Here is a 56,616-nt window from a genome sequence, read left to right on the forward strand (position 1 = left end):
CGCCTCGCAGTCGATCACCGCGCCGCAGAACCCGGTGCCGGGCTCCTCGACCACCAGACCGGGGTCGGCCGGGACCTCGGGTACCGGCTGCGGTTTCTTCCACGGCGGGGTCAGGTCGGCGGAGTACTGGCGCATTCTCCTGACGATACGAGGAACGCGCGCACCGTGATCAGCGCGACACGCCGAACCGGGCGGCCAGCGCGTCCCGTTGGGCCCGCACGAACGCCGCGTCCACCACCGCGCCGTGCCCGGGGACGTACAGCGCGTCCTCGCCGCCCAGGTCGAGCAGCCGGTCGAGAGCGGCCGGCCAGTGGGACGGTACGGCGTCGGGGCCCGCCTGCGGTTCGCCGGACTCCTCGACCAGGTCCCCGCAGAACACGATGTCCGGGTCGCCCGGCACCAGCACCGCGAGGTCATGACCGGTGTGCCCGGGGCCCACGTCGGCCAGCAGCACCTGCCGACCGCCGCCCAGGTCGAGCGTCCACTCGCCGCGCACCTCGTGGCGGACCGTGACGAGGGCGTCCACGGCCTCCGCCGCGAGCCGGACGTCCAGGCCGTTGGCGACCGCGTCCGCCCGCAACGCCTCCCCGCCCCTCCCCAGTACCGCGGCGACGCCCACCGACCCGAACACCTCCGCGCCCGCGAACGCCGCGGCGCCGAGAACGTGATCGAAGTGCGGGTGGGTCAGCGCGAGATGCGTCACACGGTGACCGGCGAGCTCCTGCGCCCGCACCCGCAACCACCCGCCCTCGCGAAGGCTCGCCCCGGCGTCGACCAACAGCGCGGCCTCCGTGCCGACGACCAGCCCCGCTGTGCAGTCCCACACCGGCAGCCGGCACCGCCCCACCCCGGCCGCCAGTCGCTCCCACCCCAGGTCTTCCCAAGTCACCGTCACAACGGCGACGCTAGCGCCGGGAGGGCCCCGGGCACGACGGCGGCGCCCCGGCCTTGCCGGGGGCGTACCCCACGGCCGTACACTGGGCCGGGGAAGTCTGGCACTCGCACACGCAGAGTGCCAGGGAGAACACCGGGCGGACGACTTCTGGAGGTGCGCGATGCTCAGTGAACGCAGGCTGAAGGTGCTGCGCGCCATCGTCCAGGACTACGTCGGCACCGAGGAGCCGGTCGGCTCCAAGGCCCTCACCGAGCGGCACAACCTCGGCGTCTCGCCGGCCACCGTGCGCAATGACATGGCGGCCCTGGAGGACGAGGGGTTCATCGCCCAGCCGCACACCAGCGCCGGGCGCATCCCGACCGACAAGGGCTACCGGCTCTTCGTCGACAAGCTGGCCGGCGTCAAGCCGATGACCGCGCCCGAGCGGCGTGCCATCCAGAGCTTCCTGGAGGGCGCCGTCGACCTCGACGACGTGGTGGCCCGTACGGTGCGGCTGCTCGCGCAGCTCACCCGGCAGGTCGCCGTCGTGCAGTACCCGTCGCTGACCCGCTCGACCGTGCGGCACGTGGAGTTGCTCTCCCTGGCGCCCGCGCGCCTGATGCTCGTGCTGATCACGGACACCGGGCGGGTCGAGCAGCGGATGGTCGACTGCCCGGCGCCGTTCGGTGAGTCGTCCCTCGCGGACCTGCGTGCGCGGCTCAACAGCCGGGTCGCGGGCCGTCGTTTCTCGGACGTGCCGAGCCTGGTCGAGGACCTGCCGGAGGCCTTCGAGGCCGAGGACCGCGGTACGGTCTCCACCGTGCTCTCCACTCTCCTGGAGACGCTGGTCGAGGAGAACGAGGAGCGGCTGATGATCGGCGGCACCGCCAATCTGACCCGCTTCGGGCACGACTTCCCCCTGGTGATCCGGCCGGTTCTCGAGGCGCTGGAGGAGCAGGTCGTGCTCCTCAAGCTGCTCGGCGAGGCGAAGGATCCGGGCGTGACCGTCCGTATCGGTCATGAGAACGCCCACGAAGGACTCAACTCAACGTCCGTCGTGTCGGTGGGCTACGGTTCGGGCGGCGAGGCGGTTGCCAAGCTCGGCGTGGTCGGACCGACCCGCATGGACTACCCGGGAACGATGGGAGCGGTACGCGCAGTGGCACGGTACGTCGGACAGATCCTGGCGGAGTCGTAGGTGGCCACGGACTACTACGCCGTACTCGGCGTGCGCCGCGACGCTTCCCAGGACGAGATCAAGAAGGCGTTCCGGAGGCTCGCCCGCGAGCTGCACCCGGACGTCAACCCCGATCCGAAGACCCAGGAGCGGTTCAAGGAGATCAACGCCGCCTACGAGGTGCTGTCGGACCCGCAGAAGAAGCAGGTCTACGACCTCGGTGGTGACCCGCTCTCGCAGGCCGGCGGCGGTGGCGCGGGCGGCTTCGGCGCGGGCGGCTTCGGGAACTTCTCGGACATCATGGACGCGTTCTTCGGCACGGCGTCGCAGCGCGGGCCGCGCTCGCGCACGCGCCGGGGCCAGGACGCGATGATCCGCATCGAGGTCGAGCTGGACGAGGCCGCGTTCGGTACGACCAAGGACATCCAGGTCGACACGGCGGTCGTCTGCAACACCTGCAACGGCGAGGGCGCGGCGCCGGGCACGAGTGCCCAGACGTGTGACATGTGCCGCGGTCGCGGTGAGGTGTCGCAGGTCACGCGGTCCTTCCTGGGGCAGGTCATGACCTCCCGCCCCTGCCCGCAGTGCCAGGGCTTCGGCACCGTGGTCCCGACCCCGTGCCCGGAGTGCGCGGGCGACGGCCGGGTCCGCTCCCGGCGCACGCTGACCGTGAAGATCCCGGCCGGTGTCGACAACGGCACGCGGATCCAGCTCGCGGGTGAGGGCGAGGTCGGCCCCGGCGGCGGCCCCGCCGGTGACCTGTACGTCGAGATCCACGAACTGCCCCACTCGACCTTCCAGCGCCGCGGCGACGACCTGCACTGCACGGTCACCATCCCGATGACGGCGGCGGCCCTGGGCACGAAGGTGCCGCTGGAGACGCTCGACGGCATGGAGGAGATCGACATCCGCCCGGGCACCCAGTCCGGCCAGTCGGTCCCGCTGCACGGCCGCGGCGTCACCCACCTGCGCGGCGGGGGCCGGGGCGACCTCATCGTCCACGTCGAGGTGATCACCCCGACCAAGCTCGACCCCGAGCAGGAACGCCTGCTCCGGGAGCTCGCCAAGATGCGCGGCGAGGAACGACCCCAGGGGCAGTTCCAGCCTGGGCAGCAGGGGCTGTTCTCCCGGCTGAAGGACGCGTTCAACGGGCGTTGATGCGGTTGCCCGGCGGGTGTCGTCGGTGTGTCGTGCGCGGTGGTCGGGTGGTCTGCCGGGGGTCCGGGGGTTGGCCCCCGGGTGGTGTGGTCAGCCCGGGCAGCAGGGGCTGTTCTCCCGGCTGAAGGACGCGTTCAACGGGCGGTGACGTGGGGCGGTGCCAGGGGCTTCTCGATGGGGATGCTCCTGGCGTATGCCGACGGAAGCCCGGTTTCGGACTTGTTCGGAGGACGTGACACCATGCGGTCATGTCCTCCGCACTGACCGATCTTTTCCCTCACCCGATCGTGCAGGCGCCCATGGCGGGCGGCGTCTCCGTGCCGGGGCTCGCCGCCGCCGTCTGCGAGGCGGGAGGGCTGGGATTCCTGGCCGCCGGGTACAAGACCGCGGACGGGATGTACCAGGAGATCAAGCAGCTGCGGGGCCTGACGAACCGCCCCTTCGGCGTCAACCTCTTCATGCCGCAGCCGGAGACGGCCGACCCCTCCGCCGTGGGCGTGTACGCCCACCAGCTGGCCGGTGAGGCCGCCTGGTACGAGACGGAGCTCGGCGACCCCGAGTGCGGCCGGGACGACGGATACGACGCCAAGCTCGCGGTGCTGCTGGACGACCCGGTGCCGGTGGTGTCGTTCCACTTCGGTGTCCCGAGCCGTGAGGTCGTCGACTCCCTGCACCGCGTCGGCACCTTCGCCCTGGCCGCGGCGACCACCGCGGAGGAGGCCCGGGCCGTCGAGCGGTCCGGCGCCGACGCGGTGATCGCGCAGGGCGCCGAGGCCGGCGGACACCAGGGCACCCACCGGGACCACCCGGAGACCGGCGGCGTCGCCGGCACCGGACTGCTGTCGCTGGTCGCCCAGGTCCGGGAGGCGGTGAGCCTGCCGATCGTCGCCGCCGGCGGCATCATGCGCGGCTCCCAGATCGCCGCGGTGCTCGCGGCCGGCGCGAGCGCGGCCCAGCTCGGCACCGCCTTCCTCGCCACCCCCGAGTCCGGCGCGCACGCCCTGCACAAGGACGCGCTGACCAACCCCCTCTTCGTCCGCACCGAGCTGACCCGCGCCTTCTCCGGCCGCCCCGCCCGCGGGCTGGTCAACCGCTTCCTGCGCGAGCACGGCCCGTACGCCCCCGCCGCCTACCCGGAGGTGCACCACCTCACCGCACCGCTGCGCAAGGCGGCGGCGAAGGCGGGCGACGCGCAGGGCATGGCGCTCTGGGCGGGACAGGGCCACCGGATGGCCCGGGACCTGCCCGCCGGGCAGCTGGTCGAGGTACTGGCGGCCGAACTCGCCGCCGCCGGGACGGCGTTGTCGGAGTACGCGACGGGAGGCACGGGCCGATGACGGCACCGGTGTTCGTGGTCGACTCCCTCCAGCCGGGGGACCTGGCCGCGGGGGAGTACGTCCTGGACGGCGCCGAGGGGCGGCACGCCGTCTCCGTGAAGCGGCTGCGGCCCGGTGAGGACGTCGTCCTCACCGACGGACGCGGCCGCTGGGCCGAGGGAGTGGTCAAGGCCGCCGAGGGCAAGGACCGCCTGGTCGTCACCGGCCTGGAGAGCGTCCACGAGGAGCCCGCCGAGCAGCCCCGGATCACCGTCGTCCAGGCCCTGCCCAAGGGCGACCGCGGAGAGCTGGCCGTCGAGACGATGACCGAGGTCGGCGTCGACGCTGTCGTGCCGTGGGCGGCGTCCCGCTGCATCACGCAGTGGAAGGGCGAGCGGGGTCTGAAGGCGCTGGGCAAGTGGCGGGCGACGGCCCGGGAGGCCGGCAAGCAGTCCCGCCGGGTCCGCTTCCCCGTCGTCGCGGACGCGGCGACGAGCAAGCAGGTTGCCTCACTTCTGGCCGAGGCCGACTTCGCCGCCGTACTCCACGAGAGCGGCGACGAACCGCTGGCCGCCACCGAACTCCCCGCCTCCGGCGACATCGTGCTGGTCGTCGGACCCGAAGGCGGAGTCTCCCCTGAGGAGTTGGCGCTGTTCGAGCAGGCCGGCGCCAAGCCCTACCGCCTGGGGCGCAGCGTCCTGCGCACCTCCACCGCGGGCACGGCCGCGACGGCCGTCCTCCTGGCCCGCACCGGCCGCTGGTCCTGACGGCGCGTCGAGCCCGCACCGCGGGGCGGCTTGCCGTCGCCCGCGCGGCCCGCGGTCGTCGCCCCTTCGCCAACGGTGGTGAGAGTGGCCGTATGCGCCCTACCGCCAGGCTGCCACCGGTGGCACTCTGCCGTGCATGGGGGCATTGAGACGGATTTCGCACAGGGTGAGCCGGGCACGCGGGCGGCGCGCCGCGCTGGTGACGGGCGGCGTGGTCGTCGCCGTCGGCGGTGTCGTCGCGTGTGATCCGGCCGGGTTGAGCTCCGCGTCCGTGGCGTACACGACCGACCAGACCGTGACGCGCGAACTCGACCGGCGGGACGCGGACGTGCGGTGGCTCACCTGCACGGCCTCCTTCGGCGACTCCGGCCGGAGCGCCTCGGCCACCGGGAACACCGTCGCCTCCGTCGACTGCGAGGGGAAGACCGACGGCGGACAGGACATCACCGTCGACGGCCGGGTGACCCGGGTCGTCAACGGCGCCTGCGTGCGCGGCGATCTCACCGCGGAGGTGGACGGCAAGCAGTGGTTCCACGTCAAGGGACTGGGGAACTGCGACGCCGCGAGCGCCCCGCCCGCGAGCCGGCCCTCCCCGCACGCGCCGGCGCCCACCGTGACCGTCACCCGGACCATCTGGTGCCCGGACGATCCCCACTGCCGGCCGGTGGAGGGCAAGTAGCCCCGCCTCCCGGTGGCCGGTGGAAGGCGAGGGTTCGTGTTCCGGTGGCCGGTGGAAGGCGAGCGTCCCGCGTCCCGGTGGCCGGTATGTGATCCAAACCTCTGTCGGCGGACACCGCCCCTGCATAGGCTGAGGGGGTGACACAGCCCGCAGCGCCTGCCTACCTCCGCTTTCCGCACCCGCACGGCGAGTTGGTCGCCTTCACCGCCGAGGACGACGTGTGGCTCGCCCCGCTCGACGGCGGCCGGGCCTGGCGGGTCAGCGCCGACAACGTGCCGGTGAACCACCCGCGCGTCTCGCCCGACGGCACCACCGTCGCCTGGACCTCCACCCGCGACGGCGCCCCCGAGGTGCACGTCGCGTCCGCCGACGGCGGCCCCGCCAAACGCCTCACGCACTGGGGCAGTCCGAAGACCCAGGTGCGCGGCTGGACCCCGGAAGGGCAGGTCCTCGCCCTCAGCGCCTACGGACAGGCCAGCCTGCGCCGCAGCTGGGCCCGCGCCGTCCCGCTCGACGGCGGACCGGCCGCCACCCTGCCGTACGGGCCCGTCGGCGACGTCGCGTACGGTCCGCGCACCGTGCTGCTGTCCGCGCCGATGGGCCGCGAGGCCGCCTGGTGGAAGCGCTACCGGGGCGGTACGGCGGGCAAGCTGTGGATCGACGCCGAAGGGGACGGGGAGTTCGCCCGGCTCCACGGCGACCTCGACGGCAACATCGAGTACCCCTTCTGGGTCGGCGACCGGATCGCCTTCCTCAGCGACCACGAGGGCACCGGCGCCCTCTACTCCTCCCTCGCCGACGGCTCCGACCTGCGCAGGCACACCCCCCTCGGGGGCTTCTACGCCCGGCACGCCGCCACCGACGGCACCCGCGTCGTCTACTCCAGCGCCGGCGAGCTGTGGACCCTCGACGACCTGGACGGCGCCGAGCCGCGCCGGCTCGACATCCGGCTCGGCGGCTCGCGCGTCGACCTCCAGGCGTACCCGGTGAACGCCGCCCGCTGGTTCGGCTCCGCCTCCCCCGACCACACCGCGCGCGGCAGCGCCGTCGCCGTGCGCGGGGGCGTGCACTGGGTCACCCACCGCTCCGGCCCGGCCCGCGCGCTCGCGGCGACACCCGGCGTACGGACCCGGCTGCCGCGCACCTTCCGGGCCGACGGCGAGGAGTGGGTGGTGTGGGTGACGGACGCCGAGGGCGACGACGCCCTGGAGTTCGCGCCCGCCACCGGGCTCGCGCCCGGCGCCACGCCGCGCCGCATCGCCGCCGGACAGCTCGGACGGGTGCTGGTCCTCGCCATGGCGCCCGACGGCAGCCGTGCCGCCGTCGCCTCGCACGACGGGCGGGTGCTGCTCGTCGAGCGCGAGAGCGGCGAGATCCGCGAGGTCGACCGCAGCGAGGACGGCGACGTGTCCGGGCTGGTCTTCTCCCCCGACTCGGCCTGGCTCGCCTGGTCGCACCCGGGCCCCGCCCCGCTGCGTCAGCTCAAGCTCGCCAACACCACCGACCTGTCGGTGAGCGAGGCGACGCCCCTGCGGTTCAAGGACTACGCGCCGGCGTTCACCCTGGACGGAAAGCACCTCGCCTTCCTCTCCACCCGCTCCTTCGACCCGGTCTACGACGAGCACGTCTTCGACCTGGCCTTCGTCGAGGGCGCCCGGCCGTACCTGATCACCCTGGCCGCGACCACCCCGTCGCCCTTCGGCCCGCAGCGCCACGGCCGGCCCTTCGAGACACCGGACCGCGAGGAGACCCCCGACAGCGAGGGCACCCCGACCACCCGGATCGACATCGAGGGCCTCGCCGACCGCATCGTGCCCTTCCCGGTCGAGGCCGCCCGCTACTCCCGGCTGCGCGCCGCCAAGGACGGCGTCCTGTGGCTGCGCCACCCGGTCACCGGCGTCCTCGGCGCCTCCCGCGCCACCCCGGACGCCCCGGACCCGCAAACCGACCTGGAGCGCTACGACCTCGCCCAGCAGCGCGTCGAGCACCTCGCCACCGACGCCGACCACTTCGAGGTCAGCGGCGACGGCAAGCGGGTGCTGCTGTGGACCGACGGACGGCTCAAGGTCGTCCCCAGCGACCGGCGGGCCTCCGGCGACGAGGACAGCGACACCAACATCAGCGTCGACCTGAGCCGCGTCCGGCAGACCGTCGACCCGGCCGCCGAGTGGCGCCAGATGTACGACGAGACCGGCCGCGTCATGCGGGACAACTTCTGGCGGCCCGACATGAACGGCGTCGACTGGGACGGCGTCCTCGACCGCTACCGTCCCGTCCTGGACCGCCTCGCCACCCACGACGACCTGGTCGACCTCCTGTGGGAGGTGCACGGCGAACTCGGCACCTCGCACGCCTACGTCACCCCGCGCGGCGGCCACGGCGGCGGCGCCCGGCAAGGCCTGCTCGGCGCCGACCTCTCCCGGCACGAGGACGGCACCTGGCGCGTCGACCGCGTCCTGCCCTCGGAGACCTCCGACCCCGACGCCCGCTCCCCGCTCGCCGCGCCCGGCGTCGCGGTGCGCGCCGGGGACGCGATCGTCGCGGTCGCCGGACAGCCCGTCGACCCGGTCACCGGCCCCGGCCCGCTCCTGGTCGGCACCGCGGGCAAGCCGGTCGAGCTGACCGTCTCCCGGGCCGGCGGCGGAGACCCCCGGCACGCGGTCGTCGTCCCCCTCGCCGACGAGGAGGCGCTGCGCTACCACGCCTGGGTCGCCGACCGCCGCGCCCACGTCCACGAGAAGTCCGGCGGCCGGCTCGGCTACCTCCACGTGCCCGACATGGTCGGCTCCGGCTGGGCCCAGCTCCACCGCGACCTGCGCGTCGAGGTCACCCGGGAGGGCCTGGTCGTCGACGTCCGCGAGAACCGGGGCGGGCACACCTCCCAGTTGGTCGTGGAGAAGCTGGCCCGGCGGATCATCGGCTGGGACCTGCCGCGCGGCATGCGGCCGACCAGCTATCCGCAGGACGCGCCCCGGGGCCCGGTCGTCGCCGTCGCCAACGAGTTCTCCGGTTCCGACGGCGACATCGTCAACGCGGCGATCAAGGCGCTCGGTATCGGGCCGGTCGTCGGCACCCGCACCTGGGGCGGCGTCATCGGCATCGACAGCCGCTACCGGCTGGTCGACGGGACGCTGATCACCCAGCCCAAGTACGCGTTCTGGCTGGAGGGTCACGGCTGGGGCGTGGAGAACCACGGCGTCGACCCCGACGTGGAGGTCCCCCACCGCCCCCAGGACCACGCGGCGGGCCGCGACCCCCAGCTGGACGAGGCGATCAGGCTGGCGCTGGAGGCGTTGGAGGAGACCCCCGCGAAGACACCACCGAGCCTGCCGTAGTCCCAGCCGTGGCCGCGGGCGGTCGTGTCCCCCCCCCGTGCCCGAACGCCCCTGGGAGACACCCCCCCCCGGGGGCGGCACGGGTGGGCGCGCCGGCACCCCGCGAGCGCGGGCGAGCACACCCGACCCGGCAGCAACCCAGGCGCACGGCGCCCCACGCGCCCGGGCTCGCTACGATGCCCCTCAGAAGATCACCACCGTAAGGAGCGCCCATGTCCGGCGAGCCACAGGACGACTGCCTGTTCTGCAAGATCGTCGCGGGTCAGATCCCGGCGACGATCGTCCGCGAGACGGACACGACCGTCGCGTTCCGTGACATAAACCCCCAGGCGCCCACCCACGTCCTGGTGATCCCCAAGGCGCACTACCGGGACGCCGCCGCCCTCGCCGCCGGCGCCCCGGAACTCGCCGCGGACGTGCTGCGCGAGACCCAGGCCGTCGCCGACGACGAGAAGCTGGACAGCTACCGCATCGTCTTCAACACCGGCACCGGAGCCGGCCAGACCGTCTGGCACACCCACGCCCACGTCCTCGGCGGCCGCGGCCTCGAATGGCCCCCCGGATAGACCGCCGTGTCCGTACGCGAACTGGTCGTCCTCGGCACCGCCAGCCAGGTCCCCACCCGGCACCGCAACCACAACGGCTACCTGCTGCGCTGGGACGGCGAGGGCATCCTGTTCGACCCCGGCGAGGGCACGCAGCGCCAGATGCTGCGTGCCGGGGCCGCCGCCCACGACCTGAACCGGATCTGCGTCACGCACTTCCACGGCGACCACAGCCTCGGTCTCGCCGGCGTCATCCAGCGCATCAACCTCGACCGGGTGCCGCACGAGATCACCGCCCACTACCCGCGCTCCGGCCGGCGCTTCTTCGAGCGACTGCGGTACGCCACCGCCTACCGCGAGACGGTCGCCCTCACCGAGGTCCCGGTCGTCACGGACGGCGTCCTGGCGGTCACCCCCGCCTACACCCTGGACGCCCGCAGGCTGTCCCACCCCGTCGAGTCCTACGGCTACCGCCTCACCGAGCCGGACGGCCGCCGCATGCTGCCCGAACGCCTGGCCGCGCACGGGATCAAGGGCCCCGACGTGGGCCGCATCCAGCGCGAGGGCTCGCTGAACGGCGTCCCGCTCGACGAGGTCAGCGAGATCCGCCGCGGCCAGCGGTTCGCCTTCGTCATGGACACCCGGCTGTGCGACGGGGTGCACGCGCTCGCCGAGGGCTGCGACCTGCTGGTCATCGAGTCGACGTTCCTCGACGAGGACGAGGCGCTCGCCACCGACCACGGCCACCTGACCGCCGGCCAGGCGGCGCGGGCCGCCCGTGACGCGGGCGTACGCCACCTCGTCCTGACCCACTTCAGCCAGCGCTACTCGGACCCCGAGGAGTTCGAGCGGCAGGCACGGGCGGCCGGCTACGAGGGAGAGCTGACCGTGGCCCACGACCTACTGAGAGTCCCGGTTCCGAAACGTCGGTGAAACCGCCGTACCATGCTCTGATGCCCCTGCCCAAAGCTGAACTGCACCTCCACATCGAAGGCACCCTGGAACCCGAGCTGGCCTTCGAGCTGGCCGCCCGCAACGGCGTGTCCCTGCCCTACGGGAACACCGACGCGCTGCGCGAGGCGTACCGGTTCGGGGACCTCCAGTCCTTCCTGAACCTGTACTACGAGCTCATGGCCGTCCTGCGCACCGAGCGGGACTTCGAGGACCTCGCCGACGCCTACCTGGCCCGCGCCGCCGCGCAGGGCGTGCGGCACGCGGAGATGTTCTTCGACCCGCAGGCGCACCTCGCCCGGGGCGTGGAGATGGGCACGGTCGTGGAGGGGCTGTGGCGGGCGCTCGGCCGCAGCCGGGAGCGGCACGGCGTCTCCACCCGGCTGATCATGTGCTTCCTGCGCGACGAGTCCGCCGAGTCGGCGCTGGCGACCCTCGACGCCGCGAAGCCGTACCTGGACCGGATCACCGGCGTCGGCCTGGACTCCGCCGAGGTCGGGCACCCGCCGGTGAAGTTCCGCGAGGTGTACGAGGCCGCCGCCGCCCTCGGGCTGCGCCGGGTCGCGCACGCGGGCGAGGAGGGGCCGCCGGAGTACGTCACCGAGGCCCTGGACGTGCTCGGCGTCGAGCGGATCGACCACGGGCTGCGCTCGGTGGAGGACCCGGCACTGGTCGAGCGGCTGGTGCGCGACCGCGTCCCGCTGACCCTGTGCCCGCTGTCCAACGTGCGGCTGCGCACCGTCGACACCCTCGCCGACCACCCGCTGCCCGCCATGCTGGACGCGGGCCTCATGTGCACGGTCAACTCCGACGACCCGGCCTACTTCGGCGGCTACGCGGGCGACAACTTCGACGCCGTGCGCCGGACCCTCGGCCTCACCGAGGAGCGGCTGCGGGAGCTGGCCCGCAACTCCTTCCTCGCCTCCTTCCTGGAGGACGACGAGGAACTGCGGGCGCGGTACCTGGCCGAGGTGGACGGGTACGCGTTCCCCGCCGCGTGACTCAGCCCGTCCCGGACCCCGGTGCGGCCGCCGCCTGCCGGGGTCCCGCCGTGCCGTAGGCACGCTGGACGGTCGCGGCGGGGGCGTCCACGTCGATCTCGACGACCGGCTGCTCCATGGCCCCGACCTCGGGCACCGCGCCGCTCGGCGTGCCGGTGGCGGCGGCGACCAGGGCGGCCGGGGTGCCGCCGCGGCGGCGGACCGCGCCGGGCAGCAGCGGGCGCCCGCCGGTGTGCAGCGCGACGGCGGTCATCGGCACGGCGACCAGCAGCAGCCCGGCGCCGAGGACCAGGCCCATGCCCGCGTAACCGGCCTCGGCCGACAGCACACTGCCGGTCAGCGGCCCGGCCGCCGTGCCCAGCGAGGACGCCGACCCGACGAGCACCGCCCACCGGCCGCGCGGGTCGAGCGAGGCGGCGAGGCCGATCAGGTACGACAGCACGACCGGGTACACCGTGTTCCAGGCGATCTCCCCGGCCGCGAAGGTCGTCGGGGTGGTCGCGGACGCGCTCACCGCGATGCAGCACGCGATGAGCACCGTGCCCGCCCCGATGGGCATCGCCCGCCCCAGCCGGGGCCCGAGCGCGCCGGCCACCAGCACGCCCACCAGTCCCGCGCCCAGCGCGACCGCGAAGACGACCCCGAGGGTGGCATCGCCCAGACCCGCCTGTGTCAGCCCGATCCGGCCGCTGACGCCCCACAGGGAGTTCTGCGCGAGGGACCAGCACAGCACGGTGGCGGCCAGGACCAGGCCCGAACGGCGGCGGGGGAGCGGGGTGGTGACGTCCGTGCCGTGCGCCGTCGGCGACGCGGCCGTCCCGCCCGGCAGCCGGCCGGTCAGCGGCCACACCGCCAGTGCGGTCAGCGCGATCGCGGCCAGCGGCAGGCCGTGCGCCCGGCCGAGGTGCGGCACCGTCAGATAGACCGCGCCGGCCAGCGCGGACACGCTCAACAGGCCCAGCGTGGAGGCCCGGTGCGGGTCCCGTTCGGCGGCGATCCGGGTGGCGGCGACCGTGGTGGCCGTACCGGACCCGAAACCGCCCACCATCGCGCCCACGACGACGGCCGGGACGGTGGTGGTGAGCGCGGCGGTGCCGTATCCGAGGACGGCCAGCGCGAGCCCGAACCGGGCGAGCGCGCGGGCGCCGATCCGCTGTACCCGGGAGGCGAGCAGGAAGCCCGCGGCGGCCGAACTCAGCAGCAGCGCACTGCCGACGGCGCCCGCCTGAGTGGCGGTCAGCGGAAGGCCGGTGTCGAGTCTGCCGACGGTGGTGGGCAGCAGATACGGAGGAAGGTACCCGGCCGTGAAAAGGGCGACGAGGGGCCAGGGAGGGGTGCGGGGGGCGAACACGGGCGTTCCCGGGGCATGCGAAAGGGACGGTGGGAGGGAGGGGGCGACGACCGTCGACTGACAGGAACGCGCGCGCAATTTGTATCAAGCCCGGGGAGCCCCGAAACAGGCGAGGGGGTGTGTTGTGCGTCACATGAGCGTTTGGGGGTTTCAGGGTTGGGTAGCAGTGGGCGCTAACGCCAGTGCACCGAGCCGCCCCCGGCCGGGATCGACGCCTCCACCTTGGCCCTGATCTCCCGCATCACCGCGACGATCCGCGCCTCGTGACCGGGCGTCAGCCGGGCCACCGGCACCGAGCAGCTGATCGCGTCCAGCGCCGGAGTCTCGTACCGCAGGGCGAAACCGAAGCCGACGATGCCCGTCACGCCCTCCTCCCGGTCGACGGAGTAGCCGCGCTCCCGGGTCCGCGCCAGATCGGCCGCCAGGGAGTCCCTGTCGGTGCGGGTGTTGGGGGTCAGCGCCTTGTACGGCCCCTCGGGCAGGTCCGTGTCCGGCCGCTCGGCCAGCAGCGCCTTGCCCAGCGCGCCCGCGTGCGCGGGCAGCCGGCGCCCCACCCGGCTGATCGTGCGCAGGTACTCGTGCGACTCCCGGGTCGCCAGATAGGCCACGTCGGCCCCGTCCAGCCGCCCCAGGTGGATGGTCTCGCCCAGCGCCTCGGACGCCTCGTCGAGAAACGGCCGCGCCACCCGTACCCACGGGTCGGAGTCCAGGTAGCCGGTGCCGGTCAGCAGGGCGTGGATGCCGATGCCGTACAGCGAGCCGGTGACGTCGGTGCGGACCCAGCCGCGTGAGATCAGGGTCTGCAGCAGCGCGTACATCGAGCTGCGCGGCACCCCCAGCTCGTCCGCCAGCTCCTGCAGCCGCGCCGGGCGGTCCCCGCGGGCGGCCAGCACCTCCAGCAGCTCCACCGTGCGCGCCGCGGACTTCACCTCACGGACGCCGCCCGGCGCGCCTCCTGTCTCCGACATGTGCCGATCGTAAGCGGGCGCCGTCGACCCATTGACGCCACTCATTCACCTATCTAATCTCCATCTTCATACGTGGATGACGTCTACATGGGGAGATGATCCGGGTGGGCCTCGATACCGGCACCGATCACGCGGCCGTGGTCCGACGACTGCGGGACGGCATGGCGCGGAGCGTGCTGTCCTTCCCGCTGACCAGCTTCCGCGACGACGGGACGCTGGACCCCGACGGCTACCGCGCCCACGTCGCCGAGCGGCTCGCCGCCGGTCCCGGCGCCGTCTTCCCCGCCTGTGGCACCGGCGAGTTCTTCTCCCTGGACGAGGACGAGTACCGGCAGGTCGTCACCGTCGCCGTCGAGGAGGCGGCCGGCCGCGTGCCGGTCGTCGCCGGAACCGGGTACGGCTGGGCGCAGGCCCTCCGGTTCGCGCGGATCGCCGAGGACGCCGGAGCCGACGCCCTCCTGGTCATGCCGCACTACCTCACCGCCGCCCCGCAGGAAGGCCTGGTCGCCCAGCTGGAGCGGATCGCCGCCGGCACCCGCCTCCCGCTGATCGCCTACCAGCGGGGCCGGGTCGCCTACACCGCCGAGTCGGTCCGGCGCCTGTCCCGCGTCCCCGGCGTCATCGGCCTCAAGGACGGCCACAGCGACCTGGACCGCCTCCAGCGCCTCGTCCTCGCCGCCCCCGAGGACTTCCTGTTCTTCAACGGCGCCGCCACCGCCGAGATCCAGGCCCGCGCCTACGCCGCCATCGGCGTCCCCGCCTACTCCTCCGCCGTGCACGCCTTCGCCCCCGAGATCGCGAACGCCTTCCTCACCGCCCTGCGCGACGGTGACACCGGCACCGTCGGCACACTGCTGCGCGACTTCTACGTCCCCCTCGTCGAACTGCGCGACCGCGTCCCCGGATACGCCGTGTCCCTGGTGAAGGCGGCGGCCCGGCTGCGCGGCTGCCCGGTCGGGCCCGTGCGCGCCCCGCTCACCGACCCCTCGGCCGCCGACCTGACCGAACTGAAGTCCCTGCTCACCGCCGGACTCGACCTCGTAGGAGCCGCCCTGTGACCCGCGACCTCACGATCACCGGCGTCCGCCTGACGCCGATCCTCGTCGCCGACCCGCCCCTGCTCAACACGCAGGGCGTCCACCAGCCGTACACCCCCCGGCTGATCGTCGAGGTGGAGACCGCCGACGGGACCACCGGCGTCGGCGAGACGTACGGCGACGCCAAGTACCTCGAGCTGGCCCGCCCCTTCGCCGACCAGCTGGTCGGCCGTCGGGTCTCGGACCTCAACGGCCTGTTCACCATGGCCGACGCGGTCGCGGTCGACGCCTCCCGACTCTCCGGTCAGGTCGACGTCGGCGGACTGCGCGGCGTCCAGACCGCCGACAAGCTGCGCCTGTCCGTCGTCTCCGCCTTCGAGGTCGCCTGCCTCGACGCCCTCGGCAAGGCGCTCGGACTGCCCGTGCACGCGCTGCTGGGCGGCAAGGTGCGCGACACCGTGGAGTACAGCGCCTACCTCTTCTACAAGTGGGCCGACCACCCGGCGGGCGTGGCGTGCGAGAAGGACGACTGGGGCGCCGCCGTCGACCCGGCCGGGATCGTCGAGCAGGCCCGTGCCTTCACCGAGCGGTACGGCTTCACCTCCTTCAAGCTCAAGGGCGGCGTCTTCCCTCCCGACGAGGAAATCGCCGCGGTCAAGGCCCTCGCCGACGCCTTCCCCGGACACCCGCTGCGCCTGGACCCCAACGGCGCCTGGTCCGTGGGGACCTCCCTCAGGGTCGCCGCGGAACTCGGGGACGTCCTGGAGTACCTGGAGGACCCCGCGCTCGGCACCCCGGCCATGGCCGAGGTCGCCGCGAGGACCGGCGTGCCGCTCGCCACCAACATGTGCGTGACGACGTTCGCCGAGATCCAGGAGGCGTTCACGAAGGGCGCCGTGCAGGTCGTGCTCTCCGACCACCACTACTGGGGCGGGCTGCGCAACACCCAGCAACTCGCCGCCGTCTGCCGCACCTTCGGCGTCGGCGTGTCCATGCACTCCAACACCCACCTGGGCATCAGCCTCGCCGCCATGACCCACGTGGCGGCCACCGTCCCGAACCTCCACCACGCCTGCGACTCCCACTACCCCTGGCAGTCCGAGGACGTCCTCACCGAACGGCTCACCTTCGACGGCGGCAGGGTCACCGTCTCCGACGCGCCCGGCCTCGGCGTCGAACTCGACCGCGACCGACTGGAGTTCCTGCACCGGCGCTGGCTCGACGACGACGGCACCCTGCGCGACCGCGACGACGCGGCGGCGATGCGGGTCGCCGACCCCGAGTGGGTGACCCCGTCCGTCCCCCGCTGGTGAACCGCCCGCGCCCACCTCTCCCGCCACGACGGGAGCCGCCCGGACCGCCCGGACCGCCCGGACCGCCCGGACCGCCCGGACCGCCCGACCGGGACCGGCCCGGCCTCTCCGGCGCGAACGCCGTCGGGGTGCCGGTGGCGTGGTGCACACTGGCCTGATCCGCACCATGCCAGGGAGCGCACCGTGACAGCGTCCACCGTGTCCACCGCGTCCGACGTGCCAGCCATGCCCGCCATGTCGGCCGACGAGAGAACGCACCGCCACGTCCCGGACGAGGGATGGCACCGACACCCCCACGTCGATCCCCTCGCCGCCCTGCGCAGGCCGCAGGACCCGCCCTGGGACGTGTACCTGACCGGCACCGTCTTCCTCGACGTCGTCTTCACCGGACTCGACTCCGCCCCGGTGCGCGGGACCGAGTCCTGGGCACGCGGGATGGGGTCGAGTCCGGGCGGCGTGGCGAACATGGCGACCGCGCTGGCCCGCCTCGGCCTGCGCACCTCGCTGGCCGCGGCGTTCGGCGACGACCACTACGGCGACTACTGCTGGGACGCGCTCGCCCAGGGCGAGGGCATCGACCTGAGCCCCTCGCGCACCGTGCCCGGCTGGCACTCGCCGGTGACGGTCTCGATGGCGTACGAGGGGGAGCGCACGATGGTCTCCCACGGCCACGAGCCGCCGCCCGAGGAACCGTCCCCGGACTGCCCCCCACGCGCGCGTGCCGCCGTCGCCTCCCTCACGCCCGGTGTCCGCGCCCCCTGGATCGCCCAGGCCGCGGCGCGGGGCACCCGGGTCTTCGCCGACGTCGGCTGGGACGACACCGGGGCCTGGGACCTCGCGGGGCTGCCCGACCTCCCGCTCTGCGAGGCCTTCCTGCCGAACGCGGAGGAGGCGATGCGCTACACCGGTGCCACCTGCCCCCGTGCCGCCGCGCACGCCCTGACCGAGCACGTGCCGCTCGCGGTCGTCACCCTCGGCGCGGAGGGCGCGTACGCGGTGGACCGGCGCACGGGCGAGAGCGCCGAAGTCCCGGCGATCGAGGTGGAGGCCCTGGACCCGACCGGGGCCGGGGACGTCTTCGTCGCCGGGTTCGTCACCGGCACCCTGGCCGGCTGGCCACTGGCCGACCGCCTCGCCTTCGCCGGCCTCACCGCGGCCCTCTCCGTCCAGGAGTTCGGGGGCTCCCTGTCGGCGCCCGGCTGGTCCGAGATCGCGACCTGGTGGCGCAAGGTCCAGTCGGTCGAGGGCCAGGACCCGACGGCACTGCGCCGGTACGCGTTCCTGGCGGACCTGGTCCCGGACGAGCCGGTGGGCCCGTGGCCCCGGCGCCGCGCGGTCCCGACCATCGGCTTCCGCCCCCCGGCCTGACCGGCACGCCACCGACCGTCGTCGAAAGCCCGACCGCCGGGCCTGCCCGGGCTCGTGTCGGCGGTCCTCGGAGACCGTCACGCGCGGGTGCCGGCTGTGTCGGCGTGGGGCTGCCGCCGCGTGCGTGTGCGGGGTGGCGGCGGGGCGGGCCGTGCGCTCGGAAGCCCGACGGCCGGGGCTGCCCGGGGCCGCGTCGGCGGTCCTCGGAGACCGTCACGTGCGGGTGCGGGGGTGTGCCGGCGTGGGCTGCCGCCGCCCGGGTGTGCGGGGCGGGCCGTGGGCTCAGAAGCCCAGGCGCCGCAGCTGCTTGGGGTCGCGCTGCCAGTCCTTGGCGACCTTCACGTGCAGGTCCAGGAAGACCGGGGTACCGAGCAGCGCCTCGATCTGCTTGCGGGACTTGATGCCGACGTCCTTCAGGCGCTTGCCCTTGGGGCCGATGATGATGCCCTTCTGGCTGGGGCGCTCGATGAAAACGTTGGCGTGGATGTCCAGGAGCGGCTTGTCGGCGGGCCGGTCCTCGCGCGGGAGCATCTCCTCCACGACCACCGCGATGGAGTGCGGCAGCTCGTCCCGCACGCCTTCCAGCGCGGCCTCACGGATCAGCTCGGCCACCATGACCTGCTCCGGCTCGTCCGTGAGGTCGCCCTCCGGGTAGAGCGTGGGCCCCTCCGGCAGCAGCGGGATCAGCAGATCGGCGAGCAGGTCCACCTGCTGGTTCGCCGTGGCCGACACCGGGACGATCTCCGCCCAGGTGATCCCCAGCTCCTTGCCCAGCTGGTCGATCGCGATCAGCTGCTCGGCCAGCGTCTTGGAGTCCACCAGGTCCGTCTTCGTGACGATCGCGACCTTCGGGGTCTTCTTGATCCCGGCCAGCTCCTTGGCGATGAAGCGGTCACCGGGCCCCAGCTTCTCGTTCGCCGGCAGGCAGAAGCCGATGACGTCCACCTCGGCCCACGTCGTGCGCACGACGTCGTTCAGCCGCTCGCCCAGCAGCGTGCGCGGCTTGTGCAGCCCAGGGGTGTCCACCAGGATGAGCTGGGCCTCCGGGCGGTGCACGATGCCCCGCACGGTGTGCCGGGTCGTCTGCGGACGGTTCGAGGTGATCGCCACCTTCTGCCCGACCAGAGCGTTCGTGAGGGTGGACTTGCCCGCGTTGGGACGGCCCACGAAGCAGGCGAAGCCGGCCCGGTGGACAGCCTCGGCCGGCTCTTCGGATGACTGGGTACGAACGCTCATGGCGCCCATTGTCCCTGATCCCCGGAGCCCCGACGTACCACCGCCGTCCACGGGGCCGGCGACGGTCAGCCCGCGCTCACCGTGCCACGGACCGTGCCGTCCGGAGCGGCGACCAGCACGGGCGTCCCGGCCCCGCCCAGGTCCCGGACCGCCGCCAGGTCCTCGTCCGACGCCGACTCCGCCTCGGTCACCACGGCCGCCGCCTCCAGCGACTTCGCGCCGGACGCCACCGCCATCGCCACCGCCGTACGCAGGGCGCTGAGCCGCAGGGAGTCCAGGGCGACCGTGCCGGCGACGTATGTGCGGCCAGTCTCGTCGCGCACGGCGGCCCCCTCGGGCACACCGTTGCGGGCCCGGGCGGAACGGGCCAGGGTGATGATCTTGCGGTCCTCGGGATCGAGGGCGGAGGTCTCGGTCATGGGGTGAGCATACGGAGCCGCGCCCACCGTCGGCCCGGTCACCCCGCCACCGGGTACATCGCCCCGCGCCGGCCCTCCGGCGACGCCAGCCACTCCAGCTTCGCCGCGCTGTTCGCCTCGTCCAGCGGCGTGTGCAGCACGATCGTCAGATCGGGCCGCGCGGGCACCTTCAGCGCCGTCGACTCCAGGCTGAGCAGCCCCACCAGCGGATGGTCCAGCTCCTTGCGGATCTGCCCGGCGTCCTCGATGTCCCGCTCCTCCCACAGCACCGCGAACTCGGTGCTGGCCGCCTTCAGATCCGCCAGCACCTGCTGGAACCCCTCGTCCTCGGGATCGGCCGCGCAGGCGGCACGGAACTGGGCGACGACCGTGCGGGCGTTCTGCTCCCAGCTCCGGCTGCGGGAGCGGTACAGCGGGTCGGTGAAGAAGTCGACGATGCAGTTCCACGTGGTGCCGGGCCGCATGCCGAGCACCATCCCCGCCGCGTCGTTGTACAGCACGCAGTTGTAGTACCGGTCCATGATGTGCGCCGGATACGGCATCCACGTGTCGATCAGCCGCCGCAGCCCCTCGCACATGTCCCGCTTCGCCGGCTCCACCTCGGGCGCGGGCGGGTTGAGCCCGGCCAGCGTGTACAGATGGCGGCGCTCGGCGTTGCTGAGCCGCAGCACCCGGGCCACCGCGTCCAGCACCTGCGGGGAGACGGAGATGTCGCGGCCCTGCTCCAGCCACTGGTACCAGGAGGCGCCCACCCCGGCCAGTACGGCCACCTCCTCCCGGCGCAGCCCCGGCGTACGGCGCCGGGCCCCGCCGTCCGGCAGGCCGGCCTCGGCCGGGGAGACCCGGGCCCGCCGGCTCATCAGGAACTCACGCAGCTCACTGCGACGCCGGTCCCGGCCCGTCGCCCGGGCCCTCACGATCACGTCCTGCACGTACGCGCTCCCCCCGTAGCCATGCTGGTGGTGCCACCACCAGCACAACCTGCCGCTCCCCACGGCTATTCCACCGGCCGCAGGCTCTTGCCCATGGCGATCGACACCACCACCTCCACCCCGGCGACAACCGCCGAAGAGCCGGCCGCTCCCCGGCTCGCGCCCCGCGACCGGCTCGTCCTGTTCGTGCTGTGCGCGGCCCAGTTCATGGTCTCGCTCGACTTCTCCGTACTGAACGTCGCCCTGCCCGTGCTCGGCGCCGACCTCGGCATGAGCCCGTCCGCCCTCCAGTGGGCGGTCACGGCGTTCGCGCTGCCGTCCGGCGGGTTCCTGCTGCTCTTCGGCCGCATGGGTGACCTCTACGGGCGCCGCCGGCTGTTCCTCACCGGCCTCGCCCTGTTCGGCGCCGCCTCACTGCTGGCGACCTTCGCCTGGGACCCGGCCTCCTTCCTCACCGGACGCGCCCTGCAGGGCCTCGGCGCGGCGGCCATCGTCCCGACCGGCATGTCCCTGCTGACGACGACCTTCCCGGAGGGCCCGGCCCGTGACCGCGCCCTCGGCATCTCCGGCACCCTGCTCTCGCTCGGCTTCACCGTCGGCATGGTGGCCGGCGGGGTGCTCACCGACCTGCTGAGCTGGCGTTCGACGATGGGCCTGCTGGCCCTGTTCGCCCTGATCGTGCTGCCGCTCGCCCCCGGCCTGCTGCCCGAGTCCCGGACCCCCGAGCGCCCCCGCCTGGACATCCCCGGCGCGATCACCGTCACCGGCGGCCTGCTGTCCCTGATCTACGCCCTGTCGACGGCCGCCGAACACGGCTTCGGCCGCACCGACGTCCTCGTCACCCTCGGCGCGGGCCTGCTGCTCCTGGCCGCCTTCGTGGCCGTCGAGTCCCGCGCCGAGGCCCCGCTGGTCTCCCTGCCGATGCTGCGCCGCCGCACGGTCGCGTGGGGAAACCTGGGCGGGCTCGTCACCTTCTCGATGATGTCGACGGTGGTCTTCGTCCTCACCCTGTACCTCCAGGAGGTCCTGCACCTCTCCGCCTTCGAGACGGGCCTCGTCTTCGGCGTGCAGGGCGTGCTGTCGGTGGTCGCCGGTGGGTACGCCCCGCGCGTCATCGGCCGCTTCGGCGCCCGCCGCACCCTGGCCGGGGCGCTCGCCGGGCAGGGCCTGCTGGGCGCCGCCCTGCTGGGGCTCGGCGAGGGCGGCTGGTCGGTCTGGCTCGCCACGGCCGCCGTCTCGCTGGCCAGCATGTGCCACCTGGGCGCGATCATCTCCTACGGCCTCACCGTCACCTCCGGCGTCCCCGACGCCGAGCAGGGCCTGGCCACCGGCCTGGTCACCTCCACCCAGCAGGTCGGCCTCACCGTCGGCATCCCGCTGCTGGGCGTCCTGGCCACCACCTCCACCGACCTGATGTCCGGGGTCCACACGGTGCTGCTGCTGGACACGGCGATCGTGCTGGCGGCGGCCGTCCTGGTCGCGGTGGGCCTGCGCGTCCGCCGGAGGGCGGGCTCAGGGACGGTCGAGGCGGAGCCGGTCGGCGCGCGGTAGGCCGGCGACGACCAGGTCGTACGAGTCCTCCACGAGCTCCCGGACGAGACGGTCCGGGAGCCCGCCGTCGACGGTCACCGTGTTCCAGTGCCGCTTGTTCATGTGCCAGCCGGGCACGATCAGGCCCGGGTGATCGGCGCGCAGCCGGATCGCGTCGTCGGGGTCGCACTTGAGGTTGACCGTCAGCGGGTGCCCGCCCAGCGGGGAGAGCGCGAACATCTTGCCCAGCACCTTGAAGACCGAGGTCTCCGGATTGAAGGGGAAGTCCTCCACCGCGGCGTTGAAGGACAGGCAGAACCCGCGCAGCTCCTCGGGACTCACTCCGACACGGCCTCCTCGCGGGACTTCACCGCACCCGCCGGCTCCACCAGCACGGTCACGATCTTGTTCCGGCGGCCGGCCGCGGCCTCCGCCGTCAGCCGCAGCTCGCGGCCGTCGGGCAGCTCCACACTCGAGGAGGCACCGGCGATCGGCACCCGGCCGAGCGCCTTCGCCAGCAGACCGCCCACCGTCTCGACGTCCTCGTCGTCGAACTCCTCCAGCCCGTACAGCTCGCCCAGGTCGCCGATGTCGAGCCGGGCGGTGACCCGGAAGCGGTCCTCGCCCAGCTCCTCGACGGGCGGGAGCTCCCGGTCGTACTCGTCGGTGATCTCGCCGACGATCTCCTCCAGGATGTCCTCGATGGTGACGATGCCGGCCGTGCCGCCGTACTCGTCGACGACGACGGCGACGTGATTGCGTTCCTTCTGCATCTCGCGCAGCAGGTCACCGGCGTTCTTGGTGTCGGGCACGAAGAACGCGGGCCGCATCGCCGTGGAGACGAGGTCGCTCTCCGCCTCCCGGCTGATGTGGGTCCTGCGCACGAGGTCCTTCAGGTACACGATCCCGACGATGTCGTCCTCGCTGTCACCGGTGACCGGTATCCGGGAGAAACCGGAGCGCAGGGCGAGGGTGAGCGCCTGGCGGATGGTCTTGTAGCGCTCGATGACGACGAGGTCGGTCCGCGGGACCATGACCTCCCGTACGAGCGTGTCGCCCAGCTCGAACACCGAGTGCACCATGCGGCGCTCCTCGGCCTCGATCAGGGACTCCTTCTCGGCGAGGTCGACCAGCGCGCGCAGCTCCGCCTCGGAGGCGAAGGGACCGCGGCGGAAGCCCTTGCCGGGGGTGAGCGCGTTGCCGATGAGGATCAGCAGTGACGGGATCGGCCCCATGATCCTGGCCACCGGCACCAGCAGGTACGCCGCGACCGTCGCCGTGTTCAGCGGGTGCTGGCGTCCGATGGTGCGCGGGGAGACCCCGACGGCGACGTACGAGACGAGCACCATCACCGCGATGGCGATCACCAGCGCCTCGCCGGTGCCGTCGAACTGCTTCAGACAGGCGTACGTGACCAGCGCGGCGGCGGCCATCTCGCAGGCGACGCGGACCAGCAGCGCCACGTTGAGGTAGCGCGTCGGGTCGGCGGCGACCTTGGCGAGTTTCTCGCCGCCGCGCCGCCCGGACCGTACCGCCTCCTCGGCGCGGAAGCTGGAGACCCGGGCGAGCCCCGCCTCCGCGCACGCGGCGAGCCAGGCGATCACGACCAGGGCGACCGCGCCGGCCAGTAGCGGCAGGCTCATGAGACGGTCGGGGCCGGGGACGGGCCGGTCAGGCCCTGCTCCGCACGCCAGCCGTCCACGATGGCGGCCTGCAGCCCGAACATCTCGGCCTTCTCGTCCGCTTCCTCGTGGTCGTACCCGAGCAGGTGCAGCACCCCGTGGACGGTGAGGAGCTGGAGCTCCTCGTCCATGGAGTGCCGCGTCTCCGCCTCGGTGCCCTGCTTGGCGGCGACCTCCGGGCAGAGCACGATGTCGCCGAGCAGCCCCTGCGGCGGCTCGTCCTCGTCCTTCGACGGCGGACGCAGCTCGTCCATCGGGAAGGACATGACATCGGTCGGGCCGGGCAGGTCCATCCACTGGATGTGGAGCTGCTCCATGGCGTCGGCGTCCACGACGATCACCGAGAGCTCGGAGAGCGGGTGGATGCGCATCCGCGCGAGCGCATAGCGGGCGATGTCGAGGATCGCCTGCTCGTCGACCTCGGTTCCGGACTCGTTGTTGACGTCGATCGACATGGTCGTGCTGGTCTACTTCCCCTTGGCCTTGGCGCCGTTCTTCGGTGCACGGCCGCCCTGGTGGGTGCCGTTCTCGGTGCCGTTCCTGCTGTCGTACTGCTCGTACGCGTCGACGATACGGCCCACCAGCTTGTGCCGTACGACGTCGTGGGACGTCAGGCGGGAGAAGTGGACGTCCTCGACGCCCTCCAGGATCTCCTGCACCTGCCGCAGACCGGACTTCGTCCCGCCGGGCAGGTCGACCTGCGTCACGTCACCCGTGATCACGATCTTCGAGTCGAAGCCGAGGCGGGTGAGGAACATCTTCATCTGCTCGGGGCTGGTGTTCTGGGCCTCGTCGAGGATGATGAAGGCGTCGTTGAGGGTGTTGTGCGTCAGCAGGTAGTCCTGGGTGACGTACAGCGAGTCCTCTGCGGCCACCTGGATGCAGACGGTCTCCTCCCGCCCCGCGGGCTCGATGCTGTCGATGAACCGCATCGGGCGTCCGCCGCCTCCGGCCGCGTGGTACGTGTCGCGCTTGCGGGCGAGGCGGAAGGGCTCGACACCTTCGGGAAGGCGGATGTCGATGATGTGGGCGTCGCGGCGGTGACCGACCTCCCGGCCCCTGGCCATACCGGGTTTGCGGCCCTCGGCCACCCGACGACGCGTGTAGGCAACGCCTCCCAGTGACTGCACGAGCGCAATCACGTCGTCACGAAGCAGGATCGACGTCGTCGTGTACTGGATACGGCAGGTGCGGTCCTTCTGCGTGACCGGGCCGCCGTCGGAGTCGAGTAGGCCCTGGAGAACCGCCAGTCGTACCTCGGCGGAGTTCTGCATATAGGCGTCAGGGACGAACTTGGTGTGCGATCGAGTGCGCAACAGATCGAGATCCCTCAGCACACGGGTGACTGGATTCTCCAGGGTGACCACGTCGCCAGGGGACTTGGTCCTGTTGAGCACATAGTCGGGGCCGCCCCGATGCCGCAGCACACTGCCCGGCAGCGCGGCTTCCAGGGCCAGGGCCAGCTCCGGGTCCTCCGTCGAGAAGGCGGGCGTGGTGGAGCCGGTCAGGCAGCCGTCGCCGAGCAGCAGACCCAGTGCGTACGGGTCCATCGGGACTTCACGCTCTGGGAAGCACACTGGCGCCGTGAGCATGGGCAGCTCATACCGGCGGTAGTGAGCCGCCCGCAGGTTGCCGATCATTTCCTGGGTTTCCAGGACGCGCCACGGCTTGTTGCGACGCTTGTCGTCGCGTGTCCGGACTGTCCAGAGGTGCTCGCCGCAGCACAGTGTCCAAGAGCCGTCTTGGGCCGTAACGCGGTAGATGTCCCGCTCACCCTGCGGATAGACGCCGAGGACCGGGGTCGGCTCGCCGTTGGAGCCAACGACCAGGTCACCGACCTGAAGGTCACCGATGGGGCGCCAGCCGTCCGGCGTGAGTACGTTCGTGAAAACCGGCTGACTTCTGCCGCGCATGTAGGCGAGCGGCGCGACCTCGATCGTCCCCGCCGCCATCAGCCGCGGAATGGAGTCCGGGTCGAGCATGTCGTGCAGCGCGTCGTACAACGGCCGCAGATACGGGTCGATCTTCTCGTACAGCGTGCCCGGCAGGAAGCCGAGCCGCTCGCCGGCCTCGACCGCGGGGCGGGTCAGGATGATGCGGTTGACCTGCTTGGACTGCAGGGCCTGCACCGCCTTGGCCATCGCCAGGTAGGTCTTGCCGGTGCCCGCGGGGCCGATGCCGAAGACGATGGTGTGCTTGTCGATCGCGTCGACGTACCGCTTCTGGTTCAGCGTCTTGGGGCGGATGGTGCGGCCGCGCGAGGACAGGATGTTCTGCGTGAGCACCTCGGCCGGGGTCTCCTGGCCGTCGCTCTCCCCGTTCTCGCTCGCCTTGAGCATGGCGATCGAGCGTTCCACTGCGTCCTCCGTCATCGGCTGCCCGGTGCGGAGCACCAGCATCATCTCGTCGAACACGCGCTGGATCAGGGCGACCTCGTGGGCCTCGCCGACCGCGCTGATCTCGTTTCCCCGGACATGGATGTCGGCCGCCGGGAAGGCCTTCTCGATCACGCGCAGGAGGGAGTCTCCGGAGCCCAGAACGGTCACCATGGGGTGCTGGGCGGGGACGGTGATCTGTGCTCTCGCCTGCCCCTGCGCGGGGGAGTGAGCTGAGGGTGTCTGAGTCATGGGCCGGCGCTCTAGGCCTGCACGTCCTCCTCTGCGGCGTGCGCCGCGTGACGGATGTGGTCTGCTGTCATCCAGCGTACGACTCTCCGCCGACAGCGCCGAGGTCTTTTGTCCGACCGGCTCCCGACGGCCGGACCTCACCGCCGGCCGCGGACCAGGTCCCGGAACCAGCCGTACGACGCCTTGGGCGTGCGCCGCTGCGTCGCGAAGTCCACGTGGACCAGTCCGAACCGGCGCGCGTACCCCTCGGCCCACTCGAAGTTGTCCAGCAGCGACCACACGAAGTAGCCGCGCACGTCCACGCCCGCCTCCAGCGCCCGGTGGACGGCGCGCACGTGCCCGTCGAGGTAGGCGATGCGGTCCTGGTCGTCGACGCCCTCGTAGGAGCAGCCGTTCTCGGTGACGACGATCGGCGGGAGCCGGTCGCCGTAGCGGTCGCCGAGGCCGGTGAGCAGCTCCGTCAGCCCCTCGGGGACCACGGGCCAGCCGAAGTCCGTCACCGGCCGGCCCTCGATCCCGCGCACCGAGAACGGCAGCGCGGCCGGGAGCGTCACACCGCCGAACTCGCTCTCCGCGCCCCGCGGGGCGCCCACCCGCGCCGGCGCGTAGTAGTTCACGCCGTACCAGTCCAGCGGCTCGGCGATCACCGACAGGTCGGAGTCCACCTCGCCCGGCATCAGCTCACCGACGCCGTCCGGATACCGGCCCAGCAGCAGCGGGTCCGAGAACAGCCGGTTCAGCAGGACGTCGTAGAGGTCCGCCGCCTCCCGGTCGGCCGGTTCGTCCGAGGCCGGCCAGGTCGGCGCGTGCGAGTTGGCGATGCCGATGTCCGCGGCACCCGACGCGCGCAGGGCCCGGACGGCCAGGCCGTGCGCGAGGAGCTGGTGGTGGGCCACCGGCAGGGCGTCGAACAGCAGCTCCCTGCCGGGGGCGTGCGTGCCGAGGGCGTGGCCCAGCAGGGTGTGCTCGGCCGGCTCGTTGAGGGTGATCCACTTGCCGACCCGGTCGCCCAGCCGGTCCGCGACGACCGACACGTACGCGGCGAACCGGGACGCCGTGTCCCGCTCCAGCCAGTCCAGGCCGGCCGGCAGGTCCCAGTGGAAGAGCGTCGGCACCGGCCGCACGCCCGCCGCGCACAGCTCGTCCACCAGGCGGTCGTAGAAGTCGAGGCCGCCGGGGGAGTTCACCCGGGGCCAGGAGACCGAGAAGCGGTAGGCGTCCACGCCCAGGTCGGCCAGCAGGGCCACGTCCTCGCGGTAGCGGTGGTAGTGGTCGCAGGCCACCGCCGCCGTCGAGCCGTCCTTCACCCGCCCCGGCTCGGACGTGAAGACGTCCCACACGGACGGTTCCCGTTCGCCCGCCGCGCCCTCGATCTGGTGGGCCGAGGTCGACACGCCCCACAGGAAGCCGTCCGGGAACCGGGGTACCGGGTTCGTCGCCATGCGCGGATCATCCGTACCGCGGACGACGGAAGTCAACGCCCGTGCGACGAGCCCGGCTTACGGCTGAACCACGGCTAAGCCCCCTCCTTCAGCACCCGCGAGACCAGTCTGCGCTGCCCGTCCGTCAGCCGGGGATCGGCGGCGTACACCGTCCTCCCGTCCACCGTGATCTGGTAGCTGAAACCGTCCGGCACCCCGACCGGCGGCGTGTCCCGCCCGTCGGCGACCGCCCGCTCCGCCAGGGCATGCCACTCGGCCGCGTCGGGGCGTCCCGCGGTGTCGACCTCCGCATGGCGCTCGATGCCCGCGAAGCCTCCTGTGCGCCTCACCTGAATCCGCATGGGTCCGTGTCTAGTACGGAACTACTGCGCGCGCACCCCGACCTGTTCCCAGGCCTTGCGCACCGCGTCCAGCTCGTCCGCGTCCCCGTAGCGCTCCCGGGCGGCCTTCACCGTCAGCGCGGCGAAGTCGGTGAACATCGCGTCCTGCGCGAGTTCGCCGCCGGTCAGCACGTCGTACCAGACCTGCCCGGCCCGCTCCCAGGCGTGCCCGCCGAGGGCGGTGGCGGCGAGGTAGAAGGCGTGGTTGGGGATGCCGGAGTTGATGTGGACGCCGCCGTTGTCGCGGCCGGTGCGCACGTAGTCGTCCATCGTCGCGGGCTGCGGGTCCTTGCCGAGGACGTCGTCGTCGTACGCCGTGCCCGGCGCCTTCATGGAGCGCAGCGCCACCCCCGTCACGCGCGGGGCGAGCAGGCCGGCGCCGATCAGCCAGTCGGCCTCGGAGGCGCTCTGGCCGAGCGAGTACTGCTTGATGAGGGCGCCGAAGACGTCGGACACCGACTCGTTGAGGGCGCCGGGCTGGCCGTAGTAGGTCAGGTTGGCGGTGTGCTGGGTGACGCCGTGGGCCAGCTCGTGGCCGATGACGTCGATGGGGATGGTGAAGTCGAGGAAGATCTCCCCGTCCCCGTCGCCGAAGACCATCTGCTCGCCGTTCCAGAAGGCGTTGTTGTACTCGCGGTCGTAGTGCACGGTCGCGTCCAGCGGCATTCCGGCGCCGTCGATGGAGTTGCGCCCGTACGCCTTCAGGAAGTGCTCGAAGGTCGCGCCCAGGCCCGCGTAGGCGCGGTTCACGGTGGCGTCCTGGCCGGGCTCCTCGCCCTCGCCGCGCACCTTGCGGCCCGGCAGGTCGGTGCCGTGCCGGGCGTCGTAGATCGTGCGGTGCGGCTTCTCGGGCTCGGCGCCGGCCCGCGGGGCCACGGCGGGGGCGCCGATGACCGTGGTCAGACCGCGGCGGGTGCGCTCGAAGGCGTCGCGCTGGAGGGTCCGGCGGGCGGGCCCGGCGAGCACGGGGTCCTCGTTCTGGGCGAGCCTGTCGAGGACGTGGGGCGGCACGATGGTGCAGAAGACGGGCATGAAGCCCCCGGTGGTCGTCATGCTCAGCACACTCGCATTCAGTGACCGGTCTGTCACTAGCCGCAACCATGATTGGTGAAATGCGGCGCCAATGGGACACGGCGAGCTGTCATGAGTGGTATACAGCACTCTTTGCCCCGGTTCGCTCCGTGATCCCGCATACTGAAACGGACCCGCGTGACCGGCGTGGCTCGGCTATGGTGCTGGGCATCATGCGTTTCGGGCTGCTTCTCCTTAGCTGCCGCGGCGAGGGCCTGTAGAGGCCGACTCCCTCCCCGCGGAGCTTGGTGGTGCCGTCGGCCGTCCTTCCGGACACGCGGTCGTCGCGGACACCGCGGACATCAGAGGAGCCCACGCCATCATGGCCAACCGCCAGCAGCCCAGTTCCATGCCGATCACCAAGTACCGCGGCTACGAGCAGGTCGACATCCCCGACCGCACCTGGCCGGACCAGCGCATCACCACCGCCCCCCGCTGGCTCTCCACCGACCTGCGCGACGGCAACCAGGCGCTGATCGACCCGATGTCGCCCGCCCGCAAGCGCGCGATGTTCGACCTGCTGGTCAAGATGGGCTACAAGGAGATCGAGGTCGGCTTCCCCGCCTCCGGCCAGACCGACTACGACTTCGTACGCTCCATCATCGAGGACCCGGACGCCATCCCGGACGACGTGACCATCTCCGTGCTGACGCAGGCCCGCGAGGACCTGATCGAGCGCACGGTGGAGTCCCTGCAGGGCGCCAGGCGGGCCACCGTCCACCTGTACAACGCCACCGCCCCGGTCTTCCGCCGCGTCGTCTTCCGCGCCTCCAGGGACGACATCAAGCAGATCGCCGTGGACGGCACCCGGCTGGTGATGGAGTACGCCGAGAAGCTGCTGGGCCCGGAGACGGAGTTCGGCTACCAGTACTCGCCGGAGATCTTCACCGACACCGAGCTGGACTTCGCCCTGGAGGTCTGCGAGGCGGTGATGGACACCTACCAGCCCGGTCCCGGCCGCGAGATCATCCTCAACCTGCCGGCCACCGTGGAGCGTTCGACGCCGTCCACGCACGCCGACCGCTTCGAGTGGATGGGCCGCAACCTGTCCCGCCGTGAGTACGTCTGCCTGTCCGTCCACCCGCACAACGACCGCGGCACGGCGGTCGCGGCGGCCGAGCTGGCGGTCATGGCCGGCGCCGACCGCGTCGAGGGCTGCCTGTTCGGGCAGGGCGAGCGCACCGGCAACGTCGACCTGGTCACCCTGGGCATGAACCTGTTCTCCCAGGGCGTCGACCCGCAGATCGACTTCTCCGACATCGACGAGATCCGTCGCACGTGGGAGTACTGCAACCAGATGCAGGTCCACCCGCGCCACCCGTACGTGGGCGACCTGGTCTACACGTCCTTCTCCGGCTCCCACCAGGACGCCATCAAGAAGGGCTTCGACGCCATGGAGGCCGACGCGGCCGCGAAGGGCGTCACCGTCGACGACATCGAGTGGGCGGTCCCGTACCTGCCGATCGACCCCAAGGACGTCGGCCGCTCCTACGAGGCGGTCATCCGCGTCAACTCGCAGTCCGGCAAGGGCGGCATCGCCTACGTCCTGAAGAACGACCACAAGCTGGACCTGCCGCGCCGGATGCAGATCGAGTTCTCGAAGATCATCCAGGCGAAGACGGACGCCGAGGGCGGCGAGATCACGCCGAAGGCGATCTGGGAGGTCTTCCAGGACGAGTACCTGCCCAACCCGGGGAACCCCTGGGGCCGCATCCAGGTCGAGGCCGGCCAGACCACGACCGACCGCGACGGCGTCGACACCCTCACCGTCGAGGCCACCGTCGACGGCGTGGAGACCACCCTGGTCGGCACCGGCAACGGCCCGATCTCGGCGTTCTTCCACGCGCTGCAGGGCGTCGGCATCGACGTGCGCCTGCTGGACTACCAGGAGCACACGATGAGCGAGGGCGCCTCGGCGCAGGCCGCCTCGTACATCGAGTGCGCCATCGGCGACAAGGTCCTGTGGGGCATCGGAATCGACGCGAACACCACGCGCGCCTCGCTGAAGGCGGTCGTCTCCGCCGTCAACCGCGCAACTCGCTGACCAGCCGAATCGGCGGTTTGAGGCCCCGCTCGCCGGAGAACGGCGGGCGGGGCCCCGTCATATACCGGCCATATATCTGTGGAGGTCACGGAAAGGTCTCGTCCCGGGTGCTGACTCCACGTCGGTGATGTGGCTAACATCACGCCAGCGCGACGATGCTGTCGCGCCGTTACGGAGGTGCGACGTGCTGCCAGGACGGGAACGAAACGGCCGAGCTGCCCGGCTGCCGAGCATCCTGGGCACCCGCACCGCATGGACGCCCGTCGGTGACGGCGAGTTCTTCTGCCCCGGCTGCGGGGGCGACCGCAACTACCAGCGGCTGACCGGCCGCCGCCGTTTCACCCTGCTCGGCGTGCCCGTGCTGCCGCGCGGCGAGTCCGCGCCGACCGTCGAGTGCGCGGCCTGCCGCCGCCACTACGGCACCGACGTGCTCGACCACCCGACCACCACCCGCTTCTGCGCCATGCTCCGCGACGCCGTCCACACCGTGGCCCTCGCGGTCCTCGCCGCGGGCGGCACCTGCTCCCGTACGGCCCTGGAGACCGCGGCCGTCGCGGTGCGCGCGGCCGGCTTCGAGGACTGCACCGAGGACCAGCTCAACGCGTTGGTCGAGGCGCTGGAGGCGGACACCGGGCGGGTCCGAGGCGAGCCCTGCGTGCCCGGCCTGGCCATAGAACTCCACGAGGCGCTGGACCCGCTGGCCCCGCACCTCGCCGCGCTCGGCCGCGAATCGATCCTGCTCCAGGGCGCCCGCATCGCCCTGGCCGACGGCCCCTACACCCCCGCCGAACGCGACGTCCTGGCGACGGTGGGCGCGGCCCTGACCATCTGCTCCGCCGACGTGACCCGGCTGCTGGAGTCGGCGGGCACGCCTTCCTAGTCGCCCTCCTGGCCGCCTTCCCGGCCCGGGTTCAGGGGCAGCCGGGCAGGTCCAGCCGCATGATCTGGCGGTGCATGCCCGGGCCGAAGTAGTCCGGGCGCAGACCGCCGTCGGGTTCCTCGGGGCGGAAGCCGAGGGACCGGTAGAGCAGGATGGCGGCGAGGTTGGCGGGTTCCACGGTGAGGCGGACCACCTCTATGCCGTTCCGGCGCAGCCGGTCCAGGACCTCCGTCATCAGTTCCCTGCCCAGTCCGTGGCGCCGGCGGTCCTGGGTCACGCACAGGCCCAGGATCCAGCTGTCCCGGCCGAGCGCCCTGGTGGCGGCCAGCACGTAGCCGCGCAACCGGCCGGCGCCGTCGTCGAGGACCAGGAAGTGCTCCTCGTACATGTCGAAGAGCTGGCGCAGGAGGAAGCCGGGATAGGCGACCTCCTGGAAGACCTCCTCGTCGAGCCGCCGCAGCTCGGGCAGATCGGCTTCCCGTGCCGTCCGCAGGACGAGCGGCAGGGTGTCCGGGTACGGGCCGGGGCCCGTGAGCCGCTCGTGGTGGTCCACGGGGCGTTCCAGCGGTTCGGCGGTCATGCCACCCCCAGTCAGAACGTGCGAGGTCAACTCGACGGATGCGCTGTTCATCCTCAGGAGTACGCGGCTCCGTGTGGCGGCCGGTCACTCCTTCTGGCTAGAGTGAGCGTCCAACTTCCCTCGTGCAAGGGCGAGTTAGGGCGTGCGACGATGCGCCCGACGTGCGCCCGGCGGATGAGGACTGGCGTGTTCCCGGCTGTCTCGTCGTGTCCTGGTGGCCTATCGTGCACGGCACTGGGGCTTGTCCGGAATCGAATGAAACGCGGCAGGGTGACTATGGATCGCAACGCCGACGCACCTTGGTCGCAGTTCGATCCAGAGGTGTACGTCGACAACAACTACCGGACGCCGCTCGAAGTCGACCTGCTGATCGTCCGGTTGATGCGGGACTATTTCGACCGCTGCTTCGCGGGCGCGGTTCCGGGTTCCGTGCGGGGCGTCGACGTCGGTGCCGGTGCGAATCTCTACCCCGCGCTCTCCATGCTCCCCTGGTGCGAGAAGGTGCTCCTGCTGGAGTACGCGCACCCGAACGTCGAGTACCTCGAGAAGCAGGTCTCCCCGGGCGGGTACGACACCGCGTGGGACGCGTTCTGGGAGGTGCTGCGCGAGTCTCCCGCCTACCGCGCCGTCGAACCGAGGAACCGCGTCAGCGAGATCGTCCGGGTGGAGCGCGGCAACCTGTTCGACCTGGAGGAGGGGCACCGGCGCTGGGACATCGGCACGATGTTCTTCGTCGCCGACTCGATGTCCGAGTGCCCCGACGAGTTCCACCGGGGTGTGCGGTGCTTCATGAACGCGCTCAGCCAGGGGGCGCCCTTCGCCGCCGCGTTCATGAAGGAGTCGGTCGGCTACCGCGTCGGCGATCACCGGTACCCGGCCTACCGGGTGAACGAGAACCGGGTCAGGGAGAGCCTGGAGCAGTACACGGGAGAGCTGGAAATCCACGATCTGCACCACATGGTGCGGCCGGGACACGAGGGAATGCTCCTGGCTCTGGGGCGGCGCAACGCGGAGATTGCCACCCCGTAGGAACGGGGACATGCTGAACACCGGGCAACGAGATCTGTGCGAGGGGTGCGGGGATGCAGATCAAGCCACGCCAGCACCTGCTGGACATCTGGCAGGCCATGGCCCGTCATTCGTTCGACGACGGGAAGCTCACCTGGGGGGAGACCGACGGGCTGAGCAGTGTCGCGGACGCCGAACGTCTGCTCTGCCTGCTCTACCCGGCCACCGAGGTGCCCGCCTTCCGCCTCGACCAACCGGACACCACCGAACGTGACGTCCTGCGCGCGCTCGACCGGGTCGGCAGCCGCCTGGAGATCCCGCCCAACCTGATCACCGCGCTCACCCAGTTCATGCGCACCCACACCGGGACGGACGACAGCCCCACCTTCGCCGGCGGACACTACTTCCGGCCCGACGGCCCCGACGGTGAGGTCACGCACGAGCAGAGCCAGCTCGGCGTGGTCGACTCCTACTCCATGTCCGTCACGCTCTGCCTCGCCACCCTCGGCTTCCTCAAGGTCTACGAGGGCACCACCACCCGGCCCGAGGTGCTCAAGGCGATCGCCGAACTGCGGGACGCCACGAACGCCCGGCTGACCGCCGCCATGATCAGCCTGCTGCGCTCCTTCACCGTCAACGTCTTCGACGCCGAGTCCGAACAGGGCCGACGGCTGATCCAGGTCATCGGACAGGGCAGGCAGTCCGACCGGGTCGTCCTCCAGCAGTTCTCCCGCAGGTTACGGCCCTTGCGCGCCACCATCATCGAGAGCCTCACCCGAGGCATCCAGGTCGACGAGGGCATCCGCGACGAGAGCCAGCTCTTCGAGTGCGGCTGGGCCTGGGGCATCGTGCAGGACGCTCCCAAGGTCACCGACCTGGACGTCCAGGTCCCCGGCCAGCCCGACGGCATCGCCGACCGGCTGCCCTACGTCTACTTCACCGTGGTCGCCCTCGACGGCATCCAGGACCTGTTCTCCGACCGCACCCTCACCCTCGGACTGCTCGACGCCGACCAGCAGAAACTCGCCGAGGCACTGCGCCTGCGCTGGGAACTCAGCCAGCAGTACTGGTCCGCGATCGCCCGCTTCGGCGCCGACCGCTGGCCCCTGGAGGACCTCCCCTGGCAGACCACCGGCCTGCGGCTGGAGTCCGAGTACTTCTCCCTGACCGTCGCGGCCATCGTCGTCCACGACCTGGTCCGCCGGAAGGCCACCGACGACGACCTCACCCGCACCGTCGCCGTCATGGAGCGCCTCGCCGACCGCGGCCGGGTCACCAGCCGGATGACCAGGGACGACCCCACCATCCGGCTGCACCACCCCGGCGTCACCATGCCGCTCGCCGGCTCCGAGCGCTCCGGCGGACTCCTCCTGTGGCGGATGACCGACTTCTCGGCACAGCTCCTCAAGCGGAGCATCCAACTCGCCGAGCTCTCCCGGAACATCGGCGCACAGGACCGTCTGCTGCGCCTGTCCGAGCAGACCTTCGAGCACCTGTGGGCACGGCGCATCGAGGACGAGGAGGGCGCCGGCCTCTGGGACGACGTACAGGCCGTCTACCCCGACGCCCGCAACGTCGGCCCGCGCATGTCGTGGAGCATCACCGAGCGCGTCACCGAGTGCCTCGTCGCCGCCCGCAACCTGTACGAGCAACAGCCCATCCGCAGCCCCGAACTGGCCGAGCTGGCCCGCGAACTGCTCAGCGAGGCCACCCACCTGTTCGGCAAGGAGCAGTTGGAGGCGTCCGCCGCCGCCCACGGAAGCAGAGCCCAGGCCATGCGGAGCATCGAGAGCCGCCTCGACCACGCCCGCAGCCTCGTCGACGACCGGCCCGCCACCGCCTTCGCACTCGCCCTGCCCGTGCTCCAGGAACTCGACACCCTGGCCCAGGCCAGGGGCGCCGCAGCACAGGAGGTGTGAGCGTGCTCGTCTTCGCCGCCTCCGACAAAGGAGGCACGGGGCGCTCGGTGACCAGCGCCAACCTGGCCTACCAGCGCGCCCTCGCCGGAGACCACGTGGCCTACGTGGACTTCGACTTCGGCTCGCCCACCGCCGCCGCCGTCTTCGACGTGCCCGGCGCGATGCGCGGCACCGAGGAACGCGGCCTCCACTCCTACCTGGAGGGCGAGGCGGCCGAGCCGGCCAGGATCGACGTCTGGCGGCAGACCGAGCACCCCCTGCTGCGCGTCCGCCCGAACCAGTCCGGCCGCCTGGTCCTGTTCCCCGGCGACGCCGGCGGCGGCGAGTTCGCCATCGGCGAGGAAGCCCTGGAGCGGTGCGTCGACCTGCTGCTGCGGCTCAACGGCGAGTTCGACCTGACCGTCGTCGACCTGAGCGCCGGCCGCAGCTACGCCGTCGACATGGTCCTCGCGGCGACCGCCCACCCCCGGATGCGCAACGTCCCCTTCCGCTGGCTCGTCTTCCACCGCTGGACGCGACAGCACGTGATCGCCGCCTCCGGGCTGGTCCACAAGGAACACGGCATCATCGGCGGCGGCGTCGAGCGCGGACACGACGAGGAGACCCTGCGGGCCGCGATCCGCTTCGTACGGGCCGCCGTACCCGACCCCGAGTCACCGCTGTGGTCCCAGGGCTCACCCGCCCAGGCCGCCTGGATGCAGGCCTGCGACGAGGCGCTGCGCCGACTCGCCGCCGAGCACCGCATCGGCGACAGCGTCGTCCTCGGCACCGTGCCGCTGGAGCCCATACTCCAGTGGCGCGAACAGCTGATCACCGAAGAGGACGTGCTCTCCACCCAGATCGCCAACAAGGAGACCCTGGAGGCGCTGGAGGAGATCGCCCGGCGCCTGACCGACGACTCGCACTGGGGGCGGCCATGACGGACTCGGTGTTCCGTGAGACCGCCGCCGAGCCACGCACCCAGTCGGTGCCGCTGGCCCACCTCTCCCTGGAACTGGGCCACCTCTACATGGAGGACTTCGAGGCCGGCCCCGAACGCCTGCGGCGGCACTTCGCGGAAGTACGCCCCTGGGTGGAGGCGGCACGCACCGCCGCCACCGCCCGCGCCGGCGGCAAGCGCGCCCGGATCAGCACCTGCTTCCTCATCGACGACTACTTCACCCGCTTCTCCACCCCCGCCGAAGTCGTCCCCATGCTCCTCGCGGAGGCCGAGCGGGCCGGGCTGGGCGTCGACTACCTCGCCCGCGAGTCCGGCTGCGCCGTCACCGGCAAGGTGCCCGTCGCCGAGGCGGTGGCCGGCCGCATCGTCGAGTCGCCGCCGCCCGGCAGCTACGGCCTGCGCCCGCCCGCCGCGCAGACCGGCTGGCTGGCCAACGGCGAGCGCAGCCCCGTCGCCCGCGCCCCGCAGGCGATGAAACGGGCCGCGGTCTGGCAGCCGCCCAAGGAGACCGCGGCCCGGCGCCACTCCGTCTTCCTCGACGTCGAACTGTGGAGCGACGACGCCGACGGGCACCGCACCTGGTCCTGCCCCTTCCTCGCCGCCGTCTGGCAGCTCGCCCGCCTCGGACTGCTGCGCAACGAGGGCGAGGCGGTCCTCGTCCCCCAGCCGCACACCGCCGCCGGCTTCCCGGACGACTGGGACGAACTGCCCTCCCTGGTACGGCTCAACCCCGGGGCGGACCCCTTCACCGCCTACCGGACCTGCTCGGTGCTGCCCACCCGGTTCCTCCCCGTCGAGCACGCCGTCCGCGTGATCCTCGACCAGATCGAGGTCGACCCCGGGGCGCTGGAGCAGGTCGCCGAACGCTCCGGCCGGGAGCGCACGGCCGTCCCGGACTCGGTCGCGGACCGCGTCTCCTACGTCTACTACTCGGGGCCCTGACATGGCACCGCGGCAGAGCACCCCGCCCGCCGTACTCGCCTGCGGTGAGATCCGCACCTGCCTGCTGCCCACCCGGCAGGCCCTCGACATCCGCGCCGCAGCACAGCTCCTCGGCCTGCGCGCCGACGAACGCGTGCTGCTCTCCGAACGCCCCAACCTCTACGCGCGTTCGCCCGACACCCTCACCGGCATCGACTGCCCGCTGCCCAGCTCCAACGGCGCCCGGATCCGCGCGGTCGGCACGGTCGCCGCGCGGGCGGCGCTCACCGAGGGGCGCGTCCTGCAGGCCTCGGCCTACTTCCGGCTGCCCGCCACCGGCCCCGACCAGCGGCGGCCGTGGGGCGAGTACCTGGTGCGCCCCGGAGTGGTCGAGCCGCTCGGCAAGCTGCCCCACGAGGCGGTCGCCCAGGGGGTGCTCGGCGGCGGACGCCACGGCGACCTCGACGTCGGACTGATCGCCGACGGGCTGCTCACCCGGCTGCTGCGCCACCCCCTGCTCGACCAGCGTCCGCCCTTCCGGTCCCGCCCCACCCGGCTGCGCTGGGCGGCCCTGCCCGCCGCGCCGGACGAGGGCCCGTCGATCGAACGGTTCACCCTCGCCGAGGACCAACTGCGCACCGTACGGCTCCGCGTGCCCGAGGGCACCCCCGCCGCCGACCTCGCCGCGCTCTGCGACGACCTCGCCCTGCACGACTGGCTGCTCACCACCGTGGTCCGCATGCTCGACGGCATCCGCCTGGGCACGGCAGCCGCACAGGACGCCGACGCCGTCGTCAGGGCGCTGCGCCCGGCCGTCGACCACCTGCTCCACCTGTGGATGCCCCGGGCCCGGGTGACCAAGGACCTGGCCCCCCTGTGGGACCCGCTGGAGGAGCGGCCCGGCTTCACCCGGCAGTGGCAGGCCCTGGTGCAGCGCATCCGCGACCAGCTCACCCTGCACGCCATTCCGTCGGCCCGCCGGGAGGTGGAACCGGCTTCCTGACCGGACACCGGCGCCCGACACGCACATCCCCGTACCTCGATCCGACGCGTATCCCAACGGGGGGAGAAGCGAGATGAGCACGGCACAGTCATCCCGACCCGACGACACGGCCCGCACGGCGGTCCCCGGCGACCCGAGGGGGGAGTCCCCATGGGGGCGCAGGCTGCTGGTCGGCCTGGTCGCCGGCGCCCTCACCTGGAGCGTCACGGCGCTGCTGAGCCCGGAGGACGGAGCGCTGCGGCAGTCCGCGGCCGGCCTGCTCTGCGCCGCCGCCGCGGTCCTCGTCCAGTACGTCCTCGGACTGGCCCCACGAACGCACGACCCGCGCACGGAGGAGCACGCCCGGCGGGTGGAGGACGCGCTGGCCGAGAACACCGCCGCCGTACGCGACGTACGGGACGGCCTGAACCGGCACGACGACGCGCTGAAGACCGGCCTGTCCCGGCACACCGAGGACGTGAAGCAGCTGGTCGAGAGCCACGTCACCCAGGTCGAGCACCGGACCGGCGAGCCCTACCCCGCGCTGGACCGGGCCCGCATCGACAGCGTGCCCGACCTGGCCAAGGGCTTCGCCGACGCCCTGCTGCCGGGGCCCTCGATCCTGCACACCTTCGTCCACCTGGAGATGACCCGGGTGGTCGGCCACATGGCCGACCTCACCAACCTGAGCGCCGAGTGCCCCGGCGAGAACCACGACTGGATGCTCACCCTCACCCGCGCCGCCGAGCAGTCCATCCTCGCGACCAGCACCTCCGTCGACCGGCTGTTCTGGAACAGCGAGCCCGCCGGCCGCTACCTGGACGCCCAGCAGGAGGCGATCGACGAGCAGGGCGTGACGGTACGCCGGCTGTTCCTCCTGGAGAGCGCGCGGGAGCTCGACGACCGGCTGCTGCGGCTGTGCGAGGAGCAGGAACTGCGGCGCATCGACGTACGCGCGGCGGTCCTGCCCGAACTGCCCCCGCACCTGCAGCGCGGCACCACCAACGACTTCATCCTCTACGACGAGGAGGTGTCGTTCGAGATCGAGCAGGACCTGCGCGACGTCAACGTCAGGACCCGGCTCACCGCGCGCCAGGACTACGTGCGCGACCGGCTGAAGCGCTTCCGGGAGCTCTGGGACGCGGGCATGGGCCTGCGCGAACTCGAGGTGAGGGTGGACGCCGAGGAGGACGGCAACTGGATGGTCGACCGGGGCTGACCCGGCGGCCCCGGCGGCCCGTTACTCCCCGGGGAGTAACACCGGCCGGGCGTCACCCCGGGCAGTAGCCGTCAACTCGCCCTCACGTCCGACGTGTCGGCGCCCCGCCGCCGGGAGTCTGGAGAACGACACCAGACATCCGACCGGAGGGAGGCGGCGTCTCATGGGGGCCGCAAGGACACGTGGCGGGACGAGCGGGAGGCGACGGCGGGCCGTGCCCTGGCTGGTGCTCGGGCTGTGGATCGCCGTACTGGCGCTCGCCTCGCCGTTCGCGTCGAAGCTGTCGGACGTACAGCGCGACCGGGCCGTCGACTACCTGCCGGCGAGCGCCGACTCGACGCAGGTCGCCAAGATCCAGGACCGGCTGCCGGGCGGCGAGGCCACCGAGATGGTCGTCGCCTACCACCGCGACGCCGGACTGACCGCCGCGGACCGGGCCACCGCCGCCGGGCAGATCGCCGAGATCGCGGGCGCGCACGAACTGACCGGCCGGCCGGAGGGCATCCCGTCCGAGGACGGCACCACCCTCATGTACCCGGTCGCCGGCAACGGGCCCGGCCAGGACGAGGAGGCGCGTGACGCCCTGGTCAACGCCGTCCGGGACGTCGCCCAGGGCGGTGACGGGCTGAGCGTCGAGGTCGGTGGGGCGGGCGCGCTCTCCACCGACGCCGCCGAGGTCTACAACTCGCTCGACGGCCCGCTGCTCTACACCACCGCGGCCGTCGTCGCCCTGCTGCTGATCGTCATCTACCGCAGCCCGTTCCTGTGGCTGGTACCGCTGGCCGTCGCGGGAATCGCCGACTACCTCTCCATGGGCGTCGCCTACGGCCTCAACCAGTGGTTCGGCACCACGGTCTCCGGCCAGAGCACCGGCATCATGACCATCCTCGTCTTCGGCGTCGGCACCGACTACGCGCTGTTGCTCGTCTCCCGCTACCGCGAGGAACTGCGCCGCTTCGAGCGGCCGTACGACGCCATGCTCGCCGCGCTGCGCGGCTGCGGCCCCGCCGTGCTCGCCTCCTCCGGCACCGTCGCCGCCGGACTGCTGTGCCTGCTCGCCGCCGACCTCAACTCCAGCCGGGGCATGGGCCCGCTCGGCACCGTCGGTGTGCTCTGCGCGCTGGCCGCCATGCTGACCCTGCTGCCCGCGATCCTGGTCCTGCTCGGCCGCCGCGTCTTCTGGCCGCTCGTACCCCGCTACGGCAGCACCCCCAAGGCCCGCAGGTCGCTGTTCACCGCGATGGGCAGCTCCGCGGAACGCCGGCCCCGTGCCGTCCTCGTGGGCGGCGCCGTCCTGCTCGGCGCGCTGGCGCTCGGGTCGTTCAACCTGCCCGGCTCGCTCAAACAGGAGGACTCCTTCACCACCAGGCCCGAGGCGATCGCCGCCATGGAGACCCTCGCCGCCGCCTACCCGGAGAGCGGCACCCGGCCCATCACCGTCATGGCCCCCACCGGCCGCGCCGACGCCGCCCTCGCCGCGGCCCGCGACACCCGCGGGGTGGAGAGCGCCGAGAGGGGCCGCAGCGGCGGCGGGTGGACCGAACTGACCGTACTGGCCTCCGCCCCGCCCCAGTCGGCGGCCGAGACCGCCACCATCGAGGCCCTGCGCGACACCCTCGACGGCTCCTACGTCGGCGGCCCCAGCGCCCAGCAGATCGACCTGGAGGACACCAACGCCCGGGACACGGTCATCGTCGTGCCGATCGTGCTGCTGTCCGTCCTGCTGATCCTGGTGGTGCTGCTGCGGTCCCTGGTGGCCCCGCTGATCCTGGTCGCCGCGGTCGTCGCCGTGTGGGGCGCGGCCCTTGGCATCGGCGGACTCGTCTTCGGGCCGCTCTCCGGCCTCGAGGGCACCGACCCGGGTCTCGGCCTGCTCTCCTTCGTGTTCCTGGTGGCTCTCGGCGTCGACTACGGCATCTTCCTGATGCACCGCATGCGCGAGGAGTCCCTGAACGGCGCCGAACCCACCGCGGCCGCGCTCACCGCGCTGCGTACCACGGGCGGCGTCATCGCCTCCGCCGGACTGGTCCTCGCGGCCACCTTCGCGGTGCTCACCAGCATGCCGATGGTGCAACTGGTCGAGCTGGGCTTCGTCATCGCGGTCGGCGTCCTCCTCGACACCTTCCTCGTCCGCACCTACCTGGTGACCAGCGCGAGCGTCGCGCTGCGCCGCCGGGTGTGGTGGCCGGGCCGGCTGTCCCGGGCGCCCGGGGAGCCGGTGCCGACGGGGGAGCGGGAACCCGTCGGTGTCTGAGGTGCCCGAGGACCCGGGCGCGCCCCTCCCCTCCCGCAGGGGCGCGCCCGTCACGGAGGATGGGCGGGTGCAGCCGACCCCGACAGCGCCGCCACCGACCCCGTCCGCCCGGCCCCGGGTGGGCGAGCGGATCATGGCCGTGATCAACCGCGACCCGCGCACCGCCCCGCACGGCACCCGCAACGACGCCGTGCTCGCCGCGGTCCTCCTCGCCGGCGCCGTCTGCCTGGCGCTGTTCACCGACGGGGGCCGCCGCCCGGACGCGGTGGGCTGGACGCTGCTGGTCGCCGCGCACGTCCCGATCGTGTGGCGGCGACGCCACCCCTTGCTGGTGCTGGCCGCGGTGGTGGCCCTCGTCGGGCCGTACCACGCCCTGAACAACAACCACGCCGCGCCCGCCCCCGCCTCCTACGTCGCCTTGTTCACGATCGCCGTCACCGGCCGCCCCCTGCGCACGATCCTGACCGGCGTCGCGGTCCTCACCGCGTCCGTCAGCGTCATGCTGACCGTCAACACCCACCAGGCCATCGAGCTGCTCCGCGTCTCCGGCTGGGTCGTCGCCGTCCTCTTCTGCGGCGTCGACGTCCGCTACTACCGCCAGTACGTCGCCTCCATCGTCGAGCGCGCCGAGCGCGCCGAACGCACCCGGGAGGAGGAGGCCCGCCGCCGCGTCGCCGAGGAACGCCTGCGCGTCGCCCGGGACCTGCACGACCTGCTCGCGCACAGCATCACCCTCATCGGCGTGCAGACCTCGGTCGCCGCCCATGTGCTGACCGCCGACCCCGAGCGCCTGGACCGGGCCGCCGTCGCCAAGGCCCTCGACGACATCGCCGAGACCTGCCGGAGCGCGCGCGGTGAACTGCGGACCACGCTGGAGGTCCTGCGGGAGCAGGATGCGCCCGACGCCCGGGGCCCGCTGCCCGGGCTGCACGGCCTGGCCGACCTGGTGGCCGCGGCCCGGGTGGCCGGAGCGCGGGTGGAGCTGTCGCTGCGCGCGGGCGACGTGCCGCCCGCGGTCGGCGCCGCCGCCTACCGCATCGTGCAGGAGGCGCTGACCAACGCCGTACGGCACGCGGGGCCGGAACCGTCCGTCCGTGTCGAGGTGCGCGCCGAGCGGGACGGCCTGCACCTGTCCGTGACCGACGACGGCACCGGCCCCGACCCCGCCGGCACCCCCGGCTTCGGCCTCGTCGGCATGCGGGAGCGGGCCCGCAGCGTGGGTGGCACACTCGACGCCGGGCCGCGGGGCGGGGGCGTGGGGGGCGGCTTCGAGGTGACGGCGGTCCTGCCCACGCCCGCCGCGCCGGTGCCGATCGGGGCGCCGACGACCGTGACTCCGGAGAGAGACGGATGACCATACGCGTACTGCTCGCGGACGACCAGAACCTGGTCCGTGCCGCGTTCGCCCTGCTCGTCGCCTCGGCCCCCGACATGGAGGTCGTCGGCGAGGCCGGCACCGGACGCCGGGCCGTGGAACTGGCCCGCGCCGAACGTGCCGACCTCGTCGTCATGGACGTCCGCATGCCCGACCTCGACGGCATCGAGGCGACCCGGCTCATCGCCGCCGACGAGGACCTCGCGGGCGTGAAGGTGCTGGTCCTCACCACCTACGACACCGACGAGAACATCGTGGAGGCCCTGCGCGCGGGCGCCTCCGGGTTCCTGGTGAAGGACACGAGGCCCGCCGAACTCCTCGACGCCATCCGCACCGTGACGGCGGGCGACGCGCTCCTGTCGCCCGGCCCGACGGCCCGGCTGATCGAACGGTTCCTGCGCAGCCCCGAGGCGCCGGTGGCGGGCGGCGGCCCCGATTGCCTCTCGGTCCGGGAACGCCAGGTGCTCGCCCTGGTCGCGCGCGGTCTCACCAACACGGAGATCGCCGACTCCCTGGGGCTGAGCCCGCTGACCGCGAAGACCCACGTCAGCCGGATCATGGGCAAGCTGGGGGCGCGGGACCGGGCGCAACTGGTCATCGTGGCCTACGAGTCGGGGCTGGTGACGCCGGGCGACCGTCAGGCGCAGTAGGTGTCCGCGGCGGGCCGCTGCCCGGTCGCCAGGAAGCGGGAGACCGTGTCGTCGCCGCAGGCGTTGCCGTTGGCGAGGTAGGCGTCGTGACCGGTGGAGTTCACCGTGACCATGACCGCGCGCGGGCCGAACGCCTCCCGCAGCTTCAGGGCGCCGCTGAGCGGGGTGGCGACGTCCCGCTCGTTCTGGACGAGCAGCACGTTGGACGGTCCCCGGCCGGTGATCCGCACCGGCGCCTCGCGCGGCGGATACGGCCAGGCGGCGCACAGCATGGCGTTGCGCGGCATCCCCGCCGTGAGCGGGTACTTGGCCCGGCTCTCGGCGACGTCCTTCTGGTACACGGCCGCCGAGGCGGGCCAGGCGACGTCGTTGCACAGGACGCCGGCACCGACGGCGGCGACGTTCTGCAGCACGGCCTCGGGCGGCGCCCCGGGCGCGGGCGGCACGGTGCCCTGCTGCGCGGCCCGCATCAGCTTGGCGAGCGTGGGGTAACGGCTGGGGGAGTAGAGGCTGTCCAGCATGGTCTGCCGCAGCACGTTGCCGTTCAGCTCCTCGGGGTTGGCGCCGGGCCAGGGGATCGGCTCCCGGTCGAGGCGGGCGGCGAGCCGCAGGAACAGCGGCCGTACGTCGGCGGCCCGGAGCGCCACCCGGTCGGGGTTGCCGGGCTGCGACGCCCAGGCGGCGAAGTGCGGGAAGGTGTCCTCCACGCCCTGCTCGTGCCCCGCGAGCCAGGAGCGGGCGACGCGGGTGGGGTCGGGGTCGTCGTTGCTGTCCAGCACGACGCGGTCGGTGCGGTGCGGGAAGAGCTGGCTGTACACCGCGCCGACGTACGTCCCGTACGACACGCCCCACGCGGAGATCTTCTGCTCGCCGAGCGCGGCCCGGAGGCGGTCGATGTCGCGGGCCTCGTTGGCGGTGCTGAGGTGCCGGATCAGCTCGCCGCCGTTGCGGGCGCAGGCGTCGGCCATCCGCCGGGCGGTGTCGAGGTTCCCGTCGACCGAGCCGTCCGGGGCGGGCCAGGGGCGGAGCTTGGAGGTGGCGAGGTCGCCGTGTTCCAGTCCGCAGTCGACGGCGGTGGAGGGGGCGAGCCCACGTGGCGCGAACCCGATGAGGTCGTAGGCGTCCCGGACGCTCTGCGGCAGCTTCTGCCCCTTCCCGGAGGGGTCGTTGAGGCTGGAGCCGCCCGGCCCGCCGGGGATGAGCATCAGGGCACCGCGCCGGGCGCCCGGATTCTCACTCGGGATGCGCGAGACGGCGATGTCGATGCGCGGACTGTCGGGGTCGGCGTAGTCCATGGGGACCTGGAGGGTGGCGCACTGCTGACGGGGGTCGAGGCCGGTGCCCTCGCAGGTGGACCAGGCGAGGGGCTCGGGCGGACTTGCCGTGGCTTGGGCGGCGCTGGTGGCGGTGATGCCGAGGAGGGCGGTGGAGACGCCGACGAGGGCGGCGTTACGGAGGGTGCGTGTGCGCTGCGTCATGCGAAGAGCCTCGCGGATCTCCGGGGGCCTCCCCATCCGGGCAACGCCCGGAAACCCATGGGGGATTACCCCAGTGCCGATCCCCGGGGTCCCCCCGACCCGACCGTCAGACGAAGAAGCTGTCGTGCTTGACCTGGAACTCCCTCAGATCCTCGCCGCCGTGCTGCGCGAACTCGGCGACGCGCTCGAAGTACTCCTCGCGCGGGGCGCCCGGCGAGAAGAGCATCAGCATGGACACGGGGTCGTCGCTGTCGTTCCTGAAGGCGTGCAGTCCGCCGACCGGCACGTACAGGAAGTCGCCCTGGCGTCCGGTGACCCAGCGCTCGCCGTTGTAGAGCTCCAGCTCGCCGGACAGGACGTAGAAGGACTCGGAGATGCCCCGGTGGAAGTGCGTCCTGGCGCCGGGCGCCTTGGGGCCCATGTCCACCTTGTACAACCCGAACTCGCCCCCGGTGGTGGCGTGACTGGCGAGGTAGTGGGTGGTCGTCCCACCGGGGGAGACGATGTCGGGCGGGGTGTCGGCCGTCCTGAACACGGCGTTGATCTCGCCCTTCTCGCCGAGGTAGCGCGGCTCTGGGTACGACATGGGGTGCCCCCTTCATTCGTTGCGGATCTTCGGACAACTCTCGCGCGTCGGAGCGTTGTCGGCATCGTCCGTAAGATCGAAAGGACCGGGGACGGGAGGCGTAGGTCGCGGGACCGCCTGTTGGCGGGGTGGCCGTGGGGCCGCCCGCTTCTTGGCCAGTGTCGTGCGGGAGCGAGCCGAGTCAAGGGTGGGCCGCAGGCCCATCACCGAAGGCGACGCGTAGCGCCCTTTACTCGGGTCGCGGAGGCACGACCCTGGCAAGGAAGCGAGTGGCCCCCATGGTGCGTACGAACTCCGTCCAGGCCGCCGACCCGACGACGACCACCGGCCCACCGGCCACCTTGCTGTCCCGGACGGGCACGACGCCGGGGACTCCGTCGGCGACTTCGACGCAGTTGCCTCCGTCGCCGTTGCTGTAGGTGCTCTTGCGCCAGCGGGCGGCGCCGGGGAAGTCGTATGCGACCTCGACGCAGTCGCCACCCTCGCCGTTGCTGTAGCTGCTCTTCGTCCAGCGGGCGTCGCTCAGGTCGTACTCGCGCATCGTCTGAAGTCCTCCGCCGCCGATCGGACCAGGGCGAGGGACGCCTCCGGCGACAGCGCGGCGCCCCTGATCAGATCGTAGGCTCGGCGGGCACGCTGCACCACCGCCGGATCGTCCAGCAGGCTTCCCGAAAACGACGTCTCTGTATAGGCGGTTGGTGGGGCATCCTCGAACTCCATGAGCCGGAGAGCCCCGTTGTTGGCGGGGGCGCCTGCCGAGAAGGGGAGCACTTGGAGCAGTACTTTGCGCTCGCCGGCCAGCACGCACATGTGCTCGAGTGTCTCCGCCGTTACCTCGGGGGCACCGACCGGAACGCGCAGTACGGTCTCATGCACCACCGCCCAATACACGGGCCGTGCTGCGTCCGCGAGGATCCGTGATCGCTCGACACGGGCGGCGACCCTGTCCTCGACGAACTCGTCCGTCGCGAACGGATGTGTTGCCAGTGTGAGCGCCCTGGCATAAGCCGGTGTCTGGAGGAGTCCGGGGACCACAGTCGGTTCGAAGTCGCAGACCGTCGAAGCCAGCCGCTCCAGCTCGACGACCCCCGCGAAGTAATCCGCATACCGCGGATCGTCAATCAGCTTCCGGCACAGTCGCTCGAAAATACCGTCGGTTTGCAGCGCCCCGTCAATCCGCTGGGCCACGTCCAACTGCGGTTTCCGAATAGCCTGTTCGAACTGGCCGATGTACCCGCCGGAGACGAATACGCGGGACCCCAGCTCGACTTGGGTGATTCCCGCGTCCTCTCGCCGACGTTTTAGTTCAATACCGAAGAACTCCCACGCCGCTTGCCGTGAACCGTTGGCCATAGCCAATCCCCCTGCCCTGACCCGTACTTGTAGTGCACAGACTCCTGCCGAGTGTAGACACGGAGAGGCATTCTGGGGACACGAAGAGTGAAACCGTAAAGAGAAGGGGAACACGGTGGAGGCACGGCACTCGGCGCGCTGCGTCGAAGAAGCGGAGGTAGTGGTGAAAGAATTGCGCGCGGCACTCATGAGGGCAGGAATTACTCTGCCGTCACTCGGGCTCGACCCGGTGAGTCTTGCGCGGGAGGCACCCTGTCCGCTCATCGAATTGGGGCGGTGTTCCGTCGAGACCGCGCAGCGCCTCGCGGCGGTCCTGCGATGATCATCCCGGTCGGCTCCTACGCCGTCGACGCCCGTACCGGGCGCGTCGGCGTCGTCATGGGGCACGAGGGGCCGTACGTCCAGATGCGGCCGTACGGCGGCGGCCGGGAGTGGGACGCGGTGCCGTGTGACGTACGCCACGCCACCCCGGCCGAGCGGCTCAGGGCCGCGACGGCGTACGCCAACGCCCGAAGCCGTGGCGAGGTGCCTTGAGGCATGCGCGAGAATGGTCGGCATGAGTCTGTTCCGCGACGACGGCATCGTGCTGCGCACCCAGAAGCTGGGTGAGGCGGACCGGATCATCACCTTGCTCACACGCGGTCACGGACGCGTACGCGCCGTGGCCCGCGGGGTGCGGCGGACCAAGTCGAAGTTCGGGGCGCGGCTGGAGCCGTTCTCGCACGTCGACGTGCAGTTCTTCTCGAAGGGCAGCGAGCTGGTCGGGCGCGGGCTCCCGCTGTGCACGCAGAGCGAGACCATCGCGCCGTACGGCGGCGGCATCGTCACCGACTACGCGCGGTACACCGCGGGGACCGCCATGCTGGAGACGGCCGAGCGGTTCACCGACCACGAGGGCGAGCCGGCGGTGCAGCAGTACCTGCTGCTCATCGGCGCGCTGCGCACCCTCGCCCGGGGCGAGCACGCGCCGAACCTCGTACTGGACGCGTTCCTGCTGCGCTCCCTCGCCGTCAACGGGTACGCCCCGACCTTCGGGGACTGCGCGAGGTGCGGCATGCCGGGACCGAACCGGTTCTTCTCGGTCGGCTCGGGCGGTTCCGTCTGCGTCGACTGCCGGGTGCCCGGCAGCGTCGTACCCTCGCCGCAGGCCCTGGAGCTGCTCGGGGCGCTGCTCACGGGGGACTGGGGGACCGCCGACGCGTGCGAGTCGCGGTACGTCCGGGAGGGGAGCGGGCTGGTGTCCGCGTACCTGCACTGGCACCTGGAGCGAGGGCTGCGCTCCCTGCGATACGTAGAGAAATCCTGAAGGAGACGAGAGACACATGGCCGTACGCGGGTTCCTGGGGCGTCAGCGTCGGGACTACAGGACGCCGGAGCCGCACCCGTCCGGCGCGCGGCCCCCGAAGCTCGGCGAGCTGGTCCCGGAGCACGTGGCGATCGTCATGGACGGAAACGGGCGCTGGGCCAAGGAACGCGGGCTGCCGCGCACCGAGGGGCACAAGGTCGGCGCCGAGCAGGTCATGGACGTCCTCCAGGGAGCGATCGAGATCGGCGTCGGGAACATCTCCCTGTACGCCTTCTCCACGGAGAACTGGAAGCGCTCGCCGGACGAGGTGCGCTTCCTGATGAACTTCAACCGCGACTTCATCCGCAAGTCCCGCGACACCCTCGACGAGCTCGGGGTGCGGGTGCGCTGGGCGGGGCGGATGCCCAAGCTGTGGAAGTCGGTGGCCAAGGAGCTCCAGGTCGCCCAGGAGCAGACCAAGGACAACGACCGGCTGACCCTGTACTTCTGCATGAACTACGGCGGGCGCGCCGAGATCGCCGACGCCGCGCAGGCCCTCGCCGAGGACGTGCGGGCCGGGCGGCTCGATCCGGCGAAGGTCAACGAGAAGACGCTCGCGAAGTACCTGTACTACCCGGACATGCCGGACGTGGACCTCTTCCTGCGGCCGAGTGGCGAGCAGCGGACGTCCAACTACCTGCTGTGGCAGAGCGCGTACGCTGAGATGGTGTTCCAGGACGTGCTGTGGCCCGACTTCGACCGGCGTGACCTGTGGCGGGCCTGCCTGGAGTTCGCGTCGCGGGACCGCCGCTTCGGCGGGGCCATCCCGAACGAGGAGCTCCTCGCCATGGAGGGGAAATCCAGCCCGTCCGGGGGAGCTTGAGGACGAGGCCGTCAGGCCGCCAAGGGCCGCTCAGCCGCCGGAGGCGCTGGCGCAGTCCGCGCAGGTGCCGAAGATCTCCACGGTGTGCGCCACGTTGACGAACCCGTGCTCGGCGGCGATGGCCTCGGCCCACTTCTCCACCGCGGGGCCCTCGACCTCGACCGCCTTGCCGCAGGTGCGGCAGACGAGGTGGTGGTGGTGGTCGCCGGTGGAGCAGCGGCGGTAGACGGACTCGCCGTCGGCGGTGCGCAGGACGTCGACCTCACCGGCGTCGGCGAGGGACTGCAGGGTGCGGTAGACCGTGGTGAGTCCGACCGAGTCGCCCTTGTGCTTGAGCATGTCGTGGAGCTCCTGTGCGCTGCGGAACTCCTCGACCTCTTCCAGTGCCGCCGACACGGCGGCCCGCTGCCGGGTGGCGCGGCCCTTCACGGGTGGTCCAGCGGTCGTCACCGGATTCCTCCTCACGTCTGCGGCTTGCCGGGCCATTGTGCCAGCCCGGCAAGCCGGCAGTCAGACGCCGATCTCGTCGGCGGCCCCCCGGGTGGCCGGAACCTTGCATTCCGCCGGATCCCCGGCGGGCCGCGCCGCGCCGGCCGCCCGCGCGCGTCGCCGGGCCAGTGGCGCCGCCAGCGCGGTCAGCAGGACGAACGCGCCGATGGTGAGCAGCACGATGGTCGCCCCGGGCGGCACGTCCTGGTAGTACGACGTGACCGTGCCGCCGATCGTCACGCTGACGCCGATCGCGACGGCGATCGCGAAGGTGGCGGCGAAGCTGCGGCTGAGCTGCTGGGCGGCGGCGACCGGGACGACCATCAGGGCCGACACCAGCAGCAGTCCGACGACGCGCATCGCGACCGTCACCGTGACCGCCGCCGTGACGGCTGTCAGCAGGTTCAGCGCGCGCACCGGCAGGCCGGTGACCCGGGCGAACTCCTCATCCTGGCTGACCGCGAACAGCTGGCGGCGCAGGCCGAGGGTGACGAGGACCACGAAGGCGGCGAGGACACAGATCGCCGTGACGTCGGACTCGCTCACCGTCGACAGCGAGCCGAAGAGGTACGAGGTGAGGTTGGCGTTGGAGCCGGTGGGCGCGAGGTTGATGAACATCACGCCGCCGGCCATGCCCCCGTAGAAGAGCATCGCGAGGGCGATGTCGCCGCGGGTCCTGCCGTACCAGCGGATCAGCTCCATGAGGACGGCACCGAGGACGGAGACGAGCGTCGCCATCCACACCGGGGACCAGGAGAGCAGGAAGCCGAGGCCGACGCCGGTCATCGCCACGTGGCCGATGCCGTCGCCCATGAGGGCTTGGCGGCGCTGGACCAGGTAGATGCCGACGGCGGGGGCGGTGATGCCGACCAGGACGGCCGCCAGCAGGGCCCGCTGCATGAAGGCGTAGTTCAGGATTTCCATGGGGGCCTTCTCAGCTCAGCAGTCCGGTGCGGATCGGTTCGGCGCCCGCCGGGGCGTGCGGGTGCACGTGGTCGTGGCCGGGCAGCGCGTGCTGGCCGACGGCCTTCGGGGGCGGGCCGTCGTGCAGGACGCAGCCGTCGCGCAGCACCACGGCCCGGTCGATCAGGGGCTCCAGGGGGCCCAGCTCGTGCAGGACGAGGAGGACGGTGGTGCCGGCCGCGACCTGCTCCCTGAGCGTGGCGGCCAGTACCTCCTGGCTGGCCAGGTCGACGCCGGCCATCGGCTCGTCCATGATCAGCAGCTCGGGTTCGGCGGCGAGCGCGCGGGCGATCAGCACGCGCTGGTGCTGGCCGCCGGAGAGGGCGTTCACGGAGTCCTTGGCCCGGTCCGCCATGCCGACCAGGTCGAGGGCCCGGCGTACGGCCTCGTGGTCGGCCTTGCGCAGGATGCCGAAGCGGGCCCGGGAGAGGCGGCCGGAGGAGACCACCTCGGTCACCGTCGCGGGCACGCCGCCCGCGGCCGTGGTGCGCTGCGGGACGTAGCCCACGCGCGCCCAGTCGCGGAACCGGCGCCGGGGGGTGCCGAACAGCTCGATCTCCCCGGCCGCGACGGGCACCTGGCCGATGACGGTGCGCACGGCCGTGGACTTGCCCGAGCCGTTGGCGCCGAGCAGTGCGACGACCTCGCCGCGGCGCACGGTGAGGTCGATGCCGCGCAGGACGGGGCGCGAGCCGAGGTCGGCGCGGACGCCGCGCAGTGCTATGACAGGCTCCGCTGTGACAGGCTCGTTGCCGGGCTCGCTCATGCCGTCGCCCTCCGGTGGTGGCTCACTTGGTGGTGCCCAAGGCCGTCTGCAGGGCCTTGAGGTTGGCTTCCATGACCTGGAAGTAGTCGTCGCCGCGGGACTTGTCGGTGATGCCCTCGATCGGGTCGAGGACGTCCGTCTTGAGCTTGGCGTCCCGGGCGACGGTCTTCGCGGTCTTGTCGCTGACGAGCGTCTCGTAGAAGACCGTGGAGACGCCGTCGGCCTTGGCCATCCTCTCAAGCTCCTTGACCCGGGCCGCGCTGGGCTCCGACTCGGGGCTGAGGCCGCTGATGGCCTCCTCGGTCAGGCCGTAGCGCTCGGCGAGGTAGCCGAAGGCGGAGTGGGTGGTGATGAAGACCTTGGTCTTCGTGTCCTTCAGCCCGGTCTCGAACTTGGCGTTCAGGTCGCCGAGCCTCTTGACCAGGGCCTCGGTGTTCTTCTTGTAGTCGGCGGCGTGGTCGGGGTCGGCCTTCTCGAAGGCCTTGCCGACGCCCTCGGCGACCTCGGCGTACTTGACCGGGTCGAGCCAGATGTGGGGGTCCTTGCCGCCCTCCTCGCCGTGGTCGTGGCCGTGCTCGTCCTCGGCGTGCTCGTCCTCGTGGCCGTGCTCGTCCGCGTGCCCGCCGACCTCGGCGCCGTGCTCCTCCAGGGAGGTCAGGGTGGCCGCGTCGATCTTCGTCTTGGCTCCGGACTGGGCGACGGCCTCGTCGACGGAGGGCTGGAGGCCCTTGAGGAAGAGCGCGGCGTCCGTCTCCTCCAGCTGTGCGCGCTGCTTGGCGCTGACCTCCAGGTCGTGCGGCTCCTGGCCGGGCTGGGCCAGGCTGGTGACGCTGACGTGGTCGCCGCCGATCTGCTCGGCGAGGAAGGCCATGGGGTAGAACGACGCGACGACGTCGAACTTGTCCGTGTTGCCCGCCGCCGCGCTGTCGCTCGAGCAGGCGGAGAGGGTCCCGAGGCCGAGTGCGGCGGCCCCGGTGACCGCTATGCCGGATATGTGGCGTCGTCGTACGTTCATGACACCCATTTTCAACAAATGTGGAAACGGTTGTCAACAAGCCCCCGATGGGCCCCCGATTTGGCCGGGGGGCGGGCCGCGCCGGTAACCTGAAGCATTCTCTGGAAGCATCTCGCTTCGTCGCCCGTCGTCGTAATGAAGAGAGCACCGTGGCCGCCGACAAGATCGACACCATCGTCAGCCTGAGCAAGCGCCGTGGCTTCGTATTCCCCTGCAGTGAGATCTACGGCGGACAGCGCGCCGCCTGGGACTACGGTCCGCTGGGTGTCGAGCTCAAGGAGAACCTGAAGCGCCAGTGGTGGCGCTACATGGTCACCTCGCGCGAGGACGTCGTCGGTATCGACTCGTCCGTGATCCTGGCCCCCGAGGTCTGGGTCGCCTCCGGTCACGTCGCCACCTTCACGGACCCGCTGACCGAGTGCACCTCCTGCCACAAGCGGTTCCGCGCGGACCACCTGGAGGAGGCGTACGAGGAGAAGAAGGGCCACGCCCCGGCGAACGGGCTCGCGGACCTCAACTGCCCCAACTGCGGCAACAAGGGCACCTTCACCGAGCCCAAGCAGTTCTCGGGTCTGCTCTCCACCCACCTCGGCCCCACCCAGGACAGCGGCTCCGTCGCCTACCTGCGGCCCGAGACCGCTCAGGGCATCTTCACCAACTTCGGCCAGGTGCAGACCACTTCGCGCCGCAAGCCGCCGTTCGGCATCGCCCAGATGGGCAAGTCCTTCCGCAACGAGATCACGCCCGGCAACTTCATCTTCCGCACCCGCGAGTTCGAGCAGATGGAGATGGAGTTCTTCGTCAAGCCGGGCGAGGACGAGAAGTGGCAGGAGTACTGGATGGAGCAGCGCTGGAACTGGTACACCGGCCTGGGCATGCGTGAGGAGAACATGCGCTGGTACGAGCACCCGGCGGAGAAGCTCTCCCACTACTCCAAGCGCACCGCCGACATCGAGTACCGCTTCCAGTTCGGCGGCAGCGAGTGGGGCGAGCTGGAGGGTGTCGCCAACCGCACCGACTACGACCTCGGCGCCCACTCCAAGGCCTCCGGCCAGGACCTCTCCTACTTCGACCAGGAGGCCGGCGAGCGCTGGACGCCGTACGTCATCGAGCCGGCGGCCGGTGTCGGCCGGGCGATGCTCGCCTTCCTGCTCGACGCGTACATCGAGGACGAGGCCCCGAACGCCAAGGGCAAGCTGGAGAAGCGCACGGTGCTGCGCCTCGACCCGCGGCTGGCCCCGGTGAAGGTCGCCGTGCTGCCGCTGTCCCGCAACCCGGAGCTGTCGCCCAAGGCCAAGGGCCTCGCCCAGACGCTGCGGCAGAACTGGAACATCGAGTTCGACGACGCCGGTGCGATCGGGCGCCGGTACCGGCGCCAGGACGAGATCGGGACGCCGTTCTGTGTGACGGTCGACTTCGACACGCTGGACGACAACGCGGTGACCGTCCGGGAGCGGGACACGATGAAGCAGGAACGCGTGTCGCTGGACCAGATCGAGGGGTACCTCGCCTCTCGGCTGGTCGGATGCTGATCGTTCGTTTCCGTTGAGGGTCCAGGGGCTCCGCCCCCTGGACCCCCGGGACCTGCGCCCACCCGCCACCCGACTCGGTCGGGTGAGGGGTGGGCGTTCGGCGTTTTCGGGTGCCTGGATCTCCTGCCTCAGCGGCGTTGAAGTGACCTCACGTTGTCGCCGAAGGTCCAGTTCTTCGCGCCGTCCCAGTTGATCGACCAGGTCATCAGGCCCTTGAGGGCGCCGTTGTAGTGGTTCCAGGCCTGGGCGACCTGGGAGGGGGTCAGGTGACCGCCGCCCGCGCCCGGTTGGGCGGGCAGGCCCGGGGCCTGCTTGTCGTAGGGGACGCGGATCGTGGTGCCCTGGACGACCAGGCCCTTGTTCAGACAGTCGGTCTGGGCGGTGAAGCCCTGTACGGTGCCCGCCGAGTAGGAGTCGCCGGAGCAGCCGTACATGCTGCCGTTGTAGTACTGCATGTTGAGCCACCACAGGCGGCCGTTGTCGGCGTACTTCTTGATGATCGGCAGGTACGCCCCCCAGATCGAGCCGTAGACGACGCTGCCGCCGGTGACGTAGGCGGTCTCCGGGGCCATGGTGAGGCCGAAGTTCGACGGCATGCGGGCCAGGACGCCGTCGATGATGCGGATCAGGTTGGCCTGGGACGTCGAGAGCCGGCTGATGTTGCCGCTGCCGACCAGGCCGGTCTCGATGTCGATGTCGATGCCGTCGAAGTTGTACTTCTGGAGGATCGGCACGATCGTGTCGACGAAGCGGTCGGCGACGGCGGTCGAGTTGAGGTCGATGCCGGCCGTCGCGCCGCCGATGGAGAGCAGGATCGTCTGCCCGGACGCCTTGGCCGCGCACATCTCCGCGGGCGTCGCCACCTTCACGCCCACGTCCATGCCGTCCTCCCACAGGGCCGTTCCGTCGGAGCGGATGACCGGGAAGGCCGCGTTCAGCACGTTGTAACCGTGCGCGGCGATGCGGGAGTCGGTGATCGGGGTCCAGCCGAAGGGCGGGTGGACGCCGTTGGCGGCGCCGTCCCAGTTCTCCCAGTAGCCCTGGAGGACCTTGCCGGCGGGCTTCGACCTCACGGCGCAGGTGTCGGCGGCCGTGGGAGCGGCGACTGCCGGAGCGGCGACCGCGGGCGCGGCCGACACGGTGGCGGCCGTCAGTGGGGCGAGGACGGTGGCCGCGAGCGCGGTGGCGAGCAGGCGGATCTTGCGGCGGATCATGCCGGGCCTCCCGGTGGGGGTGCGGTGAGGTGTCGTAGACATGACAGTGCTGTGGTCCAGACCTTTCGTCAAGAGGTCTGGACCACAAACGGAATGCCGCCTCAGTCGATCGTCCGCGGCAGGCGCAGGCTCAGCAGACCGGTCAGTGCCACCGCCGCCAGCTGGACCAGCAGCGTCGTCACCAGCGCGTCCCGCATGCCCGCGCCCGGGGTCAGGGACAGGAACAGGGTGCCCAGGGTCGCCACGCCCAGCGCCAGGGACGACTGCTGCGTGGTGATCATGACGCCGCTGCCGACGCCCGCACGGGCGGCCGGCACCTCCGACAGGACGATCCGGAAGACCACGGGGAGCTGGAGCGCCTGGCCCGCACCGGCGACCGCCGCGCCCGGGAGGAGTTCCACCAGGCCGAGGTCCGGCCAGGAGCGCCAGGCGGCCAGCGTCATCAGGGCCAGGCCCACGCCCTGGAGGACGGCACCGGCCGGCACCACGCGGGTGCCGTGGCGGGCGACCAGCCGGGGACCGGCGAGGGAGGCGAGGAAGTACGTCACCGCCAGCGGCAGCAGCGCCGTCCCCGCGGCGACCGGGCCGAGCCCCGCGCCCTGCTGCAGGGCCACCGCGATGACGAACATGAAGCCGCTGAAGCCGATCGAGAACGGCACGATGAGCAGCAGTCCGCGCCGCAGCGAGGTGATGGCGAACAGGCTCGGCGGGACCAGGGGCGTACGGCCCGCGCGGTCGGCCCCGCGCTCCACCGCGTAGAACGCCGCCGCCGCGAACGGGAACGCCGCCAGCGACAGCCACGTCCACAGCGGCCACCCCGCCGCCCGGCCCTCGGTGAGCGGGACCAGGAGGGTGAGGAGCGAGGCGGCCAGCAGGAACGTGCCGGGGACGTCCACCGGCTCCGGGCGCGGGGAGCGGGTCTCCGGGACCGTACGGGCGGCCAGCAGCAGGCCCACCAGGACGACCGGGACGTTCACCAGGAAGACGGCGCGCCAACCGGTGCCGGCGATGTCGGCGGCGACCAGGACGCCGCCCAGGATCTGGCCGGCCACCATCGACAGGCCGGCCGTGGCCCCGTACAGGCCCATGGCCTTCGCGCGCCGGGGACCGGAGGTGGTCGC

Annotated in this window: 53 protein-coding genes (2 of these 53 running past the window's edge); 28 read left to right on the plus strand and 25 right to left on the minus strand. The window is 72.2% G+C overall.

Features of this window, described 5'->3' with window-relative positions; translation table 11 throughout:
• Nucleotides 1–135 carry the 5' portion of a DUF3097 domain-containing protein gene (locus RM812_RS19860; RefSeq protein ID WP_311574284.1) on the minus strand. 678 nt of this gene lie to the left of the window's left edge, so only the first 135 of its 813 coding nucleotides appear in the window; it begins with the start codon at nt 133–135; its stop codon lies off the left edge, out of view.
• Nucleotides 136–169: 34 nt separating this feature from the next.
• The gene (locus RM812_RS19865) at nt 170–895 is read right to left on the minus strand and encodes an MBL fold metallo-hydrolase (RefSeq protein WP_311574286.1); all 726 of its coding nucleotides are present in this window, start codon (nt 893–895) and stop codon (nt 170–172) included.
• Nucleotides 896–1,055: 160 nt separating this feature from the next.
• Here RM812_RS19865 and hrcA point away from each other — a divergent pair, with 160 nt between their 5' ends.
• The 9 genes from hrcA to RM812_RS19910 all read left to right on the plus strand — a co-directional run bounded on the left by hrcA (nt 1,056) and on the right by RM812_RS19910 (nt 11,803).
• On the plus strand, nt 1,056–2,072 hold the full coding sequence (gene hrcA / locus RM812_RS19870) for a heat-inducible transcriptional repressor HrcA (RefSeq protein WP_311574288.1): 1,017 nt from the start codon (nt 1,056–1,058) through the stop codon (nt 2,070–2,072).
• Nucleotides 2,073–3,209: a molecular chaperone DnaJ gene (gene dnaJ, locus RM812_RS19875; protein WP_311574289.1), complete on the plus strand. Its 1,137-nt coding sequence runs from the start codon at nt 2,073–2,075 to the stop codon at nt 3,207–3,209.
• A 248-nt stretch (nt 3,210–3,457) separates the two neighbouring features.
• On the plus strand, nt 3,458–4,546 hold the full coding sequence (locus tag RM812_RS19880; protein WP_311574291.1) for a nitronate monooxygenase: 1,089 nt from the start codon (nt 3,458–3,460) through the stop codon (nt 4,544–4,546).
• Nucleotides 4,543–5,292: a 16S rRNA (uracil(1498)-N(3))-methyltransferase gene (locus RM812_RS19885; RefSeq protein WP_311574293.1), complete on the plus strand. Its 750-nt coding sequence runs from the start codon at nt 4,543–4,545 to the stop codon at nt 5,290–5,292. Before RM812_RS19880 ends, RM812_RS19885 begins: the two co-directional genes overlap by 4 nt.
• A 136-nt stretch (nt 5,293–5,428) precedes the next feature.
• On the plus strand, nt 5,429–5,971 hold the full coding sequence (locus RM812_RS19890) for a hypothetical protein (RefSeq protein ID WP_311574295.1): 543 nt from the start codon (nt 5,429–5,431) through the stop codon (nt 5,969–5,971).
• A gap of 137 nt (nt 5,972–6,108) precedes the next feature.
• Entirely contained in the window at nt 6,109–9,306 is a 3,198-nt protein-coding gene (locus RM812_RS19895; RefSeq protein WP_311574297.1) for a S41 family peptidase, read from the plus strand.
• Between the two features lie 212 nt (nt 9,307–9,518).
• Nucleotides 9,519–9,872, plus strand: a complete 354-nt coding sequence (locus tag RM812_RS19900) for a histidine triad nucleotide-binding protein (protein ID WP_311574299.1) — start codon at nt 9,519–9,521, stop codon at nt 9,870–9,872.
• Nucleotides 9,873–9,878: 6 nt separating this feature from the next.
• Complete coding sequence (locus RM812_RS19905) at nt 9,879–10,784, plus strand: ribonuclease Z (protein WP_311574301.1); 906 nt, start codon at nt 9,879–9,881, stop codon at nt 10,782–10,784.
• Nucleotides 10,785–10,804: 20 nt separating this feature from the next.
• Nucleotides 10,805–11,803: an adenosine deaminase gene (locus RM812_RS19910; RefSeq protein ID WP_311574303.1), complete on the plus strand. Its 999-nt coding sequence runs from the start codon at nt 10,805–10,807 to the stop codon at nt 11,801–11,803.
• A 1-nt stretch (nt 11,804) separates the two neighbouring features.
• Here RM812_RS19910 and RM812_RS19915 read toward each other — a convergent pair whose 3' ends face one another.
• Together RM812_RS19915 and RM812_RS19920 are read right to left on the minus strand one after the other, a co-directional pair.
• Complete coding sequence (locus RM812_RS19915; RefSeq protein ID WP_311574305.1) at nt 11,805–13,154, minus strand: MFS transporter; 1,350 nt, start codon at nt 13,152–13,154, stop codon at nt 11,805–11,807.
• A 173-nt stretch (nt 13,155–13,327) separates the two neighbouring features.
• The gene (locus tag RM812_RS19920) at nt 13,328–14,122 is read right to left on the minus strand and encodes an IclR family transcriptional regulator (protein ID WP_311574307.1); all 795 of its coding nucleotides are present in this window, start codon (nt 14,120–14,122) and stop codon (nt 13,328–13,330) included.
• A gap of 161 nt (nt 14,123–14,283) precedes the next feature.
• On the opposite strand from RM812_RS19920, the gene RM812_RS19925 reads away from it, so the two are divergent.
• From RM812_RS19925 to RM812_RS19935, 3 genes are all read left to right on the plus strand, one after another.
• Nucleotides 14,284–15,180, plus strand: a complete 897-nt coding sequence (locus RM812_RS19925; protein ID WP_394816489.1) for a 5-dehydro-4-deoxyglucarate dehydratase — start codon at nt 14,284–14,286, stop codon at nt 15,178–15,180.
• A complete protein-coding gene (locus tag RM812_RS19930; RefSeq protein ID WP_311574310.1) occupies nt 15,177–16,472 on the plus strand; it encodes a glucarate dehydratase family protein in 1,296 nt (431 codons plus the stop codon). Before RM812_RS19925 ends, RM812_RS19930 begins: the two co-directional genes overlap by 4 nt.
• Nucleotides 16,473–16,706: 234 nt before the next feature.
• On the plus strand, nt 16,707–17,840 hold the full coding sequence (locus RM812_RS19935) for a carbohydrate kinase family protein (RefSeq protein ID WP_394816490.1): 1,134 nt from the start codon (nt 16,707–16,709) through the stop codon (nt 17,838–17,840).
• A gap of 282 nt (nt 17,841–18,122) precedes the next feature.
• Here the strand turns inward: RM812_RS19935 and era are convergent, their stop codons facing one another.
• From era to RM812_RS19950, 3 genes are all read right to left on the minus strand, one after another.
• Nucleotides 18,123–19,076 (minus strand): GTPase Era, encoded by a 954-nt coding sequence (gene era / locus RM812_RS19940; protein ID WP_311574314.1) that lies wholly within the window; start codon nt 19,074–19,076, stop codon nt 18,123–18,125.
• A gap of 65 nt (nt 19,077–19,141) precedes the next feature.
• Nucleotides 19,142–19,495: a cytidine deaminase gene (locus RM812_RS19945; RefSeq protein WP_311574315.1), complete on the minus strand. Its 354-nt coding sequence runs from the start codon at nt 19,493–19,495 to the stop codon at nt 19,142–19,144.
• 38 nt (nt 19,496–19,533) lie between these two features.
• Nucleotides 19,534–20,427 carry a helix-turn-helix transcriptional regulator gene (locus RM812_RS19950; protein ID WP_311574317.1) on the minus strand — a complete coding sequence of 298 codons (894 nt, stop codon included), beginning with the start codon at nt 20,425–20,427 and terminating at the stop codon, nt 19,534–19,536.
• Nucleotides 20,428–20,520: 93 nt separating this feature from the next.
• Between RM812_RS19950 and RM812_RS19955 the strand changes: the two genes are divergently transcribed.
• Complete coding sequence (locus RM812_RS19955) at nt 20,521–21,978, plus strand: MFS transporter (RefSeq protein ID WP_311574319.1); 1,458 nt, start codon at nt 20,521–20,523, stop codon at nt 21,976–21,978.
• Here RM812_RS19955 and RM812_RS19960 read toward each other — a convergent pair.
• From RM812_RS19960 to RM812_RS19990, 7 genes are all read right to left on the minus strand, one after another.
• A complete protein-coding gene (locus RM812_RS19960) occupies nt 21,940–22,299 on the minus strand; it encodes an MmcQ/YjbR family DNA-binding protein (RefSeq protein ID WP_311574321.1) in 360 nt (119 codons plus the stop codon). The two genes, RM812_RS19955 and RM812_RS19960, sit on opposite strands and share 39 nt — an antisense overlap.
• Nucleotides 22,296–23,600, minus strand: a complete 1,305-nt coding sequence (locus RM812_RS19965) for a hemolysin family protein (protein WP_311574323.1) — start codon at nt 23,598–23,600, stop codon at nt 22,296–22,298. Before RM812_RS19965 ends, RM812_RS19960 begins: the two co-directional genes overlap by 4 nt.
• Complete coding sequence (gene ybeY / locus RM812_RS19970; protein WP_311574325.1) at nt 23,597–24,094, minus strand: rRNA maturation RNase YbeY; 498 nt, start codon at nt 24,092–24,094, stop codon at nt 23,597–23,599. Before ybeY ends, RM812_RS19965 begins: the two co-directional genes overlap by 4 nt.
• 12 nt (nt 24,095–24,106) lie before the next feature.
• Nucleotides 24,107–26,266 (minus strand): PhoH family protein, encoded by a 2,160-nt coding sequence (locus tag RM812_RS19975; protein ID WP_311574327.1) that lies wholly within the window; start codon nt 26,264–26,266, stop codon nt 24,107–24,109.
• 137 nt (nt 26,267–26,403) lie between these two features.
• Nucleotides 26,404–27,708, minus strand: coding sequence for a GH1 family beta-glucosidase (locus RM812_RS19980; RefSeq protein WP_311574329.1), 1,305 nt, complete (start codon nt 27,706–27,708; stop codon nt 26,404–26,406).
• A 74-nt stretch (nt 27,709–27,782) separates the two neighbouring features.
• On the minus strand, nt 27,783–28,049 hold the full coding sequence (locus tag RM812_RS19985) for a protealysin inhibitor emfourin (protein ID WP_311574330.1): 267 nt from the start codon (nt 28,047–28,049) through the stop codon (nt 27,783–27,785).
• A gap of 21 nt (nt 28,050–28,070) precedes the next feature.
• Nucleotides 28,071–29,141 (minus strand): M4 family metallopeptidase, encoded by a 1,071-nt coding sequence (locus tag RM812_RS19990; RefSeq protein ID WP_311574331.1) that lies wholly within the window; start codon nt 29,139–29,141, stop codon nt 28,071–28,073.
• A 340-nt stretch (nt 29,142–29,481) separates the two neighbouring features.
• Between RM812_RS19990 and leuA the strand changes: the two genes are divergently transcribed.
• Together leuA and RM812_RS20000 are read left to right on the plus strand one after the other, a co-directional pair.
• Nucleotides 29,482–31,203, plus strand: coding sequence for a 2-isopropylmalate synthase (gene leuA / locus RM812_RS19995; RefSeq protein ID WP_311574333.1), 1,722 nt, complete (start codon nt 29,482–29,484; stop codon nt 31,201–31,203).
• A 184-nt stretch (nt 31,204–31,387) separates the two neighbouring features.
• Nucleotides 31,388–32,083, plus strand: coding sequence for a tellurite resistance TerB family protein (locus RM812_RS20000; protein WP_311574335.1), 696 nt, complete (start codon nt 31,388–31,390; stop codon nt 32,081–32,083).
• A gap of 31 nt (nt 32,084–32,114) precedes the next feature.
• On the opposite strand, the gene RM812_RS20005 is transcribed toward RM812_RS20000, so the two are convergent.
• Nucleotides 32,115–32,663 carry a GNAT family N-acetyltransferase gene (locus RM812_RS20005; RefSeq protein ID WP_311574337.1) on the minus strand — a complete coding sequence of 183 codons (549 nt, stop codon included), beginning with the start codon at nt 32,661–32,663 and terminating at the stop codon, nt 32,115–32,117.
• 255 nt (nt 32,664–32,918) lie between these two features.
• Here RM812_RS20005 and RM812_RS20010 point away from each other — a divergent pair, with 255 nt between their 5' ends.
• The 9 genes from RM812_RS20010 (at nt 32,919) to RM812_RS20050 (ending at nt 43,931) form a co-directional block, all read left to right on the plus strand.
• Nucleotides 32,919–33,692, plus strand: coding sequence for an SCO2525 family SAM-dependent methyltransferase (locus RM812_RS20010; RefSeq protein ID WP_311574339.1), 774 nt, complete (start codon nt 32,919–32,921; stop codon nt 33,690–33,692).
• Nucleotides 33,693–33,745: 53 nt separating this feature from the next.
• A complete protein-coding gene (locus RM812_RS20015; RefSeq protein WP_311574341.1) occupies nt 33,746–35,590 on the plus strand; it encodes an SCO2524 family protein in 1,845 nt (614 codons plus the stop codon).
• Between the two features lie 2 nt (nt 35,591–35,592).
• Nucleotides 35,593–36,510 carry an SCO2523 family variant P-loop protein gene (locus RM812_RS20020; RefSeq protein WP_311574409.1) on the plus strand — a complete coding sequence of 306 codons (918 nt, stop codon included), beginning with the start codon at nt 35,593–35,595 and terminating at the stop codon, nt 36,508–36,510.
• On the plus strand, nt 36,507–37,472 hold the full coding sequence (locus tag RM812_RS20025) for an SCO2522 family protein (RefSeq protein ID WP_311574343.1): 966 nt from the start codon (nt 36,507–36,509) through the stop codon (nt 37,470–37,472). The genes RM812_RS20020 and RM812_RS20025 overlap by 4 nt, the downstream gene beginning before the upstream one ends.
• Nucleotide 37,473: 1 nt before the next feature.
• On the plus strand, nt 37,474–38,454 hold the full coding sequence (locus tag RM812_RS20030; RefSeq protein WP_311574344.1) for an SCO2521 family protein: 981 nt from the start codon (nt 37,474–37,476) through the stop codon (nt 38,452–38,454).
• 73 nt (nt 38,455–38,527) lie between these two features.
• Nucleotides 38,528–39,652 carry a hypothetical protein gene (locus RM812_RS20035; RefSeq protein WP_311574346.1) on the plus strand — a complete coding sequence of 375 codons (1,125 nt, stop codon included), beginning with the start codon at nt 38,528–38,530 and terminating at the stop codon, nt 39,650–39,652.
• 163 nt (nt 39,653–39,815) lie between these two features.
• Complete coding sequence (locus tag RM812_RS20040; protein WP_311574347.1) at nt 39,816–41,906, plus strand: MMPL family transporter; 2,091 nt, start codon at nt 39,816–39,818, stop codon at nt 41,904–41,906.
• Between the two features lie 67 nt (nt 41,907–41,973).
• Entirely contained in the window at nt 41,974–43,260 is a 1,287-nt protein-coding gene (locus tag RM812_RS20045) for a sensor histidine kinase (RefSeq protein ID WP_311574349.1), read from the plus strand.
• On the plus strand, nt 43,257–43,931 hold the full coding sequence (locus RM812_RS20050) for a response regulator transcription factor (protein WP_311574351.1): 675 nt from the start codon (nt 43,257–43,259) through the stop codon (nt 43,929–43,931). The genes RM812_RS20045 and RM812_RS20050 overlap by 4 nt, the downstream gene beginning before the upstream one ends.
• Here the strand turns inward: RM812_RS20050 and RM812_RS20055 are convergent.
• The 4 genes from RM812_RS20055 to RM812_RS20070 all read right to left on the minus strand — a co-directional run bounded on the left by RM812_RS20055 (nt 43,919) and on the right by RM812_RS20070 (nt 47,348).
• Nucleotides 43,919–45,409 (minus strand): alpha/beta hydrolase, encoded by a 1,491-nt coding sequence (locus tag RM812_RS20055; protein ID WP_311574353.1) that lies wholly within the window; start codon nt 45,407–45,409, stop codon nt 43,919–43,921. The two genes, RM812_RS20050 and RM812_RS20055, sit on opposite strands and share 13 nt — an antisense overlap.
• Nucleotides 45,410–45,515: 106 nt before the next feature.
• Nucleotides 45,516–45,995 carry a cupin domain-containing protein gene (locus tag RM812_RS20060; protein WP_311574355.1) on the minus strand — a complete coding sequence of 160 codons (480 nt, stop codon included), beginning with the start codon at nt 45,993–45,995 and terminating at the stop codon, nt 45,516–45,518.
• Between the two features lie 229 nt (nt 45,996–46,224).
• Complete coding sequence (locus RM812_RS20065) at nt 46,225–46,536, minus strand: DUF397 domain-containing protein (RefSeq protein WP_311574357.1); 312 nt, start codon at nt 46,534–46,536, stop codon at nt 46,225–46,227.
• Complete coding sequence (locus RM812_RS20070) at nt 46,518–47,348, minus strand: helix-turn-helix domain-containing protein (protein WP_311574358.1); 831 nt, start codon at nt 47,346–47,348, stop codon at nt 46,518–46,520. The genes RM812_RS20065 and RM812_RS20070 overlap by 19 nt, the downstream gene beginning before the upstream one ends.
• Nucleotides 47,349–47,666: 318 nt before the next feature.
• Here RM812_RS20070 and RM812_RS20080 point away from each other — a divergent pair, with 318 nt between their 5' ends.
• Genes RM812_RS20080 through RM812_RS20090 form a run of 3 tightly spaced genes read left to right on the plus strand, consistent with a single transcriptional unit; the run spans nt 47,667 to nt 49,516 of the window.
• Complete coding sequence (locus RM812_RS20080) at nt 47,667–47,882, plus strand: hypothetical protein (RefSeq protein WP_311574361.1); 216 nt, start codon at nt 47,667–47,669, stop codon at nt 47,880–47,882.
• Nucleotides 47,883–47,904: 22 nt separating this feature from the next.
• Nucleotides 47,905–48,654 carry a DNA repair protein RecO gene (gene recO, locus RM812_RS20085; protein ID WP_311574362.1) on the plus strand — a complete coding sequence of 250 codons (750 nt, stop codon included), beginning with the start codon at nt 47,905–47,907 and terminating at the stop codon, nt 48,652–48,654.
• Between the two features lie 16 nt (nt 48,655–48,670).
• Complete coding sequence (locus RM812_RS20090; protein ID WP_311574364.1) at nt 48,671–49,516, plus strand: isoprenyl transferase; 846 nt, start codon at nt 48,671–48,673, stop codon at nt 49,514–49,516.
• Between the two features lie 30 nt (nt 49,517–49,546).
• Here RM812_RS20090 and RM812_RS20095 read toward each other — a convergent pair whose 3' ends face one another.
• Genes RM812_RS20095 through RM812_RS20110 form a run of 4 tightly spaced genes read right to left on the minus strand, consistent with a single transcriptional unit; the run spans nt 49,547 to nt 52,749 of the window.
• Nucleotides 49,547–49,966, minus strand: coding sequence for a Fur family transcriptional regulator (locus RM812_RS20095; RefSeq protein WP_311574365.1), 420 nt, complete (start codon nt 49,964–49,966; stop codon nt 49,547–49,549).
• Between the two features lie 60 nt (nt 49,967–50,026).
• Nucleotides 50,027–50,929 (minus strand): metal ABC transporter permease, encoded by a 903-nt coding sequence (locus RM812_RS20100; RefSeq protein ID WP_311574367.1) that lies wholly within the window; start codon nt 50,927–50,929, stop codon nt 50,027–50,029.
• 10 nt (nt 50,930–50,939) lie between these two features.
• Entirely contained in the window at nt 50,940–51,734 is a 795-nt protein-coding gene (locus tag RM812_RS20105; protein WP_311574368.1) for a metal ABC transporter ATP-binding protein, read from the minus strand.
• Nucleotides 51,735–51,756: 22 nt separating this feature from the next.
• Nucleotides 51,757–52,749 (minus strand): metal ABC transporter substrate-binding protein, encoded by a 993-nt coding sequence (locus RM812_RS20110; RefSeq protein WP_311574369.1) that lies wholly within the window; start codon nt 52,747–52,749, stop codon nt 51,757–51,759.
• Between the two features lie 149 nt (nt 52,750–52,898).
• Here RM812_RS20110 and RM812_RS20115 point away from each other — a divergent pair, with 149 nt between their 5' ends.
• On the plus strand, nt 52,899–54,281 hold the full coding sequence (locus tag RM812_RS20115) for a glycine--tRNA ligase (RefSeq protein WP_311574371.1): 1,383 nt from the start codon (nt 52,899–52,901) through the stop codon (nt 54,279–54,281).
• 128 nt (nt 54,282–54,409) lie between these two features.
• Here RM812_RS20115 and RM812_RS20120 read toward each other — a convergent pair whose 3' ends face one another.
• Both RM812_RS20120 and RM812_RS20125 read right to left on the minus strand, forming a co-directional pair.
• Nucleotides 54,410–55,495, minus strand: a complete 1,086-nt coding sequence (locus RM812_RS20120; protein WP_311574411.1) for a chitinase — start codon at nt 55,493–55,495, stop codon at nt 54,410–54,412.
• A 101-nt stretch (nt 55,496–55,596) separates the two neighbouring features.
• Nucleotides 55,597–56,616, minus strand: partial view of an MFS transporter gene (locus tag RM812_RS20125; RefSeq protein WP_311574372.1) — the 3' portion only. It continues 411 nt past the right edge of the window; 1,020 of the gene's 1,431 nt are visible here — the last part of the coding sequence; its start codon lies beyond the right edge, outside the window; the stop codon is at nt 55,597–55,599.

This window comes from Streptomyces lancefieldiae (assembly GCF_031845825.1).
Taxonomy (GTDB): Bacteria; Actinomycetota; Actinomycetes; order Streptomycetales; family Streptomycetaceae; genus Streptomyces; species Streptomyces lancefieldiae.

Coding starts and splice junctions, on each gene's coding strand:
- RM812_RS20015 (WP_311574341.1), top strand. CDS start 33,746: ATGCAGATCAAGCCACGCCAGCACCTGCTGGACATCTGGCAGGCCATG.
- RM812_RS19890 (WP_311574295.1), top strand. CDS start 5,429: ATGGGGGCATTGAGACGGATTTCGCACAGGGTGAGCCGGGCACGCGGG.
- RM812_RS20100 (WP_311574367.1), bottom strand. CDS start 50,929: ATGGAAATCCTGAACTACGCCTTCATGCAGCGGGCCCTGCTGGCGGCC.
- RM812_RS20050 (WP_311574351.1), top strand. CDS start 43,257: ATGACCATACGCGTACTGCTCGCGGACGACCAGAACCTGGTCCGTGCC.
- recO (WP_311574362.1), top strand. CDS start 47,905: ATGAGTCTGTTCCGCGACGACGGCATCGTGCTGCGCACCCAGAAGCTG.
- RM812_RS20070 (WP_311574358.1), bottom strand. CDS start 47,348: ATGGCCAACGGTTCACGGCAAGCGGCGTGGGAGTTCTTCGGTATTGAA.
- RM812_RS19945 (WP_311574315.1), bottom strand. CDS start 19,495: ATGACCGAGACCTCCGCCCTCGATCCCGAGGACCGCAAGATCATCACC.
- RM812_RS20065 (WP_311574357.1), bottom strand. CDS start 46,536: ATGCGCGAGTACGACCTGAGCGACGCCCGCTGGACGAAGAGCAGCTAC.
- RM812_RS19980 (WP_311574329.1), bottom strand. CDS start 27,708: ATGGCGACGAACCCGGTACCCCGGTTCCCGGACGGCTTCCTGTGGGGC.
- RM812_RS20025 (WP_311574343.1), top strand. CDS start 36,507: ATGACGGACTCGGTGTTCCGTGAGACCGCCGCCGAGCCACGCACCCAG.
- RM812_RS20005 (WP_311574337.1), bottom strand. CDS start 32,663: ATGACCGCCGAACCGCTGGAACGCCCCGTGGACCACCACGAGCGGCTC.
- era (WP_311574314.1), bottom strand. CDS start 19,076: ATGAGCGTTCGTACCCAGTCATCCGAAGAGCCGGCCGAGGCTGTCCAC.
- RM812_RS19920 (WP_311574307.1), bottom strand. CDS start 14,122: ATGTCGGAGACAGGAGGCGCGCCGGGCGGCGTCCGTGAGGTGAAGTCC.
- RM812_RS19975 (WP_311574327.1), bottom strand. CDS start 26,266: ATGACTCAGACACCCTCAGCTCACTCCCCCGCGCAGGGGCAGGCGAGA.
- RM812_RS20055 (WP_311574353.1), bottom strand. CDS start 45,409: ATGACGCAGCGCACACGCACCCTCCGTAACGCCGCCCTCGTCGGCGTC.
- ybeY (WP_311574325.1), bottom strand. CDS start 24,094: ATGTCGATCGACGTCAACAACGAGTCCGGAACCGAGGTCGACGAGCAG.
- RM812_RS19990 (WP_311574331.1), bottom strand. CDS start 29,141: ATGACGACCACCGGGGGCTTCATGCCCGTCTTCTGCACCATCGTGCCG.
- RM812_RS19965 (WP_311574323.1), bottom strand. CDS start 23,600: ATGAGCCTGCCGCTACTGGCCGGCGCGGTCGCCCTGGTCGTGATCGCC.
- RM812_RS19925 (WP_394816489.1), top strand. CDS start 14,284: ATGGCGCGGAGCGTGCTGTCCTTCCCGCTGACCAGCTTCCGCGACGAC.
- RM812_RS19935 (WP_394816490.1), top strand. CDS start 16,707: ATGTCGGCCGACGAGAGAACGCACCGCCACGTCCCGGACGAGGGATGG.
- RM812_RS20040 (WP_311574347.1), top strand. CDS start 39,816: ATGGGGGCCGCAAGGACACGTGGCGGGACGAGCGGGAGGCGACGGCGG.
- RM812_RS20090 (WP_311574364.1), top strand. CDS start 48,671: ATGGCCGTACGCGGGTTCCTGGGGCGTCAGCGTCGGGACTACAGGACG.
- RM812_RS20060 (WP_311574355.1), bottom strand. CDS start 45,995: ATGTCGTACCCAGAGCCGCGCTACCTCGGCGAGAAGGGCGAGATCAAC.
- RM812_RS19985 (WP_311574330.1), bottom strand. CDS start 28,049: ATGCGGATTCAGGTGAGGCGCACAGGAGGCTTCGCGGGCATCGAGCGC.
- RM812_RS20110 (WP_311574369.1), bottom strand. CDS start 52,749: ATGAACGTACGACGACGCCACATATCCGGCATAGCGGTCACCGGGGCC.
- RM812_RS20010 (WP_311574339.1), top strand. CDS start 32,919: ATGAAACGCGGCAGGGTGACTATGGATCGCAACGCCGACGCACCTTGG.
- RM812_RS19955 (WP_311574319.1), top strand. CDS start 20,521: ATGGCGATCGACACCACCACCTCCACCCCGGCGACAACCGCCGAAGAG.
- RM812_RS20030 (WP_311574344.1), top strand. CDS start 37,474: ATGGCACCGCGGCAGAGCACCCCGCCCGCCGTACTCGCCTGCGGTGAG.
- RM812_RS20035 (WP_311574346.1), top strand. CDS start 38,528: ATGAGCACGGCACAGTCATCCCGACCCGACGACACGGCCCGCACGGCG.
- RM812_RS19880 (WP_311574291.1), top strand. CDS start 3,458: ATGTCCTCCGCACTGACCGATCTTTTCCCTCACCCGATCGTGCAGGCG.
- RM812_RS20080 (WP_311574361.1), top strand. CDS start 47,667: ATGATCATCCCGGTCGGCTCCTACGCCGTCGACGCCCGTACCGGGCGC.
- RM812_RS19910 (WP_311574303.1), top strand. CDS start 10,805: ATGCCCCTGCCCAAAGCTGAACTGCACCTCCACATCGAAGGCACCCTG.
- RM812_RS20105 (WP_311574368.1), bottom strand. CDS start 51,734: ATGAGCGAGCCCGGCAACGAGCCTGTCACAGCGGAGCCTGTCATAGCA.
- RM812_RS19900 (WP_311574299.1), top strand. CDS start 9,519: ATGTCCGGCGAGCCACAGGACGACTGCCTGTTCTGCAAGATCGTCGCG.
- RM812_RS20120 (WP_311574411.1), bottom strand. CDS start 55,495: ATGATCCGCCGCAAGATCCGCCTGCTCGCCACCGCGCTCGCGGCCACC.
- hrcA (WP_311574288.1), top strand. CDS start 1,056: ATGCTCAGTGAACGCAGGCTGAAGGTGCTGCGCGCCATCGTCCAGGAC.
- RM812_RS19885 (WP_311574293.1), top strand. CDS start 4,543: ATGACGGCACCGGTGTTCGTGGTCGACTCCCTCCAGCCGGGGGACCTG.
- leuA (WP_311574333.1), top strand. CDS start 29,482: ATGGCCAACCGCCAGCAGCCCAGTTCCATGCCGATCACCAAGTACCGC.